Annotated in this window: 42 protein-coding genes and 2 pseudogenes (2 of these 44 cut by a window edge); 36 read left to right on the forward strand and 8 right to left on the reverse strand. The window is 45.1% G+C overall.

The genetic code is table 11. The features are described from left to right. From J2T19_RS20510 to J2T19_RS20535, 6 genes are all read left to right on the forward strand, one after another. Positions 1–1,393, forward strand: the 3' portion of a protein-coding gene (locus J2T19_RS20510; protein ID WP_307219017.1) for a M23 family metallopeptidase. It extends 140 nt beyond the left edge of the window; only the last 1,393 of its 1,533 coding nucleotides appear in the window; its start codon lies beyond the left edge, outside the window; its stop codon occupies positions 1,391–1,393. Between the two features lie 327 nt (positions 1,394–1,720). Beyond that, entirely contained in the window at positions 1,721–2,440 is a 720-nt protein-coding gene (yycF, locus tag J2T19_RS20515; RefSeq protein ID WP_056697501.1) for a response regulator YycF, read from the forward strand. Continuing rightward, positions 2,440–4,290 carry a cell wall metabolism sensor histidine kinase WalK gene (walK, locus tag J2T19_RS20520; protein ID WP_307219020.1) on the forward strand — a complete coding sequence of 617 codons (1,851 nt, stop codon included), beginning with the start codon at positions 2,440–2,442 and terminating at the stop codon, positions 4,288–4,290. The genes yycF and walK overlap by 1 nt, the downstream gene beginning before the upstream one ends. Beyond that, complete coding sequence (locus tag J2T19_RS20525) at positions 4,274–5,554, forward strand: YycH family regulatory protein (protein WP_307219022.1); 1,281 nt, start codon at positions 4,274–4,276, stop codon at positions 5,552–5,554. Before walK ends, J2T19_RS20525 begins: the two co-directional genes overlap by 17 nt. Positions 5,555–5,815: 261 nt before the next feature. Further along, positions 5,816–6,559 carry a two-component system regulatory protein YycI gene (gene yycI, locus J2T19_RS20530; RefSeq protein WP_307219203.1) on the forward strand — a complete coding sequence of 248 codons (744 nt, stop codon included), beginning with the start codon at positions 5,816–5,818 and terminating at the stop codon, positions 6,557–6,559. 6 nt (positions 6,560–6,565) lie between these two features. After that, the gene (locus J2T19_RS20535; protein ID WP_056697493.1) at positions 6,566–7,372 is read left to right on the forward strand and encodes an MBL fold metallo-hydrolase; all 807 of its coding nucleotides are present in this window, start codon (positions 6,566–6,568) and stop codon (positions 7,370–7,372) included. Here the strand turns inward: J2T19_RS20535 and J2T19_RS20540 are convergent. Then, on the reverse strand, positions 7,341–7,553 hold the full coding sequence (locus J2T19_RS20540; RefSeq protein WP_056697491.1) for a hypothetical protein: 213 nt from the start codon (positions 7,551–7,553) through the stop codon (positions 7,341–7,343). The genes J2T19_RS20535 and J2T19_RS20540 overlap by 32 nt on opposite strands. Positions 7,554–8,414: 861 nt before the next feature. Here J2T19_RS20540 and J2T19_RS20545 point away from each other — a divergent pair. The 7 genes from J2T19_RS20545 to J2T19_RS20575 all read left to right on the forward strand — a co-directional run bounded on the left by J2T19_RS20545 (position 8,415) and on the right by J2T19_RS20575 (position 16,852). Continuing rightward, on the forward strand, positions 8,415–9,683 hold the full coding sequence (locus J2T19_RS20545) for a S1C family serine protease (RefSeq protein ID WP_307219026.1): 1,269 nt from the start codon (positions 8,415–8,417) through the stop codon (positions 9,681–9,683). A gap of 325 nt (positions 9,684–10,008) precedes the next feature. Then, positions 10,009–10,530 carry a hypothetical protein gene (locus tag J2T19_RS20550; protein ID WP_307219028.1) on the forward strand — a complete coding sequence of 174 codons (522 nt, stop codon included), beginning with the start codon at positions 10,009–10,011 and terminating at the stop codon, positions 10,528–10,530. A 494-nt stretch (positions 10,531–11,024) separates the two neighbouring features. Beyond that, complete coding sequence (locus tag J2T19_RS20555) at positions 11,025–12,005, forward strand: MBL fold metallo-hydrolase (RefSeq protein ID WP_307219030.1); 981 nt, start codon at positions 11,025–11,027, stop codon at positions 12,003–12,005. Positions 12,006–12,333: 328 nt separating this feature from the next. Then, positions 12,334–12,501 (forward strand): CxxH/CxxC protein, encoded by a 168-nt coding sequence (locus J2T19_RS20560; protein WP_082560598.1) that lies wholly within the window; start codon positions 12,334–12,336, stop codon positions 12,499–12,501. Between the two features lie 850 nt (positions 12,502–13,351). After that, positions 13,352–13,831 (forward strand): 23S rRNA (pseudouridine(1915)-N(3))-methyltransferase RlmH, encoded by a 480-nt coding sequence (gene rlmH, locus J2T19_RS20565; protein WP_053781980.1) that lies wholly within the window; start codon positions 13,352–13,354, stop codon positions 13,829–13,831. Positions 13,832–14,061: 230 nt separating this feature from the next. Then, positions 14,062–15,147: a 5-methyltetrahydropteroyltriglutamate--homocysteine S-methyltransferase gene (locus tag J2T19_RS20570; protein ID WP_307219034.1), complete on the forward strand. Its 1,086-nt coding sequence runs from the start codon at positions 14,062–14,064 to the stop codon at positions 15,145–15,147. Between the two features lie 214 nt (positions 15,148–15,361). Beyond that, positions 15,362–16,852 (forward strand): aldehyde dehydrogenase family protein, encoded by a 1,491-nt coding sequence (locus tag J2T19_RS20575; protein WP_307219036.1) that lies wholly within the window; start codon positions 15,362–15,364, stop codon positions 16,850–16,852. A gap of 62 nt (positions 16,853–16,914) precedes the next feature. Here J2T19_RS20575 and J2T19_RS20580 read toward each other — a convergent pair whose 3' ends face one another. Then, complete coding sequence (locus tag J2T19_RS20580) at positions 16,915–17,367, reverse strand: HEAT repeat domain-containing protein (protein ID WP_307219038.1); 453 nt, start codon at positions 17,365–17,367, stop codon at positions 16,915–16,917. A gap of 328 nt (positions 17,368–17,695) precedes the next feature. After that, the gene (locus J2T19_RS20585; RefSeq protein ID WP_307219040.1) at positions 17,696–18,673 is read right to left on the reverse strand and encodes a YndJ family transporter; all 978 of its coding nucleotides are present in this window, start codon (positions 18,671–18,673) and stop codon (positions 17,696–17,698) included. Positions 18,674–19,027: 354 nt separating this feature from the next. Between J2T19_RS20585 and J2T19_RS20590 the strand changes: the two are divergent. Then, a pseudogene (locus tag J2T19_RS20590) lies at positions 19,028–19,317 on the forward strand (DNA alkylation repair protein); the annotation flags it as partial. A 127-nt stretch (positions 19,318–19,444) separates the two neighbouring features. Here the strand turns inward: J2T19_RS20590 and J2T19_RS20595 are convergent. Beyond that, positions 19,445–20,131 carry a hypothetical protein gene (locus tag J2T19_RS20595; protein WP_307219042.1) on the reverse strand — a complete coding sequence of 229 codons (687 nt, stop codon included), beginning with the start codon at positions 20,129–20,131 and terminating at the stop codon, positions 19,445–19,447. 515 nt (positions 20,132–20,646) lie between these two features. Between J2T19_RS20595 and J2T19_RS20600 the strand changes: the two genes are divergently transcribed. The 3 genes from J2T19_RS20600 to J2T19_RS20610 all read left to right on the forward strand — a co-directional run bounded on the left by J2T19_RS20600 (position 20,647) and on the right by J2T19_RS20610 (position 29,738). Then, positions 20,647–26,529: a DUF7601 domain-containing protein gene (locus tag J2T19_RS20600; protein ID WP_307219045.1), complete on the forward strand. Its 5,883-nt coding sequence runs from the start codon at positions 20,647–20,649 to the stop codon at positions 26,527–26,529. Positions 26,530–26,548: 19 nt separating this feature from the next. Continuing rightward, positions 26,549–27,328 (forward strand): class B sortase, encoded by a 780-nt coding sequence (locus J2T19_RS20605; protein ID WP_307219047.1) that lies wholly within the window; start codon positions 26,549–26,551, stop codon positions 27,326–27,328. 295 nt (positions 27,329–27,623) lie between these two features. Continuing rightward, complete coding sequence (locus J2T19_RS20610; protein ID WP_307219049.1) at positions 27,624–29,738, forward strand: 5'-nucleotidase C-terminal domain-containing protein; 2,115 nt, start codon at positions 27,624–27,626, stop codon at positions 29,736–29,738. Positions 29,739–30,026: 288 nt separating this feature from the next. Here J2T19_RS20610 and J2T19_RS20615 read toward each other — a convergent pair whose 3' ends face one another. Next, on the reverse strand, positions 30,027–30,506 hold the full coding sequence (locus tag J2T19_RS20615) for a GyrI-like domain-containing protein (protein ID WP_307219051.1): 480 nt from the start codon (positions 30,504–30,506) through the stop codon (positions 30,027–30,029). Between the two features lie 111 nt (positions 30,507–30,617). Here J2T19_RS20615 and J2T19_RS20620 point away from each other — a divergent pair, with 111 nt between their 5' ends. Beyond that, positions 30,618–31,580 carry a helix-turn-helix transcriptional regulator gene (locus tag J2T19_RS20620; RefSeq protein ID WP_307219053.1) on the forward strand — a complete coding sequence of 321 codons (963 nt, stop codon included), beginning with the start codon at positions 30,618–30,620 and terminating at the stop codon, positions 31,578–31,580. Between the two features lie 35 nt (positions 31,581–31,615). Here the strand turns inward: J2T19_RS20620 and J2T19_RS28180 are convergent. Then, a pseudogene (locus J2T19_RS28180) lies at positions 31,616–31,831 on the reverse strand (YheC/YheD family protein); the annotation flags it as partial. A gap of 619 nt (positions 31,832–32,450) precedes the next feature. Here J2T19_RS28180 and J2T19_RS20625 point away from each other — a divergent pair. From J2T19_RS20625 to J2T19_RS20640, 4 genes are all read left to right on the forward strand, one after another. Beyond that, on the forward strand, positions 32,451–32,981 hold the full coding sequence (locus tag J2T19_RS20625; RefSeq protein ID WP_307219055.1) for a GNAT family N-acetyltransferase: 531 nt from the start codon (positions 32,451–32,453) through the stop codon (positions 32,979–32,981). Between the two features lie 268 nt (positions 32,982–33,249). Then, a complete protein-coding gene (locus tag J2T19_RS20630) occupies positions 33,250–34,344 on the forward strand; it encodes a bifunctional glycosyltransferase family 2/GtrA family protein (RefSeq protein WP_307219057.1) in 1,095 nt (364 codons plus the stop codon). Beyond that, entirely contained in the window at positions 34,344–36,635 is a 2,292-nt protein-coding gene (locus J2T19_RS20635; protein WP_307219059.1) for a glycosyltransferase family 2 protein, read from the forward strand. The genes J2T19_RS20630 and J2T19_RS20635 overlap by 1 nt, the downstream gene beginning before the upstream one ends. Before the next feature lie 11 nt (positions 36,636–36,646). Further along, a complete protein-coding gene (locus J2T19_RS20640) occupies positions 36,647–38,500 on the forward strand; it encodes a hypothetical protein (RefSeq protein WP_307219061.1) in 1,854 nt (617 codons plus the stop codon). 140 nt (positions 38,501–38,640) lie between these two features. Here J2T19_RS20640 and J2T19_RS20645 read toward each other — a convergent pair whose 3' ends face one another. Next, a complete protein-coding gene (locus J2T19_RS20645) occupies positions 38,641–39,732 on the reverse strand; it encodes a GntR family transcriptional regulator (protein WP_307219205.1) in 1,092 nt (363 codons plus the stop codon). A 543-nt stretch (positions 39,733–40,275) separates the two neighbouring features. Between J2T19_RS20645 and J2T19_RS20650 the strand changes: the two genes are divergently transcribed. The 14 genes from J2T19_RS20650 (at position 40,276) to J2T19_RS20715 (ending at position 57,421) form a co-directional block, all read left to right on the forward strand. Then, on the forward strand, positions 40,276–41,901 hold the full coding sequence (locus J2T19_RS20650; protein ID WP_307219063.1) for a xylulokinase: 1,626 nt from the start codon (positions 40,276–40,278) through the stop codon (positions 41,899–41,901). A gap of 175 nt (positions 41,902–42,076) precedes the next feature. Continuing rightward, positions 42,077–42,772 (forward strand): L-ribulose-5-phosphate 4-epimerase, encoded by a 696-nt coding sequence (locus tag J2T19_RS20655; protein ID WP_307219065.1) that lies wholly within the window; start codon positions 42,077–42,079, stop codon positions 42,770–42,772. A 383-nt stretch (positions 42,773–43,155) separates the two neighbouring features. Next, on the forward strand, positions 43,156–44,580 hold the full coding sequence (gene araA, locus J2T19_RS20660; protein ID WP_239290936.1) for an L-arabinose isomerase: 1,425 nt from the start codon (positions 43,156–43,158) through the stop codon (positions 44,578–44,580). 225 nt (positions 44,581–44,805) lie between these two features. Next, a complete protein-coding gene (locus J2T19_RS20665; RefSeq protein ID WP_307219068.1) occupies positions 44,806–45,573 on the forward strand; it encodes an AAC(3) family N-acetyltransferase in 768 nt (255 codons plus the stop codon). A 437-nt stretch (positions 45,574–46,010) separates the two neighbouring features. After that, a complete protein-coding gene (locus tag J2T19_RS20670; protein WP_307219070.1) occupies positions 46,011–47,783 on the forward strand; it encodes a histidine kinase N-terminal 7TM domain-containing diguanylate cyclase in 1,773 nt (590 codons plus the stop codon). Positions 47,784–48,135: 352 nt separating this feature from the next. After that, entirely contained in the window at positions 48,136–48,351 is a 216-nt protein-coding gene (locus J2T19_RS20675) for a hypothetical protein (protein ID WP_307219072.1), read from the forward strand. A gap of 322 nt (positions 48,352–48,673) precedes the next feature. Beyond that, positions 48,674–49,867, forward strand: coding sequence for a WXG100 family type VII secretion target (locus J2T19_RS20680; RefSeq protein WP_307219074.1), 1,194 nt, complete (start codon positions 48,674–48,676; stop codon positions 49,865–49,867). Between the two features lie 5 nt (positions 49,868–49,872). After that, positions 49,873–50,280 carry a hypothetical protein gene (locus J2T19_RS20685; protein ID WP_145045006.1) on the forward strand — a complete coding sequence of 136 codons (408 nt, stop codon included), beginning with the start codon at positions 49,873–49,875 and terminating at the stop codon, positions 50,278–50,280. A 289-nt stretch (positions 50,281–50,569) separates the two neighbouring features. Beyond that, positions 50,570–52,117, forward strand: a complete 1,548-nt coding sequence (gene nikA / locus J2T19_RS20690) for a nickel ABC transporter substrate-binding protein (protein ID WP_307219078.1) — start codon at positions 50,570–50,572, stop codon at positions 52,115–52,117. Further along, a complete protein-coding gene (nikB, locus tag J2T19_RS20695) occupies positions 52,117–53,064 on the forward strand; it encodes a nickel ABC transporter permease (RefSeq protein ID WP_307219080.1) in 948 nt (315 codons plus the stop codon). Before nikA ends, nikB begins: the two co-directional genes overlap by 1 nt. Continuing rightward, positions 53,061–53,915 carry a nickel transporter permease gene (nikC, locus tag J2T19_RS20700; RefSeq protein ID WP_239290949.1) on the forward strand — a complete coding sequence of 285 codons (855 nt, stop codon included), beginning with the start codon at positions 53,061–53,063 and terminating at the stop codon, positions 53,913–53,915. Before nikB ends, nikC begins: the two co-directional genes overlap by 4 nt. Continuing rightward, complete coding sequence (locus J2T19_RS20705; RefSeq protein ID WP_307219082.1) at positions 53,912–54,712, forward strand: ABC transporter ATP-binding protein; 801 nt, start codon at positions 53,912–53,914, stop codon at positions 54,710–54,712. The genes nikC and J2T19_RS20705 overlap by 4 nt, the downstream gene beginning before the upstream one ends. Continuing rightward, positions 54,709–55,500: an ABC transporter ATP-binding protein gene (locus J2T19_RS20710; RefSeq protein WP_307219084.1), complete on the forward strand. Its 792-nt coding sequence runs from the start codon at positions 54,709–54,711 to the stop codon at positions 55,498–55,500. Before J2T19_RS20705 ends, J2T19_RS20710 begins: the two co-directional genes overlap by 4 nt. 415 nt (positions 55,501–55,915) lie before the next feature. Continuing rightward, entirely contained in the window at positions 55,916–57,421 is a 1,506-nt protein-coding gene (locus J2T19_RS20715) for a malate:quinone oxidoreductase (RefSeq protein ID WP_307219086.1), read from the forward strand. Positions 57,422–57,605: 184 nt separating this feature from the next. Here the strand turns inward: J2T19_RS20715 and J2T19_RS20720 are convergent, their stop codons facing one another. Then, positions 57,606–57,671, reverse strand: partial view of an ATP-binding protein gene (locus tag J2T19_RS20720; protein WP_307219088.1) — the end only. The gene runs 3,057 nt beyond the window's last position; the window shows 66 of its 3,123 coding nt (coding positions 3,058–3,123); its start codon lies off the right edge, out of view — the gene reads right to left on this strand; its stop codon occupies positions 57,606–57,608.

The following is a 57,671-nucleotide window of genomic DNA, read 5'->3' on the forward strand; positions in this document are numbered from 1 at the left end:
CAAATGGATCATCACAACAGCATGTGGATTGTTTATTGCTGCATCGATCGGATTTGCAGGGAAACAGTATGTTGCAGCCAACACGGTTCCGTATTATAACGTAATCGTCAAAGGGCAGGCTATCGGCAGCATTACAGACGAAGCGCAATTACAGCAACTATTTGCAGACAAAACAGAGGAATACCAAAATAAATATCCACAAGCGGAAATGGTCCTTAATACGGACGGCATTACCACCGAAACGGTAAAAGCATATAAACCGGAGATTAACAGTGATGAAACACTGAATAAACTCGATGATATGCTTACGGCTTACGCTAAAGGCGTGGAGCTGAAGGTCAACGGTGAAGTCATCGGCATTGTGAAGGATCAGGCAACAGCAGATGCGATTCTTGAACAAGTGCAAAGCAAATACATATCGGCATCGGCTGTGCGTAGCTCGCTCAAGACGAAGTCGGTATCGGCGAACGCTTCGAAGAAAGCCGAAGGGCCGAGTACAACGCTGAAATCCGTAGATATCAAAGAAGATGTGCAGACGGATGCAGTTAAGGCAGATCCAAACAAAATATGGGATGTCTCTGAGGCGGTTAAAGCATTAACGGTCGGTAAAGACGCGCCTGTAACCTATGTGGTACGAGAAGGAGATACCATCTCTTCCATCGCTGCCAAATACGAGCTTACACAAAGTGAGATTCGCAAAAATAACCCTGGCATTAAAGAAACGTCTATGCAAATTGGGGACGAGCTGACACTGACCGTTCCCAAACCGGCGGTTACTGTGAAATCAGTCGAACAAGTTGTTGAACAGATCGAGATCAAGCCACAGGTTGAAGTACGTAAAAGTGCTGAGCTAAAAGCGGGGACAACCAAAGTGGTACGTCCAGGTCAAAGCGGCTTGAAAAATATGCAATATCGGATAACGAAAGAAAATGGTGAAGTCGTTCAAGAGGAATGGCTAGGCCAGGAAGTGATTAAGTCAGCAGTGACCGAAGTCGTTCTTAGCGGTACGAAAGTAGTTGGCGAAGGTACGGGCGAATTCGCATGGCCTGTCTCCGGGGCAACGATGAGCAGCAGCTTCGGTGAACGTTGGGGTCGTCAGCACAAAGGTGTAGACCTTGTTGGGAACCGGGATGTGAAATCTTCGGATGAAGGTGTCGTGACGTTTGCTGGACAGAAGAGCGGTTATGGCAATGTTATTATCATTAACCATCGTAACGGGTACGAAACATTATACGGACATCTGAACAGTATTGGTGTTAAAGTTGGACAGATTGTCGAAAAGGGCGAGAGTATCGGTGTAATGGGTAATACTGGACGCTCGACGGGCACACATCTGCACTTCGAGATCATCAAGAACGGTACAGCAGAGAATCCGATGACTTATTTGAACTAGGTCGTGTCTGAAAACTCGCTAGTAGTTATATAAAAGGAAAATTCATCGATATGCCTGTATGGATATAGTGAATTTCCCTTGTCATGAAGGTCAGCCTAGGCTGACCTTTTTTCTATGGAGCACTTCAGAACTGTAAAAAAATTTCATTTTACCACTGATCGATTGCCAATCGGGATGTGACGCTGGTTCAGGTATGATAAACTATATATGTTCCACTTAATAGGATAGACAACTAAGATGAACAACTAACGATGATGACAGAACAACTTATATAAAGAGATAGACCGCATACGCGGATCAAGCAGGATACAGGGGTGAATACAGTCGATGCAGGGGAAGATTTTGGTCGTGGACGATGAACAGCCTATTGCAGACATTCTGAAGTTTAATTTGGAAAAAGAGGGATATGAGGTCATCTGCGCTTTCGATGGGATTCGCGCCGTCGAACTGGCGTTAGCCGAGAAACCGGATCTCATGCTACTCGATCTGATGTTACCAGGCAAGGATGGGATGGATGTATGCCGTGAGGTGCGTGCACATCTGGAAATGCCAATCATCATGCTGACCGCGAAGGACGGCGAGATTGATAAGGTGCTCGGTCTGGAGCTGGGTGCGGATGATTATGTAACGAAGCCTTTCAGCACAAGAGAGCTGCTTGCACGGGTGAAGGCACAGATGCGCAGAAGGCAGAAGCCGGCTATTGCAACGGAAGCGCAAGAGGATGAGAAGCAGGTTATGCGGCTGTTCGATTTGGTGTTTGATATGGACATGTATACAGCGTACAAAGGCGGAGAGCCACTGGATCTGACCCACCGCGAATATGAACTTCTCTATTACATGGCGAAGCATTCGGGCAAGGTGATGACACGGGAGCATCTGTTACAGGCCGTATGGGGATATGAATATTTTGGGGATGTGCGTACTGTGGATGTAACGATCCGTCGTCTGCGTGAGAAGATTGAGGAGAATCCGAGCAAACCGGAGACGATTCTGACGCGCCGTGGATTAGGTTATCTGGTGCGTAGTCCCAAAAGCGTGGGGATATAATGGGGCGATTCTCGCAATTTTCGTTCTTCCGAACGATTCAGGCGAAGCTAATTATCATATATGTACTGCTGATTCTAATTGCGATGCAATTGATTGGCGTTTATTTTGTCAGCGCGATGAAGAATTCTCTAACTAGTAACTTCACCGAGGATCTACAGGCGAGAGCGGAGATGCTGTCGGTGCTGGTGGGAGAGACGATGGCTGGCGGCGAAGTGGAGGCTGGCGAAGACAAAACGGAAAATCTGCGCGTACTGGTGAACAATTTGTTCAACATTAACGGGGCAGAGATTCAAGTGTTGGACGCCAGTGGTAAGGTGCTGACCACCTCACTAAGCTCTCATTCAGACTATGTTGGGCGTAAAAATACACAGACCGTTGTCAGCCGTGCGTTGCAGGGCATTCGAGACAATGAGGAATATATCGTTGACGAGGACAATGTCCGCAAAAAGGTGGTTGCCAAGCCGGTATTATCCGGCGGCAAGATCATCGGCGCGGTATATATTGCCGCTTCGATGAATGAGTTATATGCCACCATGGAGGGCATTAACAAGATTTTTATCTCGGGCATTCTCATAGCCCTTGTGTTAACAGCGGTGCTCGGCGTTATTCTATCCCATACGATTACACAACCGATTAAGGAAGTGACGAGGCGGGCAACAGCGGTGGCTGAAGGTAACTTTGACCAACAGACCCCTGTATTCGGCACAGATGAAATCGGCCAGCTCAGCCGCGCATTTAACTATATGACCAGCCGTCTGCGTGATGCACTCTCTCAGAATGAAGAGGAGAAGGAGAAGCTGACCTCTATTCTGACCAATATGAGTGATGGTGTAGTTGCAACAGACGAGTATGGCAAAGTCATTCTAGTCAATCGCCGTGCAAGTAGCATTCTGGGAATGCGTCCGGCAGATATTGAGGGCAGGCACTTCGCTGTATTGCTCGGTATCGATCCTGAGGACGCGGAAGCACTCGCGAGTGGCTTCACAGGTTCAACCCTGTTGCAGATCGCTCCTGCGGGTCAGGAGGAGCCTGTTGTCATTCGTATGACGTTTACGCCTGTTCACAGGCGTGAGTTAGGGATTACGGGAACGATTGCGGTGCTCCAGGATGTCACGGAACAAGAAGAGCTGGAAGCATCCCGGCGTGAATTCGTGGCGAATGTATCCCATGAGCTGCGTACGCCGCTAACCACCATTAAGAGCTATGCCGAGGCGCTTGATGATGGTGCACTTGAAGATCCACAGCTCGCTGGGCGCTTCGTAGGCGTGATCCAGAATGAGACAGAGCGAATGATCCGCCTGGTTACAGATCTGCTACATCTCTCCAGACTGGATTCCAAAGAGGCCCTTCTGCGGAAGCAACCTACGGATATTCTGGAGATGCTGGAGGAAGTGACGGATCGATTCTCATTCCAGATGCATCAAAAGGATATTCAGCCTGTGTTATCAGTGGAACGAGACCTTCCTGCGGTACCGCTGGATCGGGATCAGATTGATCAGGTGCTCGACAATGTGGTATCCAATGCGCTGAAGTACACACTTGAAGGTGGTACGATTACGATTGCAGCACGCAAAACGGGTGATCAGACACTCGCAATCTCGGTATCGGATACGGGCATGGGCATCCCACAGCGGGATTTAGATCGGATATTCGAACGGTTTTACCGTGTAGATAAGGCTCGTTCGCGTAGTATGGGCGGAACAGGACTTGGGCTATCCATTGCCCGGGAAATTGTAAAAGCGCATGACGGCAGTATTACGCTTGAATCAGAGCTGGACGTTGGGACAACCGTAACATTCACATTGCCGATGCGTGATGAAGGAGGTGAGCACCGTGAAGGAACGGATTAAATCACTGGTGCTTACCACACTCGTTGTTGCCAGCTTAGTTCAGAGTTATTTCCTAATCTACCGTCTACCAGGCGGTGGGGATTCGGTTGTGACATCTGAAACGAATTATGTAAAGACCGAGAATATGGGTCAAGAGCGTAACATTGAAGAATTAATTTTTCCGGACCAGATGATTATTCATCTAGGTGAGGATAAACATACTGTGTTTTACCCAGGCAATACATTTTATCAATTGATCTTCTCACGGCTGCAGGGGCGAACGTTCGATGATTTTCAACGTCGTAGTGTGCAGTCTGTGAACTGGAATCAGATTCGGAAGGACAACCCTGGCTTTGAGCTGTCTTTCAAGGAGGGTATTCCAGTGGCTTTGTTACAGCGCGTGATGCGACTAGGCACGGATTCCCTCTTCCAGGGAGAGACCATTAACCGAATTTCAATCTATACCGCCAAAAATGAAACCAAGGCGCATGCACTATTCTTCAGCGCTAAGGGAGATGTTGTTTACGAGGCTACGCAGGCTGACCTAACGGTACAGGATGTGCAGCAGCATGTGGACTTCGGCAGCAACTGGACGCCTTATACGCTGATGGATGGTCGCTATTATATTCCCTCCGGAGCGATTGAGACGATTGAGGCGAGTATGCCAACAAGCCAGTTTACGGTAGAGCAGATGCAGCGCAGCTTGTTCTTCGACCCTAGCATGACCCGGAATATTCGGGAAAAGGATGGGTCAGAGATCTACACCGATAGTAAACGGAGTTTGCAAGTGAAGCAGGATCAGCGATGGATTAGTTATACCGATCCAGCTGCACCCCCTGCGGGGCAGATCGATGCGGCCAAGGACGCCTTATCTGCAGTTGATTTTGTCAATCAGCATGGGGGCTGGAAAGGACGGTCCCGTCTGATGCTGAAGACAGCGGATAACAAAACACAGCTTCAGTTCCAGCAATATTACGGTAGCTTTCCGATTATGGACTCGATGCAATTCCGTTTCGGTACGATCAACATGGAAATGCGGCAGGAGACCGTATCGAGCTACGAGCGTTCACTAGAGTATCTGAACGAAGGTACGGAGACGAAACAGTCGGTCAAGCTGCCTGGAGGGGACAAGCTGAAGGCACTTATTCAAAAGGTAGCTGGAGCGAATCGCGAGGTTGTGGACGTGTATCCAGCGTATCGAACGTCTGCGATTGAGGATGGACTTAAGCTGATCCCGGTATGGGTGATTCGCTTCGGCAACGGTGAGGAAACAACGGTTTCTTAATGGTTCGTAGGGTTGGGCAGAGAGCTAACGAATCTGAAACAGCTTATATGGCCAATCTGCTTAGAAAGCAGAATTTAACGAATCTCAGCGATGCTATTTTCGTAGATTGCGGATGGAAACCGATAGAAAATCTATGAATGCATGAAATAACGTCTCTTGGCTTCGTTAAATTTTAAACTTGCGGAAAATAGAGCTAATAAGGTGTGTGGAGTTCGTTAGCAATCAAGTATTTCATTTAGTTAACTGATGGGGGTGAATGTTTTGGATTGGGGACGGGCGAAAAATGTATTAATCTATGCCTTTCTGTTACTGAATCTAGTGTTGGGGTATCAGATCTGGATGGATGCACGGGAGACGGCCGGAGCCAATCTGGACTTCACCTCGCTGGCGGATAATACACAGCAGGCGATGGAAGAGAAGGGGATTCAGGTGCTCGCTCCTATCCCTAATGAAACACCGAAGCTACCGAAGCTGTCCTATGAATTTATAGAAGAGGACGAGGCAGGTATCCGTATTGAGCTGAAACAGCCTGTAGACAGCAAGCTAATCTTCTCACAAAGTGAGCTAGAGGATGCGCTGCAAGATGAGATTCCGCAGATCGGTACTTTTCGGCTGGATCAACTGATGGCGGAGGATGGGGCATTTGTCCTTCATCCATTGGTGGATAGCAAATGGCCGCTCTTCAATGTCAGTCTGGAGCTATTCTACAGCGATCAGAAGATCACAGGTTACCTTCAGACTCCGGTGAAGATTACGACAGCGGAGGAGAGCGAGCAGCAGGTGCTTCCGGCGTCGAAGGCGCTGGGTACGCTGATCGAGAACTTTTTGCCCAATGATTCTATTGTCAAAGATATTCAGCTTGGCTATTACGGCCAGTTGTTCAATTCAGATCTACAAGTTGCGATGCCGGCATGGCGATTCGTGCTGGAAAGTGGCGAAGTGTTGTACGTGCAGGGCATCAGTGGGGATGTATTCAGTCCCAAGACAGATAAACCAGGGGAGTAATGAGTTATGGGGATTTATTTTACCGTATTGTCTAGTGGTTCTACAGGAAACGCCACAGTCATACAGCATGGAGGCACGTCACTTATGATTGATGCAGGCCTTAGTGCGAAGCGACTGGATGCACTGTTTCAGGAACGGGAGATCGCAGGAACAGAGCTGGACGGCATTCTGGTCACACATGAACATTCCGATCACATTAAAGGACTAGGCGCGATGTCTCGGAAATATAATTTACCAATCTATGCAAACACGAATACGTGGGCGGCGCTGGAGAAGTCGGTTGGGGCAATTCCAGAGGAGAACCGGCGGATCTTCGAGACGGGTGAGAAGCATGATTTTGGCTCGCTCCGCGTGGAATCCTTCGGTATCTCGCACGATGCAGCAGAACCTGTAGGGTACACATTCGATGATGGAAGCGAAAAGCTGTCTGTTGCGACCGATCTGGGCTATATGAGCGACAAGGTTCGCGATGCTATCTCGAATTCTGACGTGCTCGTGCTCGAATCGAATCATGACGTCGAATTGTTGCGGATGGGACGTTATCCGTGGAATACCAAGCGCCGAATCTTAAGCGATATCGGGCATTTGTCGAATGAAGCAGCAGGGGCAGCACTCAGTGAATTGATGAACGGACGCATCAAGCGCACGTATCTTGCACATCTCAGCCGGGATCATAATATGATGGATCTGGCGAAAATGACCGTGCGCGATGCGATGGAGAGTCGTGGATGCTTCTATCGGGATCATGAGTTCAAACTCTGTGATACGTATTATGACCGTCCTACACCATGGGATAGGGTGGGTGAGCCATAAAGCTGTCTAGCTCAGCGGCTTTGCGCTCTACTTCCTCGCGGGTTAGAATGCCTTTGTCCACGAGCAGCTCAATGATGGTGCTTAGGGCTAATGTATTGCGGTAATGCTCTTCTTTGAGATCGGCCAGCTTGGCCGCCATATGAACCTCTTCCATGGCTGTGAGTGTACGTGTGCGTTCCATAAGTAAATCCTCCTTCTAGTGGTTGTTCAAAAAGTCCACTTTTGATTACGAAGAATGCCTGCTACCCTTTTTGAAGACGCAATTCTATGAACCTTCGAATTCTCCTTTGAACAACCTTTTACTATTATTGTAGTCAGGCTGGTTGGAAAACATTCCTCTTTTTGCCGCTATAAATGAAAGAAGAGGGCGTGTATGCTGAAACAGTAGCCTATCGGATGAGAAAAAGTTTGCCTGAAAGGGTAAATATACGCTTAGCGAACGGGATTTTGTGGTGATAGATATAGTATGGATCTTTATCGTTAGCTACAATTTAGCAGAAATTTACGTTATTCTTCGTATTTATGCAACTTTTTCAGATATAACGTGTTTAGTATATAAGGAGCACTTGGAAATAGGCTGGAATGTGAGCGAACTGGTGAGTGTATTGGTATATCAAATAAATGCGAGAGCTTGATTGATAGAGTCACTGGCAGAATGGGAGACCCATTCTGTAGTACATAGACGCTTCATTTCGTGTACTTGGGAGTGCAGCGATATGCAAAAAAAGATTTTGGGAAATGCAAAAAAGCATGGGGAAAGAGCTGGTATTTACGCCACGCACGTAATGGAGGACACAGATCAAAGCTGGAGAGGCGGAGCTCAGAGCTTTCTGAAAGAAAGCTGTTTCGGGAGCATTGACTCGCCTTCATCCCTGGATTTCACCTTTACACAAAGGGTTCAGAGAAATCTAGGGTTAACAGCGACCGAAAGCTCATCTGTCGGCCGAGTGGGGTATGTGAGAACACCATCGACGTCCCATGCGACAATGATCAGGCGGCAGTCAGGATCTTGATGCGTGACAACGAAGGGGAGAGGATCACGATGGGATTGTTCGGAGACGATTTTTATTCAACTAAAGTTTCAAGACGCGCCGAACCTGTGCAGAAGGGCAAACTTCAGATTCTCCGCCCAGGAGGGCGTGATCGGTGGCAGAATCCGCGCAGATCGCGTTCGGGTATTAGCTCCACGGTCAAAGTAGCCGTGATCAGTTCTGTGATCAGCTCGATCGTTACCGTTACTCTATTCAGCTTCATCATGCAGCCAGCGTCTGTACCGTTATCCAATGCCACAATAGGCAATGGTTCAGGTGGCGGTGCGCTCTCTGCTCAAGCGGTTGATCCGTACGACCGGATCATTCAGGCAGCTGAGAAGGTGCGCCCTTCTGTGGTGAGCATTGTGAATCATAAAACGGGCAGCAGCCTATCTATGGAGGACTCAGCGCTAGGATCAGGTGTCATTTTCAAGAAGGAAGAGGGCACAGCCTACATTATGACCAACCACCATGTGGTGGAAGGTGCGAGTGATCTTGAGATTGTAACGGTGGACGGTCAGACACATAAAGCGAAGCTGGTTGGCAAAGACCGAGTGAGCGATATTGCGGTGCTGTCGACAGAGGATAAAGGGCTGGGCGCTGTAGCGGAGATTGGCGATTCCAGCAAGCTTAAACGAGGTCAGACCGTACTTGCCATTGGTAACCCGCTCGGTCTGGGCGGTACGCTGACATCCGGGATTGTGAGTTATACCGATCGCATTCTACCTGTGTCGATTAATCAGGATGGCGTGTACGACTGGGAGCAGAACGTTATTCAGACAGATGCAGCGATCAACGAAGGTAATAGCGGGGGCGCACTGGTTGACCTGAACGGCAAAGTGGTCGGCATTAACACGATGAAGATATCGGATACAGGCGTTGAAGGTCTTGGATTTGCGATTCCGATGAACGAAGTAATGAAGACTGTCGATTCGCTATTGCTACACGGTAAAGTATCTCGTCCATATCTGGGCGTGTACACTGTCGATCTGAGCAACCCTTATGCTCCACTAGACGACGAGCAGCGTAAGGATCTGAAACTACCATCCCATGTCGATAGCGGTGTGGTCGTACTCGAAGCATCGGGGCCTGCATCGGAGGCAGGTATGAAGCTCAACGATGTCATTACTGAATTTGACGGGCAAAAAATTACCTCTACGCTCGATCTTCGTAAGTATCTATACGACAAGAAGAAAATCGGCGATACGATTGAGGTGACCTTCTATAGGGACGGTAAAGCCGAGAAGGTATCGGTGAAGCTGTCGGATAAACCGGAGTAAAGCATATATTAAGTACAGTGCTATGGTGAGATTGTGTTAGGGAATCATAGGAAGAGCTGGTCAGATCGCTGATCGGCTCTTTTTTACATGATAGGATCTATAAGTTACCAAGGTACGTGCAATGTTCTGTCGAAATGGCTCAACATTCCGGGACAGAGGTTACTCTTCTGACAAATGATCGGACAGGATCAGAGCCTAAGACTCAGTTACATTAGGCCTTTGCTATGATAAACTGTTGTCAATGTGTTCGTAATGCACGGGTGTGCAAGTAACAGGTATTTGACGATCGGGATGTTCTAAACTATAGAAGAGGGGTTATTCAATCATGAAACGTTCAATGAAAGGGATGCTGGGGGGAACGGCTCTACTTGTGTCGCTGATTCTCTTATCTGCATGCACTTCGAAGGAAGCTACACCTGGGGCTGTGGATACGAATGGGTTGGAAGATAAGATTGCAGGTCTAGAGCAGCGGCTTGCGGAGCAGGTTCAGAAGAGTGGAGAGCAGGATAATAAGATTGCGGAGCTGGAGAAAAAGCTGAAGGAGCTTAATACGACTGTTATTGCGGTAAAGGATGCTGGAGGAACGGCTACAGGCGCACCAGCCAATAATGGATCGGCAGGAAAGGGCGATGGGGTGCTCATTACCTTTGCACAGTACGAGAAGCTTGAAGTGGGCATGACGATGGAGGAAGTGATCGCGATCCTCGGTGGCGAAGGTGAAGCATTGAGTGAAGCTGAAAATATGGTTGTCTACAACTATAAAGGTACTGGAGATACAGGAGCGAATGCAGTTATTGCTTTTCAAAGCGGCAAGTTGCTGACAAAGGCTCAATCTGGGCTGCAATAATAGAAAATGGGTTAATGAAGAGAACCAATCAGAATATTCTGGTTGGTTTTTTTGTTATCTTCTCAATGAGTACTCATCTTTGGTAAGGATGATGTTCAGTAGAGGTGAGCTATAACGTTAGATTTTTAAAAATTATAGAGATAAGTCCTTGACACGCAGCTTAAGTTGTAACTATAATAGTCACATATTAAAAGTTGTAACCGCAGTAGTTACATAAAAGTGGGAAGGGGTCTTGTTTGATCAAAGTAAGAGAGAGCTAAGTGTATTGCGATGTGTGTTATGAATCGAATTATGTTCGTCGTTAAATGTTAAGTGTGAAGTCAAGATTTGAAATGTAGACATCGTAGGAGCAAAAGCTAGATCAGAATGTAATATTCAAAATGGGTAACCAAAATGCAAAACCAAAAGGCAAAACCAAAAATGCAAAACCAAAATTAAAAACATACTGCACTGCGCCCTATTAATTTAATTGGCGACAGTATTATGAGAGGAAGATGAATAAAGTGTTTCGTAAAAAAACATCCATTGGAGTCATGCTACTCCTCAGTATCATGTTAATCTTAAGCGCTTGTACAAGTACAGTAAGTAAAACCGAAAATACGACAGACACCTCGTCCAACGCGGCAGGTGCAAACAATACAACGGGGGATGAAGCAGATACATCAAAGGCTGAGCTTAAAGTGACTACATTTAATCCAGGGGAGAAAAGTATTTTTGGTGTTTCCTCTAACCTGATTGAAGGGCCTACTGAGGTGGTGCTTGTCGATGCCCAGTTCCAGAAGAATGATGCGGAGCAACTGGTAAAAATGATTAAGGATACAGGTAAGAAACTTACGACTGTATTTATCAGCCATAAAGATCCAGATTACTACTTCGGTCTGTCGGTTATCCGTGAGGCATTTCCTGATGTGAAAATTATCGCAACGCCAGGAACGGTGGAAGGCATTAAGGAAACGATCCAAGTGAAGAATGATTACTGGAACCCAATTCTGAAGGAAAATGCGCCAACCGCACAGATTGTCCCTGATGTCTTTGATGGTAAACAGTTCTCGGTAGATGGACAAGCCGTTGATATCATTGGTCTGGATGGTTCTGATCCGTCGCACACCTTCCTGTGGATCCCATCCATTAAAACGGTTCTGGGCGGTGTTCCTGTATATGAGAACGTACATGTCTGGATCGCAGATAACCAAACACCAGAGAGCCGAGATGAGTGGCGCGAACTATTGGATGAGATTACTGCTCTGAATCCTGAGCGAGTGATCCCAGGTCACTATGTGGGAACCAGTGCTGGAGATCTGTCCAGTGTGACGTTTACCCGTGATTATATTGCAAAGTTTGAAGCAGAAGCAGAGAAAGCCAAAGATTCCAAAGAGCTAATTGCAACAATGGAAAAGGCGTATCCGGACTTCACCAATACAGGCGATTTGGAAACGAGTGCTCAGGTGATCAAAGGTGAAATTTCTTGGCCATAAGTAGATGTAAATTAAGACATGGCTTATTCCATGGTTAGATTGATGAATTTTGTTCTAATACGGCATAGGCAATGAACTTAAGAGCAACATCTGTCCCTTTAGTTAAGGGAGGGTGTTGTTTTTTGTGTTTGGATGTAATAGATAGTCGCTTGCAATGAGCCGGGCTGGTTCATTTTGGCTATGTATTTTCAACCGATCTATGCGGGAATATTCTATAAGGGGTTTCTTTTACGTCCCAGGTGTGATAGAACAGAGAAGTGGCTATCCTATATGGATAAGCGGTTGTGAATCGGGAGCATAGCTGGTTACAGAAAGGATGCTTGAACGGATGTACGTTGTATGCAAAGAACACGTGGACATTGCGATCGACAAGTTTGTCGATGAGTATGAGGACGCTCCAGATATCGTGGATTTGAAGGAGACGGAATTTGCCGACTGGGATCCGCCTGCGAAGTGCGCTGAGTGCGAACAGCATGCGGAATTTCTTGTCGTTTAGCGTACTGTAGGAATTGAAGGCGGCAGAAGGCGTCACATAGGTGGTACTTCTCCGCTGGAACTCACTTTCCATCCGGTATGAACATCACAGTAAGGAGCGAAGAGAGCGTGTTGAGCGCTCTTTTTGCTTTTTTGGTAGGAGAAATGGGGCGATAGGGTGGGACGAAGAAATCTAAGTGCAACATATACGTGTCCTGCCTGGCGTGCGCCTTAACGAGTTGGTTGTGGAAGGTGGTTTAGCGCCTTGCGGATCAACAATGAGTTGAGGTAATAGTACTAGGGTGCTCAGCCGCGTAAGGTAAGCCTATTTGAGGTGGGAATTGTGGCATGCGAGCGATAGCGTTGTGTGTTGTAGTATAGTGGTAACTTTGCATTAGTATTGTAGTAGCTGTGCAGTAGCTTTAGAGCTCTAACGAACCTGAGACCTCTTATATGGTGATATTGCTTCCTGGTTGAAATCTAACGAATCGTAGGCACGCTATTTAATTGAAATGACTTTGAAAGTGGTGGGAAACGCTTGTTTCTACTGCATTAGCGTGTGTGAGATTCGTTAGATTTTAAAAGAGGCTAAATTGGGCTGAATAAGGTGTGTGTGGTTCGTTAGAATATTTGGGTGATGAGATAAAGTAAATTAGGCTGTAAGTGAAGGAGTATCGGATGAGTGGTACGGTGCTGGTGTAGGAGTAAAGTAAACGTAGGCAGTAAGAAGTATGAAACAGAAGTAAAGTAAAGAAAGATGTTGGAGATTGTTGAGATGATGTAGCGTGTAGTTGAGACAGTGGATTGAACGATGCGCTGATGCATCTTACTTATAGACTCTTTTGCAGCAAATTTAGGAGGAATGGATATTCATGTTGATTCAAATTATTGGCGTAGGCAAATTGAAGGAAAAATATTTAACGCTCGGCATTCAGGAATATGCCAAGCGGCTCGCCCCGTACATCAAGTTTCAGATGATCGAGGTCGCAGACGAGAAAGCGCCCGATACCCTGAGCGAAGCTGAGGTACGGGCGGTGAAAGAGCGCGAGGGCGAACGCATCCTCGCGCATGTGAAGAGCGAGGCGCATGTTGTCGCGCTCGCATTGGATGGCCAGCTCTGGAGTTCCGAGGAGCTGGCTATGGAGATCGACAAGCTCGGCACGTATGGGACGAGCCATGTCGTGTTTGTCATCGGAGGCAGCCATGGGCTCTCCGATGAGGTGTTACGCCGCGCGAAGCAGCGCTTGAGCTTCGGGCGCATGACCCTGCCGCATCAGCTTATGCGGCTGGTGCTGGTGGAGCAGATTTATCGTGCGGTGAAGATCAATCGGAATGAACCGTACCATAAGTAGGGCCAAATAGTAAGGGTTTATTTGCCCGATTTGGGTTTGGGATCATTCTTAACTACAGCGCTTCGCTCCATCCTATAAATCCACTACCCTATGAGGTGGTGGTTTTTTGCTGTTTATAACCATTTTGCTATTGTTAAAAGCTATGACCAGCCATGCCTTTTTCATATAACATGTAATCATTTCGATCATGCTATACTCAGGAAACCAAAAAGTTAGAAGGAGATTTTTTTATGATACCATTTCGAAATGATCATGTAGGTAGCTTTCTACGTCCTGCAAACTTAAGTCAGGCACGTGAACAATATAAATCAGGTAACATCACATATGAAGAATTAAGAGTTGTGGAAGATAAAGAGATTATTCGAATTATTGAAAAGCAAAAGGAAAATGGCGTATTTGCAGTCACGGATGGTGAATTCCGCAGAAGCTGGTGGCATTTTGATTTTCTGGGCGGATTAGATGGCGTAGAACTATATGAGGAGATTGATGGGCCTCAGTTCCATAACATGCAAACGCGCAAGGGCGGAATTCGTGTTGTTGGTAAGGTTGATTTCTCTACGCATCCCTTTGTTGAGCATTTTGAGTTTTTGAAAAAGCATGCAGGTGACGCAGTGGCGAAACAGACCATTCCAAGTCCCAACATGCTTCTATATCGGTTGGAAAATGGCGCTAATATCTATACTGACCGGGAGCAATTCCTTCAGGATACGATTGCAGCGTATCAAAAAGCCATTCAAGCCTTCTACGATGCGGGATGCCGATATCTGCAATTAGATGATACCGCTTGGGCAGATCTGTTCTCAGAAGCTGGTCACGATAAGCTACGTGCTAAAGATCTGGAACCGGCGGAAGAGTTGAAAACGATGCAGCGCATGATTAACGAAACCTTGGCTCATAAACCGGCAGATTTAGTGGTGATGATGCATATTTGTCGGGGTAACTATAAGTCGAATTATTTCTCAACGGGTGGTTATGATTACGCTTCTGAAGTTATCTTTGGCGGTTTAAACGTAGATGGATTATTTTTAGAATTTGATGATGAGCGCTCAGGTGGTTTCGAGCCATTAAAATATGTAAATCGTAAAGATTTGAAAATCGTGCTTGGTTTACTGACATCGAAAACAGGCGAGTTAGAGGACAAGGAACACATTAAGGCTCGGATCGCAGAGGCGGCAACCTATGTACCTCTTGAGCAACTTTGTCTGAGCCCACAATGTGGCTTTTCGTCAACGGAAGAAGGCAATATTCTAACGGAAGAACAACAATGGCGGAAACTTCGTTATGTCAAAGAGATTGCAGAAGAAGTATGGAATTAATAGCTATATATAAATTCAACTAAACATTTACACAAAACGGAGAGGGCAGAAAAAACCTGAAGAAGCGAAGCGCTCGCCTTTATACCCGGATTTTACCATATAAAAAAGGAATCACAAAAATCTGGGGATAACAGCGATCGGAAGGTTATTCTGTCATTGGAGTGGCTAGTGTAAATATTTTTTCGTTCCATTTATATAACGGAGGGGATGTAAAATGACGATACAAGCAGACCAAGAGACAGTTATCGTTGAAGCGTTCATTAATGGTCAACATGTAAAATCCCTTTCGCAGTTGGCAAAAGAGAACCCAACAAATCCAACGGAGATCGTAGGTTATTTCCCTGTCACTACGAAAGAACAAGCGGTTGAAGCGATTGAAGCCGCGGCAGAAGCTTTTAAAACATGGAAGCAAACCTCCATGGATGAACGCATTATCATGATGCGCAAGGCGATCGAGAAGATTAGAGTAGCTGAGAATGAAATTGTTCATTTGCTGTCTAGAGAGCATGGCAAGCCTCTGTATGATGCACACGGTGAAATTTATGTTGCGTTAATGTGGATGGAGTTTGCTTGTAATGAAGCTAAATCGGCTCTACAAGAAGAGATCCAAGAGCATGACCATGGTAAAACGATTCTTTCCTATGATCCAATCGGTGTGGTGGCAGCGATTAGTCCATGGAACTACCCTGTTGCTTTATCTACGATTAAGATTGCTCCTGCCTTACTTGCGGGTAACACGATTGTGCTCAAACCAAGTCCATTTGCACCACTGGCGGCGGCGAAAGTGGCAGAGATTATTGCGAGTGAGTTCCCGGCTGGTGTAATCAATGTCGTTTATGGGGATGCCGATGTGGGCGCTGAACTGACTAGTTATCCTCTTGTGTCTAAAATCACCTTTACAGGTGGAACCGCAACAGCGAAGCATATTATCAAAGCTGCCTCGGAAACGATTAAGGATATGACGCTGGAGCTTGGTGGTAATGATGCGGCTATCTTCTTGGAAAGCTTTGATGTTCATGATGAGCGAGCAATGCGCCGGATTGTCATCTCTAATTTTTTGACAGCAGGCCAGATCTGTATGATTGCCAAACGTGTATATGTACACCGTTCTATCTATGATGAATTTGTAGAAAAATATATAGAGGCAGCCAATCGCTGGATTCGGATTGGTGATCCATTCGATTCTAATACGACGGTAGGTCCGGTAAATAACCTGAAGCAGCGAGATTATGTGCAAGGTTTGGTGGAAGATGCGCAAAAGCGCGGGGCTAAGGTCATCCCTCTCGGTCAAATTTTGGATCAGAAGCTGTTTGAACAAGGTTACTATCTGCAACCTACGCTTGTCTTAGATTGTGATGTTCATGATCCGATTGTCGTGGAGGAACAGTTTGGTCCTACGGTTCCGATTTTGCCATTTGACGATGAAGAGCAGGTTATTCATCTACACAATGAAAGCATATATGGATTGACGAGTTCTGTGTGGGGAAAAGAAGAAGATGCGATCTCCGTCGCACGTCAACTCGAAGCTGGAACGACGATGATCAATACAGCTGCTGTGCAGGGGCTCGACGTTCGATTCCCATTCGGTGGCTTCAAGCAATCTGGTATTGGCCGTGAATACGGCACGGAAGGCATCCGCACGTATACAGAAAAGCATGTCATCAACGTTCCGAAGGTACTGGATCTTCCTTATATACCAGAATAATAAAGAAGCCACTCCATTTTTTGGAGTGGCTTTCTACTCAGCTATTATACGGTGAACTGTGGCTATTTTCGACCTAGTGTCTCCCAAATTCCATGGAGCCAGGAGTCGAACTCAGCATCTTTGTCGCCCTCATAAGTATCATAGATATCCAGACGTGTCTTTTGCAGTTTTTCCTTAAATTGCTCAAATGTGTGGCCTTCCGGAAGGCTTTTTTTAATTCGCAGCAAAATTTTGTTAAGACCTTTGAACAGATCGCCTTTGTTCTGGATAGGCATTTGTACATCTTCATCCAACTGCTTGAGCTTGCGATATGCGGCTTCGCGCACTTGAAACACTTGATCATTTTTCAAAACATTTTGCAGCAATTTAATGGTAGGGGTTGTATCCCAGTTTCCCAATTCGTTCACTGCATTCAGTCTGTCTCTCCAGCTTGAAGACCGATTAGCCGCCCGTTTGAGCTCTTCAAAGTTTTCCGGTAGTTCGTTAACTGCTCCAATATCATGGTTGTTCGTCAAAGTTCAATCTCTTTAATCATCGCCATCTCGGCAGATGATAAATGTTATTTATGTGAATCAATTACATAATACCTATAGCTGCTTCAATCAAGGCTTGATATGGATCAAAACGGTTCAATTTGTCTATATCTAGTTCCGACAATTCATTTTTAATGAGTTATGAAATTGATTCAGGTGAAAACCATTATAGCACGAACCTGGCTGAACTACTTCATTATAGCCGATAGGTTAGTCTAAAAATCGCATTCGCTAATTCATGTTGATGCAAGGGGAACAGGGTTAAGGCCGCTTGTTTCTGTATGTAATCACTCATTAAGATGTATCAACCTTATCTATTCTCCAGGACACTCTTCTTTTTCTTAATGAAATCTACCATATACACCCATCCAATTAGCCCACATAAGACAAAACCAAACGCATGCAGAGATCCGTAAATAGGAATGAAATCGAGTATGGTTAGGGAATATATGTTTTTCAGTAGCGGATAGAACATGGAAATAACAACTACCGTGTAAAAGGCTAGGCAGGAAAGGCCTAAAAAGAAGGTTGCCTTAGTATCCAAAGCGTTTTTCCTTAAGTATGCAAGGAGATAAGCGGTGTAAACCACAATATTGCAGGCGAATAACGCGACACCGATGTATTCAATGGGCTTGGAGAAAATCATACCAATCGCAATCAATATGGGTCCAATGATATCAATGGCAACGACCCAGGGATACCAGCTTTTTTTCGTCATGATCCGTCCCAGTGCACCAATAAAAATCGGAACGATCGCAGATGAAAAATGAAAGTGGATCGAGCTTAACGCATGTGTTGCAGGAGTGGCTTGGAAGAGGCTAACTTGATATTGATATAAGGTGAACCAAATACCTCCGATAAAAAAATAAACAAGCCCCGCGCCAATCGCTATTTCCGCTGCTTTTCCTTTAGCAATCACAACGATGGTCAAGCCATAGATGCCAAGTAGTAGTGTGAACAGTAGCCACCCAAGGGAGAGAATCCCTGGTATTGCTGTGCTTTCTAATCCCCACATCTTACTGCTCATTACGGAAATTAAGGTGAGAAGTGCTGCGGGAAATTGAACCCATTTAATAGCAGTATAAACCATTCGTTGATGTTTATTCTTTTCGTCATATTTCAAAAGCAAGATGACAAGAGCTACAATGACGAATGCCGCAAACAGTAGAAATTTTTCAACAAGTTCGAATTGGAAGTAATCCAAATAAAATATAAGAATAGTTATGATTCCTCCGGGAATCACGGGTACTAATAATGACTGCGTCCGTTGTTTCAGAGAACTATTCATGGCGATCCTTTCTCAACATATTTGGTGTATACTCTGCCTACACTTGGTTTTATAACATTCTGTCGTATAGATAGGCAATTCTCGTTATAGTTTAACACATATAATTGTCACTCTATCGCCTAGGTGATTTGTTCAAGTGAAGATTTATGAAATCGAGGATGGGGTTTGGTATATTTAGCATAAAAAACGTGCAGTTATAGACAACGTAGTTAATCATACATAAGTAGGGCAAAATGAATCACTCCGATATGGTAAATTGGTATGTAATAGGACGTATAATGAGATTAAGTATGGATACATTTCACCCAAGGACATTTTATGAAAAGAACTCTAATAAAGGAGTTGTGGAGTTGAATGCATGAGAATAAAAGCACAGAGATGAAGCCGCTCTTCAAAAGCAGAAAACATCCTATCACAGATCGATAGTAAAACGAAGCTAAGCAAACTACGAAAAATTGCGAAGGACATTAAAATAGATCACATACTAGCGATGGAACTTTGGTCAACCAGAGTTTTTGCCCAGACTATTAGCAATCTTAATTATGGATAAAAAACTTCTTTCAGATGAAGTGCTAAATAAGCTTGATAAGGATATGCAGACTCACACTTTTGATGAACGAAATGGTATAAGAAATGAGATACTGCCATTGACTACGTCTACAGACTATAGATGAAGAAAAGACTATCCAGGCCTTAACGGTGGATAATCTTTTGGCTGTAAACCGATCGATATTTAAAGCCGAATCACTGGGCTCAGCATCATTAAGTTGATTAACCTGTGAACCATGTAAGAGCCAACACGAACAACCAGATAAAAAAAGAGGCTCCACATATGATTATTTCATAAAAGTGAATCTGAAATAGCTTGTAAGGCCCCTGATCTCGCTGTGGAAGACCCAAGAAACTAGACTGCTGATGAAGAAAGATCAGTGCACAGGCGACGGATAGTCCCGATAGAATAAATGCGGAAGATGGTAAACTCATGACATACAGGGGATTGCCGCCTGTCTCAATACTGAGCATCCATCCGTACTGCTTGGCAAGCAGAAGAGTCAGCACGATCATAACGAACAGCAAAAGCCCAATACTGAAAGGATGCTGTCTGTAATCAATTAACCGTAGCAAAGCTTTCATTTTAGGACCTTCCGGTTCAAGTTCATCCTCTTCTACATCCTCGCCCACATCACTCATAATATAAAAAAATGAAAAAACAATCATGGTAATAAACATAATAGGCTGCACTATACCTAGTGACGTTCTCCAATCAAAGATAGTGATTATGGCTAGAGCCACAAGGAGAAACAGAATCAGCTTGCCTAGAGTGCTCTCACGTTGTTTCCACATCCGATTAACAAATAACTGCATAGCGGCTACATCATCTTGCACACGCTCTGATTCACCCAGGAAATGGCGAGGTTTTTTACTTTGACGTTGAATGGATACGTAAGCAATGCTCACTAAACACAGTCCAAAAAGCAAAAGATGAAATGCTTCCCTTGGGTAAAATTCATACCTATCATATGTTTGTACGACCCAAAGCCCATCTAAAACGACAGTGAACAATCCAATCAGAAGGATATAGGGAGCTACTCTATGAACGATATCTCTCCACTCCTTTATTACATTTCATGAGATTTTTGGAAGTGCTAATTAATACCCTATCTATGATTTAGTGAACCTTATCCCCTAAACTACATCAGACTAATTGACCGCGAACTAACGAAACACTTCTGTAAAGCCTCTTGTAAGTTATACAGTATCTTACTATTACCGGGTCTCCTATTTAAAACATCTAATTTATGTTGATATAGACTCACCGATGTTGAGGTTTTGTATAGGTCTCTACATTAAAATGGTCGAATATGCCATTAAATTGGCTCACTTTGTCACTTTCTTGAGTGTAAGAGATCAGGATAGAACGTACATAAGTGGCAGACAGCAACTAAAATTCAGAAGTGGAGGAGATTTCGATATTGAAACACAAACGCAGTATAGGTAAAACAATGCTATCCATCTGCTTGGCAATCATGCTTGTCTTGCAGACCGTAGCATTCCCTGCTGCTGCGATGGCGAATGACGATTCCGGCTCAATGAACGTAGTCGAATCGCAATCGACATCAGAGGTCGTGGACGACGCAACAGGCGGGCTTCCATCGGACAATTCTTCCTCGGAAGCGGAGGAAGTGAGTGATCCGTCAGATGAAACGTCGGAGAACAATCTGCCGCCAGCATCAGAAGAAGAGGAAGCAAACGATGAAACAGAAGAACCTTCTTCAGACAGTCCAACGTTGACACCTGAAGTTGAGTCCAAGCCGCAAGCTAATAGCATGGTGGGGCTAATGGCCGTCGATCCATCGGACAAAACAGCAGTATTCATGGATGCAAATGCAACCTTTCCACTGAAAGTAACGCAAGGAACTGAAGTTGCTCCAGGCGGGACCATCCAGGGGAGACAGGCATTTACCCTTACATCAGAGGGGCTCAAAGTGCCGGTAATGGGTGATGATGCATTTATAGGAAATCGGGATGATACGACAAAGTACATTCAGAAGGGTGACTTTATTGAGCTAAAAAGAGACACCTACTTCAAGGAAGTCGTGTTGCCAACAGCAACCAGAACCTTGAATGCAACAACCGAATCTGGTATGAAACAGCTTGGCACCGTTTCTTTCACCCCGAATAGTATCCGGATTGTATTTAATGGTGACGATCTGTTTTTCAATGGTATTGGTAAATCAGTTACATTCGGCTTTGATACCACTGCCAATTCGGATGTAACAGGCTTGAATTATGGTGATAGCAAGCCGATCTCGATTTTTGGTGGAGCATATCAGCTAAAGAATCCGGATGTTACCCCAGCGTATAGCATCAACTTGGCAGGGGATAACTGGCCTAAGAATGGAAGTTGGACTTGGTGGTATATCACCGTGCCAGCCTATCAGGATGGTTATCTGACCATCCAGTCTACTCCGTCCTCGTTTGATGAGCTTGATGCAACTAACAAGCTACCGCTAGATGGAATGACGTTCTATTCCAAGCCTTCTGATTACCGTACCGTCTATGTACCTGGATCTTTCAAGGTTAACGGTAATGCGGTACAGCCAACCATTGATGAAGATGGCGGGCTGAGCTATATTTTCCCGGCGGAGACTGGAATAGATCCAAAAGTTGAGTATCAAGTGTGGTTTAATAAAGACTTATTTTATAAAGAGTATCGTAACGTGAGCATGGATCCTGGTCGATCTGGGGGACAACGCTTTGATCCAAAAGTTGAACTGAGGGATGCGAATGCAAGTGTAAAAGCTAGCGCAGTACGGGAGACGTGGATAGCACCCGACTGGATCCAAGCATCTGCCTCTTATGACCACTCCAGTGAAACGATCACATGGAAAGTTGTAGTTAACCAGTATAACAAAAAAGGGTTGAAAGATTTTACGATAACCAATGTACTACCTCAAGGGCTGGAATTTGAATCAGCTACGTGGCAGACATGGGTAGATGGCGTTGAATCTGAAAAAGCAGGAATTACACCAGATCCAAACGGAGTTTATTCCTTTGACACGATTAACGGTAAGGTTGAATTGCTGATTAAGAGCAAAGTTATTAGCGGTTCGAACTTCGAAATTAAACCTCGTACCAACTGGAACTTGGCTACACCAGGCGGCATACAGAACAATGATGTAACTGCGGGTACAAGACCTAGTGCGGTTACGGATGAGGCCACCGTCACTGTTGGTGCTCATACGTTTACCAAATCAGGTGCTGTATCGACAGAAGATTTTAACCTGGGTGGCATTACGTGGACTGTCAATCTAACGCCACAGTATGCCTTACCTAATGCTGCCGTATACGATGTGTTGGTGCATGGCGGGGATCTGAACGTCTTGGACAATGCTGTGGATGACACTGGTGAGGTGAGTGCAGACACGATTGCCAAAATCAAAGCTAATGTAACCAACGCGCAGTTGTGGAAGCAGTACCACAAAGATTCCATCAAGGGTACAAACGGTTTAAACATGAAGGTCATCCCTTTGAAAGTGAACGATGAAGTCGTGGCAGATCTGGTCAAAGTGACTGGATATACAGACCAAGCATCATCCTTTAGCTTCCGTTCACTGGAGACCAACCCTAACATTCTGTTCAGACAGGAGATTAATGCAGGGAAAACCATTTCAAATCGGGCTTTACTGATTGATGGTGAAACTGTAAAACAAGCGCAAAACAGCGCCAACCTGCATCTGCGTATGTTGAACAAGGATATGCTTGCGGCTTCGTATCCTGTCAAGGTGGACGGCACTACTGACACATGGTATACCCCGAACAATGTTCAACGTTATATCGGCTATGACGGCTCATCCAGTGGGGACGAATACACTGTGGCTGGTTACGACCGGATAACAAAAACGGTTACTTTCCGTTTAGGTGTCAATATGCCAGGTTATAACACTGACGAAATGGCGAAAGACGGTGGGAATCGGGTTATCACCAATGTAAAACTGGTGGATACATTACCAGATGGTTGGGAATTTGTACCTTTTGAGAATGGAAAAGATTACGAGCTGTATAAGGGCTACTCTAACAATGATGGTGGCACTAACTACGGGGCTCGTAACAACGCTGTATCCATTATCGAGCCAAACGATCCTGCGCATGTGGTGGATTTTACCCATAGCGGAAACGAAGGTGTTTTCACATTTTCCAAACTGCAAAGTCCTTATGTCATTTTGGTAAAGGCCAGACCTTCCAATGAAACTCTGGCGCAATATATAGAGGACTACACCACGAATGGTACTGATAAACAAGTGATGTACAACAAAGCCGACCTACATATGACCTGGGGCGGAGAAGAGAAGGTTGTTACGGAACAACGTAAGATGATCGTACCTATTCAGACGCTAGGCAAGTCAGTAACTAAACCTGTTCCAGGCGTGCTGGAGTGGACGGTAAATTATACCCCACCATTCAACATGCAACAGGGTGCGTATTTACAGGATACGTTAGGTGCAGGTATGAATCTACGTTATGAAGTAGATGGGAAGCTTGTGCTTTCAGCACCAAGTATGGCAGTTTATCCTGCTACACTGACTGCTAGCGGTGCTCTTGAGCGAACTGGCGCTGCACTCGATCTTAGCGATCCGAATGCTGAAGTCCAGGTACAAGCTACACCGGGCGTGGGTGGCACTACCGTTTTGTTATTCAAAATGGATGACCCTAACAAGTTCTATCAGTTTGTCTATCAAACCGAGGTTGATCCAAAGACAGCCAAAGCTGGAGATAAAATGGGCAACGAGGTTAAGCTCATGGGCGATGATAAACTGAAATCGGTTAGTGCGAGAAGTGAAAGCACGCTGGACAACTCAGACGTAGCTGGTACTTCAACGTCCAATGCATTGCTGCCTTTGAGAAAGGTAGATCCGGACAACAATCCGCTCAAAGATGTGGAATTCACGCTCTATAAGAAAAGCAACGGGGAAGAAGTCACTCACGGAACAACTGATCGTGATGGGAAACTGAATCTACTCATCCCAGACCCTGGATATTATGAGCTGAAGGAAACGTATATTGATACAACAACATGGTTACCCATGACCAAAATTTATCAAGTGTACGTAGGTAATACACCTGGTAAACCAATCTGGGTAGACGGTGTAAAAGTGAACTCTGAACTTCCACTGATCGTGCCTACACCAGCACAAGGTAAGTTAACGATCAGCAATACAGTGCAAGGAAACGGAAGTGATCCTTCCAAGGACTTCGAGTACACTGTGAATTTCGATGGTGAAGGCAAGGACAAGGAATATGCCTACACGAAGTCAGATGGTACCTCTGGCAAGATCAAGAGCGGAGATAAAATTACGCTTAAGCATGGGGAATCTGTGACACTCGCAGCATTGCCTGCGGATCTAATGTATACCGTAACAGAGGCCGATTATACGACTATTGATGGCTATACCACTACACCAGAGACGAGAGAGTATTCTGGCACAATCGTGAACAAAGGCGATCATAAGGCAGATTTCATTAATGAACGCACCGTTATCAATCTAATCATCAGCAATACCGTTAAAGGTAAAGCCGATGACAAACAGAGACCGTTCACGTACACCATCACCTTCACAGGTGAAGGGGAAGACGAATCCTATGTTTATGTGAAGTCAGACGGCAGCACGGGTGTTGTCCGTAACGGAGATACCTTTGAGCTTACCGATGGTCAGACGCTCGGTGTACAAGATCTCCCGACCAATCTGGCGTATACGGTAACCCAAGAGGATTACACGACAGATGGTTATGTGACAGATCCAGATAGTTTTGTCCGCACAGGCACGATTCCTGAGAAACAAGTGTCGAGAGCAGAGTTTGTAAATACTCGTCCGTATCTGGAAGGCGTCCTGCGTAACAACAATACAGGCGAAGTCATTCCTAATGCACCAATTACTGTAACTGATCTGAAGACAGGTGAGAAAATTCAGACAGTGACGAATGAGATAGGTGAGTATGCGGTTCCAGCTGTGGCAGACACGGACTATACCATCACTTATACGAAGCTGTATCGCGTAGGTGGTAAGGATGTACCTGTCGAGTTCACGCAAAAAGCAAATGTAGATGGCAGCGTTACGGACGAGACCGTTCCAGCAGACATTACGGCAGTAGGAATTGTACTGTTCAAGCAGTTGAATGGAACAACAGAACTGTTCAACGATGAGTTTATCAGCCATATGCATATCTATTTGAAGAACAGTGATGGTACGTATATTGAAGAAAATGGTCGTCCTAAGGCATTCCCGATGGCTTCAAATGGAACGTTCTCCGTGGAAGGGCTGAACGAACAGAAGTACATTATGGAAGTTCGCTATGAAGCGGAAACCGGCGAAGAATTGCTCCTCAAAGTCGCACATCTGGATGTGAAGGCGAACGGAGAGCTAAATATTTCCGAGGAGTTAGTTGACCCTTACGGTACGGTCTACGATGAAACGACAGGCAATGCCAGCACGGGCAAGAAGATTGAAGGAGCCATCGTTACACTGTATTATGCGGATACGCAGCGGAATCGAGATAAAGGTCGTATTCCAGGTACAAAAGTAACCCTTCCTGCGGTTCCTAATTTCCCACCGCACGACAATAAGAGCCCAGAGCAGGATAGCGATGCAAATGGCTTTTATGCGTACATGGTATTCCCTGAAGCCGATTATTATCTGATCGTAACGAAGGATGGATACGAGACACATCGAAGCAATACAATCTCTGTCGATTTCGATATTGTCAGATATGATGTACCGATGAGACCTATTGGTTCTGGCGGTGGTAACGGTGGTGGTGGGACGACTAACCCAGGAAGCGGAACAACTGACCCGGGTAATGGCACCACCGATCCTGGAAGCGGAACGACTAATCCGGGTAACGGAACAAGCGATCCGGTTAATGGCACGACGGATCCTGTTAACGGAACAACCGAACCAGTTACCGGAACTACCGATCCGGTCAATGGAACCACAGAACCGGTTACCGGTACGACAGATCCAGTTAATGATACCACCGAGCCAGATCACGGTGCTACTGATCCGAATATCGGCACTATCGATCCGATTGATGGAACGACCGAACCAGGTAATGGAGTAACTAATCCGGTGAGCAATAATACCGAGCCGGATGCAGATATGACAGAGCCGGGCAAGGTTAATAACGACACCGACAATGGCAACAGTGAAGTCAATAACGTCAGCAATGAGCTGGACGATGCTCCGAAAACGGGAGACAACAGCGTAACACCGATGATTTATATGGCACTGGCACTAATGTCCTTGATGACAATTGTGCTCTGCCTGTTCGGTAACAAGAAGAAAAAGCACATTCAATGAATGGAGAGGCGGTAGGAACATGAGCAAAACGAAAAAATTTCTTATCGCCATTTCCCTCCTTGTGTTGATCTTCTCTCTCGTCAATATGACGAGAACGTATCTGAGAGATTATGCTGAGCAGCAGAAAATCGCAGCGTTAGCCAAGGTTTGGAAGGAAAATTCGGGCAAGGGCGGAGGGGACTATGTCCCCTCCCTTTTGTCTAATCAGGGGATTGAACCAGTCATACTTCCCGAATTTCAAGAGCTTTACGAGCGAAATTCGGACATTGCTGGCTGGCTGAACATTGCCGGTACTCGCATTGAGTACCCCGTGATGCAGAATCCGCAGGATGCAGAGTATTACCTCGATCATGATTTTGATAAAAAAGAAAATCATGGTGGCCTCCCATTTTTGGATAAGCATAGTCAGATCAACGGTTCAGACATTCTACTCATTCATGGTCACCATATGAAAAGTGGCTGGATGTTTAAAGACTTAATGAAATATAAGAGTGAGAGCTTCTATAAAGAGCATGCAACGTTCCAGTTCAGCACGCTTTACGAGAAGGAAGAGTATGAGATTGTAGCCGTTATTGTGTCGGAAATTTACCGCAAATCGGATGACGTTTTTAAATACTATCAGATTGAAAATGTAAGCACACCAGCCGAGTTCGATTCCTATGTTCAGAACATCCAACAACTCGCTCTATATAACACGGGGGTAACAGCACAGTATGGCGATAAGCTTGTTGTCCTTTCCACGTGTGAGTACTCGACTGAGAACGGACGGTTAGCGGTGGTTGCCCGCAAGATTTCATGACGATGTGTCAATGCAAAATGAATCTACCTCATAGGTGATATCCCCTTTGGTAGAAACATGATCTCAGAACTACCTTTGCACATGCAAGGGTAGTTCTATTTTATTTTTAGATGAGAAGTTCATCGTCCCTATGTATTCGATTACATTAAATGTGGAGTAACGATCATCAATGAATTCAGTTTTCTATCAATCTCGCAGAAATTTTACATTAATTTAATAAATTTTGTATTTATATTGAATTGAACTATGGTAAAATATCTCAGGATCAGAAATTGGAGAGGGGTTTTGTTAATTCATGTCTTGGAAAAAATACGTGGCTAAAAGCACCATTCGTGTGGCTGCTACTGCACTATTACTCGGCCAACTATTTGGTGCGGTGGGTGTCTCTGCTGCAGACACAGATGTAGAAGTACACTTGATTGGAATCAATGACTTCCACGGTCAGCTAGATACGACCTCTATCGTCAGTGATAAAAAGGCAGGAAGCGCTCCAATTCTAGCAACTTATCTGAAAGAAGCTCAAGCAAAATATGAGCACTCTCTACTTTTCCATAACGGAGACTCGGTCGGTGCATCTGCTCCAGTTTCATCTCTAGATCGGGATGAGCCTACTATGGAATGGATGAACATGATGGGCTTTGATGTAGGTTCTCTAGGTAACCATGAATTCGACCATGGGATCGCTGCACTAAAAGCACAAATCTTTGGTGGTCTTGATCCCAAAGAAGGCAAAGTAACGCATGCTGGTGCCAAATTTGATTATGTTAACGCAAACGTAATTGAAACGGCTACAGGCAAACCATTGATCAAGCCTTATGTTATTAAAGAAGTAGGCGGCGTCAAAATTGGATTTATCGGATTAGTGACGAAATCTACACCTGCCAAAGTATCTCCATCCGGTACAGCAGGCGTGACTTTCTTAAGCGCTGAAGAAGAAGTTGAAGCCGTTAATAAATATGCTAAAGAATTGCAAGACCAAGGTGTAGAAACGATCATCGTACTCGCGCATGATCCAGCAACCACTAAGGAAGGCGTAACGACTGGAGAAGCAGCTGATTTGGCTAAAGCTCTGCCAACAGATACCCCTGTTGACGTTATCGTTGCAGGCGACAATCATGCACTGGCTAACGGTGAAGTAAATGGCATTTTGATTGTTCAAGCGTATTCATATGGTACGGCATTTGAAGATATCAAGCTGATGATAGACCCTAAGACTGGGGATGTAACGGAGAAATCAGCTACAGTTACAACGACTTTCCAAGAGGGTGTGAAAGAAGACCCTGAGACGTTGGCGATCATTAAGAAGTCATTGGACAAGCATCCTGAGCTGACTAAGCCAGTAGGTACAACAGATGGTTCTGTGACACGTACGGATGCTTATAATAATGAAGCTCCTCTTGGTAATTTGATTGCAGATGCAATGCGCCAAGCAGACTTTGGTGATGATGCAGACGCTGCTGACTTTGCCTTCATGAATCCAGGTGGTATTCGTGCAGATCTACCACAAGGTGATGTGACCTTTGCTGATCTTGCAAAAATTCAACCTTTCGGCAATACGCTCGTGAAACTAGAGTTGACTGGCGCACAGGTCAAAACATTGTTAGAGCAACAATGGGGTACAAATGCGGACGGTACACCAAATACGAAAACTCTGCAAATCGCTGGTTTGAAGTATACTGCAGATTTCAATAAACCAGTTGCAGAACGTGTTACGGGTCTGAGTCTGGCAGATGGAACACCTATTGATCTTGCAAAAACGTATACGGCTGTAGTGAATAACTTCATGGCTGCAGGTGGAGATAACTATAAAGTGCTGCTGGATGCTAAATCATCCTTGGCAGGTCCTATCGATCTGGATGTATTCTACCAATACATCGTAGATACGTTTAAAGGCGAGAGCATTGTCGCTAAAAATGATGGTCGTATCACGAACCTGGTAGCTGCAGAACAACCAGAAGCACCGGTATCCAATGAATCGATTACGCGTGCTGAATTTGTAACTGCGCTAGTAGAGATGTTGAAACTGAATGAAGTAACTACAGCGCCAGCATTCAAGGATGTTGCTGCTAATGCTGTATATGCTGATGCAATTGCTGAAGCTACACATGCTGGTTTCATTCAAGGCTACGGTGGTAACTTCAACCCGGATCGCGATATTACCCGTGAAGAAGCTGCTACAATTCTCGCTAAATTGCTGAAGGATCAAGCTACAGATAAAAATGCGGCTACGATCATCGCAGGTTTCGAAGATGGTTCAACGGTTTCTAAATATGCTGTTGATTCTATGGCAAAACTGATCGACAAAGGCATTTTTGGTGCAGATAGCAAGCAGCTTCAACCGAAACAAGGTCTTACTACGAATGATGCTAAGGCTCTAATTGAAAAAGCAGTTGCAGCCAAAGCTTCATAATTAGAACTCATTCTTATCTTTTCGTAAGATAGCAAAACACATCCGTATGGGTATATAGCTACTCTCCTGTGGTTTATTGAGGAGAGTACTATATCCCAATGTGGATGTGTTTTTTGTTGTTTACTTACATGACTATAACTGTTTCTTTGCTAGTACCGCCTCTATTTTATGTCGAAAATGACGTGTTAGTACTCCCCTTTAATCACAAAGAATGAGGACTCTAAACCAGTCGTGGATACTTGTTTAAAATCTACCGTATATGACATGAGCACACCTCCAATTAATCAATTATTTCTTAACGACGGGAATCCACATTTCGCCGTAAATGGAGCCATTGCGCTTGCCCATCTCAACCGTTGCATTCGGCCCGCCAACATAAGCAAAGTCTTTAGCTTCCGGCAGGATTTGACCAAAAGCGATACCCGTAAGCGTGTTACTCAGAGCATCTGCTGTCTCCGCTTCTCCTTGGATAACTAGGTATTCTCCCTTAGGGAACTGAATGACACGGGTAGCATCAGGTAGAGTTTCATCCGTTAGCACACCAGCATAATGCATCATTTTGTGGTTTACAGCTTCGTTCACAGCAAGAATGTAATCATTCTTGGCTACCGATTTGAGTGCATCCAGCCTTCCATCTTCTTTGACAGCTTGCCAAAAGTCCAGTTTTTCTTTGTTAATTCCGGCAGAATCGGTATAGTGGCTTTTCAAGTCCGTTCCTATTCCTAATACGGTAAAGCTTTCTTTTTCTTCAAGAGTGTACTTTCCCATTTTTCATCCGTCCTTTTTTTAGAGGTATTATCTTAATAGTGTTTCTTTCGCTTGATGAGTTTATAATAACTTTTAATCATGTCAAAAAGTGAAACTGTTTAGGAGACCGTCATGAAAAAAGTTGAACGGATTAACCTCATTATGCGGTACATCAATAATCGAGCCTCCTTCACCATTTCCGAAATTATGCGGGAATTCGGTATTTCCCGTTCAACAGCTATTCGGGATATCAGAGAGATCGAAGCTATGGGGATGCCGCTCGTCGCTGAAGTGGGTAGAGATGGTGGCTATTTCGTCATGAGTAATTCTGTCTTGCCACCGGTTCGTTTTACGGATACAGAGATTAAGGCTCTTTTTATTGCTTTCATGGCAACACGTAACCAGCAGCTTCCTTACCTGAAGAGTCGACAGTCTCTGGCTGAGAAATTGTTAGGGCTTATCTCACAAAGCCATCAGGATGATCTTATTCTCCTTAATCAAATCTTACTGTTCGAAGGAACCAACCCCAATAATCCGGATCTACTGGAGTTATCAGACCTTCCTCACCCTATATTGGAGAAACTGATTCAGATTCTTCTGTTGGACAGTTACTTATGGATCACGATTAGAGAAGGGGATGTCATCAAGTCTTATCCAATCTATCTCTTGCACCTCTATCGTGAAAAAAGCATTTGGTTGATTGAAGGGTTTGATTTGAGAGAAGAGAAACGGCGCCTTTTCCCCGTCGATTACCTTACCGATGTAGAACCATACTCCGTGAATAAGAGGTTGAGTCGTAAGAAGATCCAAGAAAAGCTGCGGAAGGAAGAAGGAGCATTTAACATTGTCCTTGAGCTTGGATCTAAGGCAATAGAACAATTTAAAAAATATCATCCTCTAAAAGTCTCTATTTCCTATATTGACCCTTTTCAATCAAGAGCGATTGTAAAAACACACGTCAATGGTGAACATGCGGAAGATCTTGCCGAAATGCTCAATTGGCTGTTGTTCTTGGGTGAAGATATCAAGTTCAGAACGTTGCCAGAAGGTTTGGCAGATGCTTTACATATAAGACTGAGGCACTGGAGCAACTGATCAATGTTTTTCATGAGAACAGTACTATTCTCATTTTGAATGCGATAGCCGTTAGAACGGTACCGCTGAATAAACACAATATCCCTTCCGTAGCTCCCATTGCGAGGCTTCAGCACAATGCTTGAATACTGCAGCAGCATGTTCTTTAACGTATTCTGCGTAAGCAACTGTGTTGCTGGCAGGTGCTTAGTGAGTGAGGCTTCACTGCCGAGGATGCGATACTGTATCCATTTGTCTCGTTGGATCAACATTGGAATCACAGCCCTTTTTTGATCTTTTATCTTCTATGATCCTTCTAATTCAAATCAGTAGTATGCATAAGTGACCATCAGTCTAGATTTAGCGAGTATTTTAAAAATGTAAATTATTTTTGACAAAATGTTCAAATAACACTATAATGAAGACATAGATTTGCTCGCACGTTGTGTACGACTAAATCTTCAATTAAGATATTCCGTGCGTAGCTCAAACGATGTGTTTGACCTATGAACAGAATGTCTTAATTTTTTTGACATATCTATATCAGTTTATGGATATTATAATGATGGGTCGCACGTTGTGTACGACCTAGAAAAGGGATTCGCACGTTGTGTGCGAATCCCTTTTCTTATCTATATTCCCATTTGATTATCTTATTGCTCAGATACCTTTCATAAAAATCGATAATTTGCGTATGGTGCCTCTTTCTTGCTTGAAAACCGTACGCATTACGAAAGTAAACTGAAGTGATAAAATTTATATCAAATCAATTGTTAAAGAACCCCAACAACTCTTATATAATGAAAATGACGTCTATACATGAAGGGACTGAACTATGCGCAGATATCAATATTTTAAACCTAACTATTAAATATAATGGAGGTATAAGTATTGATTACAGAACTACACACAGAGCGTTTGCAGTTAAGAAAGATGAAGGATTCGGATTCACCCAGCTTGTTCAACATTTGGTCTGACCCGGATGTCACGAAGTTTATGAATATTAGCCCGTTCACGGACGAGGCGCAAGCAGTCGCCATGATTCATCTACTAGATGATCTATCCAGAGACAAGAAAGCCATCCGTTTTTCCATCATCGAAAAGAATTCAAATCAAATTATAGGTTCCTGCGGTTTTAACTCCTTGGATTATGATCATTATAGAGCAGAGATTGGTTATGACCTCGCTCAATCACACTGGGGAAGAGGATTCGCCTCAGAATCAATCCGTGCTATGTTAGAGCATGGATACTCTATCTTGAAGATGAATCGCATCGAAGCTAAGGTAGATCCGGATAATGTGAATTCAATCAAGCTTTTGGAGAAGCTGGGCTTCATCTGTGAAGGAACACTTCGACAGTATGAGAGAGTAGAAGGTGCGTTTAAGGATATTCATATGTACTCTAAACTCAGTTCAGATTGAATCTAGTAAGAAAGCCTCTCTGTAATTTGGAGGGGCTTTTGCCGATGAATAGAATAGAAGAAATCTATCCTAATAGTAGTTAAGATGATGGGCAGTTTACACTCTTCTAACAGTTGTGAAAATGAGTCATTTTTATATGTAAAATCAGCCAAAATTTTTACCAAAAAGGTTGCGTTTTATTCGTTTACTGCCAACCTTTTCGGTGTTATACTCTCAATATTCCAAGAAAGAATTTTGTGAAAATATGTCGAATTGGAGCTTATGTAGGATGATGAAAGGTGCACAACATGGCGAGACGATCATCCTTATTCCATCGCTTGAGCCAGATGAGAGACTTCCGCTCTATGTGAAGCAATTGCGAGAATATGGCTTGACTAATATTGTTATTGTGGACGATGGATCTGGTGAAGCATACCAGTCAATCTTCGAGGAACTGCATGATAACGGTTGTGTCCTACTTCGCCATTCGAAGAATCAAGGTAAAGGTGATGCACTGAAGACTGGTTTTCAATACATTAGCCAAAACTGTGATCCCACTGCCTTTGTAGTCACGGCTGATTCGGATGGACAGCATGCTGCAGAGGATGTATACCGTCTGGCTGTGGAGGCTAGGCGCCATCCTGATGCGCTAGTTCTTGGCGTAAGGAACTTTAGCGAGGGAGGAATCCCACCGAAGTCGTTGCTGGGCAACCGGATGACCTCGTTCATTTTTGCAATGTTATATGGTAAGAAGCTGTCAGATACCCAGACCGGGCTCCGCGCCTTCGGCCCCGGGTTACTTGCATTTATGCAGGAGGTTCGTGGCTCTCGCTTCGAATATGAGCTGCAGATGTTAATTTCCTGCATTCAGTCGGGTATACCCATTCATACAATGCCGATCCAAGTCATCTACGAGAATGGGAATGCAGGTACACATTTCAAAGCTGTTCAGGATAGCGCTCGGGTGATGGGCGTGTTATTCTCTAACTTTTTTCGCTTTATTTCATCGTCTGTAGCCAGTTCCGTTGTGGATTTAGGTATTGCTTGGTTTTTGATTGACTTCTTAAGGCCTATATTAGGGGAGCAACACTATTTAAGAATTCTATTAGCTACAGTCATTGCTAGAATTATTTCAATTGCAGTTAATTATGTATTGAATAGACATTTTGTATTTCGCAAAGAGGACAGCCAAGGTAGTCTATGGCGATATTTATCGCTGTGCGGATTAGTCATTTTGCTTTCTAGTACAGGTGTATATGTATTCCATACTATTTTCTACATAGATGAGAAGATAGCGAAATTCGTCTGTGATGCCTTGTTGTTCCTGCTTAGCTTTCAGTTGCAGCGTAGATGGGTATTTGCAGCAAGGAGGAAGCAGTTGTAGTGCAAAACGAGAAACGGCAAAACATCTTTTTTGTCATCACCATGATCTTAATGACGATCTACTTACTATGGCGTATGTTCTTTACACTGCCGTGGGGCGAGGGCGTGCTAAATGTCATTTTCGGCATGCTGCTCATTGTAGCGGAAACAGTAACTGTACTTACAACCTTTGAATTGTTCTTTCAAAAAATGCAAAAGAAGCGTACACAGCTTGATTTTCCCATTGTTCCGCCAGAGTACTATCCACATGTAGACGTATTTATTGCGACCCATAATGAGCCGGTCGATCTGTTGTATAAGACGGTGAATGCCTGTACATTCATGGATTATCCAGATAAGCAGAAGGTTCATATCTATTTATGTGATGATGGGGCAAGGCCTGAGGTGGAGGAGCTTGCCAATCAATTTGGTATCGGATATTTAGGCTTTCCCGGCAATAAAGATGCCAAGTCCGGTAACTTGAATAATGCACTAAGCAAAACGACCTCTCCGCTCATTGCTACCTTTGATGCGGATATGATTCCACAACATACTTTTCTAATGAAAACCGTTCCCTACTTCCTACTCTCTACGTTCATCAAAGAGGGGGAGGCGTGGCGTCTTCGCCGAGAGGATGAAATGGATGAGAAGTTCAAGCTTGGACTGGTGCAGACACCGCAGAGCTTCTATAATCCAGATCTATTCCAATTCAATCTGTACGCGGAGCAAGGGATTCCGAATGAACAGGATTTCTTCTCACGAGAGGTCAACATTCTGCGTAATGCTTCCAATGCAGTAGCGTATACCGGAAGTAACACGATTATTTCCAGACAAGGCATGATAGACATCGGTGGTTTCCCGCTAAATACAATCACGGAGGACTTTGAGACAAGCATCCGCTTGCAGCAAGAAGGGTATATCACCTATGCGACGCAAGAGGTTCAGGCCGCCGGGCAGACAACAACAACGGTTCCGAGCATGATTAAGCAGCGGATCCGTTGGGCGAGGGGCATTATTCAGAGCTTGCAGAATACCCGTGCTCCCTTTTCCGAGAAGCTTCCATTCTGGACGAGAGTGACCTATGTGAGCAGTTTCTTATATTGGTGGTCGTTCTTTAACCGATTGATTTTCATCTTGTCACCGATTTTGTTTGCGTTATTCGATTTCCAGATCGTCAATACGACCTTCTGGCAGATTCTAATATTCTGGCTCCCGTCGTATTTCTTCTATAGTCTGTCCATGCGTTACCTGTCGAGTAACATACGGAATCAACGCTGGAGTCAGGTTATCGATACGATATTTATGCCCTATCTCATATGGCCGGTAATCCTTGAAACGTTAGGGATTCGGGAGAAGAAGTTCAAGGTTACGAACAAAAGCAGGTCTAACGGTCGAAAGTGGATGTCTACTCTGTTATATGCGCTTCCGCATATTTTTCTGCTTCTGTTATCCATTGCCGCCATCATCCGGTATGCAAGCGGAAAGTATGGTATTGCCCTATTTTTCAGTAGTATCATTATCTTCTGGTTAGTCCATAACATGATTGCGCTATGCTATGCCTTATTCTTCATGATTGGCCGACGTGCATATCGGGAGACAGAACGTATTCGGGCACAGGAGGATGTAACCATCCGTTACAAAGCGAGAAATTTGCAGTACGAGGCCAAGACCGTCGATGTATCCGAGCAAGGCATTGCCTTCTATGTTCCCTATCCGATCTATTTGCCCGAAAAAGAGACCATCTCTCTCGTTGTAAAAAGCGAGCGGTATGAGGCGAATCTGGATGCGGTCATCGTATATGTGAAACAGGATGGAGCGGGCTGGCGCTATTCAGCAACGGTACAACCGATTAACGAGACAGACAACCGCCAGTACATGCAGATTATTTATGATCGTAAGCACTCGCTGCCTGAGCAAATGAACCTCTGGGATACGGCGTATGATGATATGCTACGTAATGTGAAAAAGCGGGTTGTTCAGCAGCGTTCGGATCAGCGGAAAATGCCGCGTCTTTCGATGGAGCTTCCAGTCACGTTTACAAATCATTCAGGCTGTATCCTGCGCAGCTTCAACTATCGTTTCTTCTCGGCGACGGGTCTACATGGCAATATTTCCGCTGGATCCATCGTTATGTTTATGACCAAAAGCAAGATTGAAGTGATTCTGAAACATACCGGCAATACAACTGCCAATCATCGTGAAGTGCTTCTCTCCGTTGAGAATATCGATGATATCGTGGAGCGCGGCCTTATTAATCAATTGTTGAATGATTTGACTCCCCCACAATCCGAGAGTTTCATCCGAGAGGGTTAGGAGAGATAGAAATGCTCAGTTTGCTTCAATTTGTGATGGGAGTTTTGTTGATAATCTCCTTTGTTGGTTATATGCAGTTTGTTCGGAAGGTTCTTTCATTACGATGGGAGTTCATCCCGATTTTTGTGTTCTCCGCAATAGCCTGTATCGTATTTTTGATTGGCTTGGTAGGTCAGCTGTTTATAGGAAGCATCGTGGTTTTGATTATAGGTTTGTTGCTGTTTCGAGATACGGTGGCGCAAGCTGTGCGGCTCGGGGCTAAGCCACAATTCATGTTCTCGCTATTCCAGCTTAGCTTTCTAGGCGGGACGTTTATCTTTTTGCTGATTCTGTTCCAAAATGAATTAACACACTACGATAACTTCTCGCACTGGGCGATTGTGTTGAAGCAGATGCTCAGTACCAATGCTTTTCCGACGCCGAATTCGGACCTGATCGATTTCAAAAACTATCCGCTCGGGACATCATCGTTTATCTATTACGTCTGCCGGTTCATGGGACATGCCCAGTCCACGATGTTGCTGGCACAGGCGCTGCTGATCTTTTCCTGCTTCTATGCGATGTTTGGCGTTGTATCAGAGAAGAAGCGGTTTCTACTGTATGCTTTTCTTGGATTCGGCTTATCGACACTGTCATTCTTCAATCTGACGATTCGCATCACCAACCTGCTGGTGGATTTCCTACTTCCGATCTATGCACTTGCCATTCTGGCGGCAATCTATCAGTATCGTCATGACCTCAAGCGGGCGTGCATCATTGTTTTTCCGCTGGCGGGTGTGCTGACGGTGATCAAGAGTACGGGGATTATCTTTGCAGCGATTGGTCTGATCTTTCTGGTATACACCTGGCTTAGAAATAAGCAACGCTCGAACTGGAAAACGGGTCTGGGTGTGCTAGGTACCATTGTTGGGGCATTGTTGCCGTATTTCGGCTGGAACTGGCGTATGGCCACAGTGTTCCAAGGGATAGATAACAAGTTCGAGGGCGCAGGCGCGGCTCTCAAAGCTGGCAAAACGGCAGAGCAGAAGTGGGAGATTCTGACGCTCTTCCTGAAATCAAGTATCGATATTACGACAAGGCCCGTGATCGGTATTGTTCTCTTTCAGCTTGTGGCCATTGCAGCTTCTATTGTGGCGTACGTGGTACTCAAGAAGAAGTGGAACCTGTGGAAAGTGCTGATTGCCCTGAATGTTGTGTTGCTGCTGTACTATGCAGGGATACTGGCGCTCTACCTCTTTTCCATGCCGGTGGATGAAGCGGTGAGGCTGGCTGGATTTGAACGTTATGCTTCCAGTATTGTCGTTCTCTTTGCGGGCGGGTTAGTGCTCTGTGCTGCCGTTGACATTGAGCGTTCATTTCACTATCGGATCGGTGAAGTACCAGACTATAAGGCATTCAGATCGGTTCAGTCGAAGGGACATTATCAAAAGGGAATCATCGCATGTATGGCACTTGCAGGTACCATCCTGTTGTCCGAATACAATGGTATGGCCTCCATTGCGAATAGCTATGATACGACACTTCCCTATAAAATTCACGCGGTGACGGGTGATCGGTGGTACGCAGGTGGTCAAGAAGATACACAGCGGTATCTCTTCTACGGCTCTGACCGTGACCAACAGGTTACGAATTATTACATGCAGTATGTCGGCAAATATTTCTTGTATGCACCGCATGTCGATGGCATCGTGTTGTTCTATGAGGATAACATGGATAACCTGCTGAGCAACTATGATTATCTGGTAGTTGTCGAGACCGATCTCAATGCCAAGTACCTGCTGAAGAAGCATTACGGAATCGACATGCAGGAGGGTATCTATAAAATTACTCGTTCGGGAGAACAGATTGTTCTTACGTTAACGTAGATATTGGTTTAAAAATTACAAGTGTCCCTGTGTGTCTATTGAACATTTGCATTAATAACTTAGGTTGTGTCGAAAACGAAAAAAGAAGTAGGATCGGTTGTATCTTCCTACTTCTTTTTCATATCCATATTTTCGATGAGCTACTCCACCTCGATCTCCCTCACCGTCTCACCTTCTACCAATACGGGCTGATAGTAGGTATTTGTCGGCAGATCCTTTTTGCCTTGTAACTTCTTAATCACCCAATCCGCAGCATCACGTCCCATTTGCTCTTGGGGATGAGTTAGCGTGGTGAGCCGGATATTAGCGTTCTTAGCAATGTACGAATTATCCTGGCCGATGATGGATAACTCCTGCGGAATGGAGATATCGAGTTGCCGGCAAGCATTAACAACTTCAAGCCCCACTTCATCGTTGTAGCAGACAATTGCGGTAAGTGCATCTCTATTTTCGTTCAGATACGCAGTCACATTGGAGGACAACTCAGGTTTGGATGCTGTATCAAACGAAAGCACCTGCTCGGGATGAAAACGTAATTTTGCTTCACCCAGCGCTTTGATGTATCCCTTCATCCGGTATTTCCCCTGTAGATCATCCATCTTCGCAATAATGCCAATCTGGGTATGACCCTTCGCGATCATCTCCCGGGTAGCGAGATAGCTGGACTGCACATCATCCAGACAGAAGAAAGGCACCTCCAGTTCTTCATAGAACGCATTAATCATCGTAAAGGGCACATCCTGCTCTTTGAAAGACAGGTAATATGCGATGTTCGGGTTGTATAGATTACTCTTGGTTGGTTCGACGATTAGACCATCGACGCCGTAGGAGAGCATCATTTCAAGTGCTTTTTTCTCCTGTGCGACATCATTGTTGGTGCTGGCGAGCAACAACGAATAGTTGTCCTCATTCAGCCGACTCTCTATGCCACGGATAATGGATGGAAAGATATAGTCTGAGATGTACGTTGTAATGACACCAATCGTTTTTTTCGACGTGTTACCACCTGAGCGGGAGCGATACTGATTGCTTACATACGTACCCGAGCCTTTTTCACTCCGCAAAAATCCTTCGTTAGACAATTCCAGAATGGCCTTCCGCACCGTCTGGCGGCTTACATTATAGCTGTCTTGCAAAGCTGATTCTGTCGGAATCTGTTCGCCTATGCTATACGTTCCCGAGAGGATATGGCTCTTTATATCATCAATAATGACTTGGTATTTAGGCTTCACATATTCCACTTCTTTCATCATGACTTATCTATATTAACGTGTAGAGTTCAAATAGTTGTACGTACATATTCTAGCATGATTTGATTTAGATGAGAATGAAGCTGTACATTTTTCGCAATGTTGCGTACATTTCAGGCTAAATAAGGTTGATGTGTACCTTACAGCATAACCAGTTTATCTGTCTACAAGACGCTATAATAGCAGGATACAGATCAATATATGGTCTTTGTAAGTATAACTATAATATATAATTGACAAATGTACGTACAAAAAATATACTAAGGCTGTCAGATTAGGAAAGCGCATTCTTAGCAAAAGAGAGCATGACACTACTCCCTGATGGGGAGGAATCGTGTGAATAGGGATGCTTGGATATGAAGCATAGCGTGGATTAAGCCATTAACGTAAGTGAAGCAGCGTTTTTTCTAAGATGCTTCTTAATCGTGTGAGTTCACAAAGGGTGATTTTCAGCTTTTTGAACTACATCTAATAGATACGATCCTTCGCACGTAAATGGCGACCAGAGAGGGGATACGCAGGAATATGAGTCATCTGGATATGAAAGAAGCCATTGCCAAGGGAGCTACCTCACTTGGAATTGAACTTGGATCAACGCGGATTAAAGCGGTGCTGATCGATGAGCGTTTTGAGACGATTGCGTCAGGCAGTTATGAGTGGGAGAACCTGCTGAAAGATGGATATTGGACGTACAACCAAGAGGACATCATCACAGGTCTACAGACGGCTTATCGTGAGATGAAAGAGGATGTGCAGCAGAAGTATGGCGTCACACTGACAACGATCGGATCGATCGGGTTCTCAGCGATGATGCATGGATACATTGCGTTAGATAAAGCAGGAGAATTGCTGGTACCGTTCCGGACGTGGCGTAACTCGACCACTGGAGCAGCGGCGCGGGAATTAACCAACCTGTTGCAGTTCAATATTCCAGAACGCTGGAGTATTGCCCATCTGTACCAAGCTATCTTGAATCAAGAAGAGCATGTGCCTCAGATTGATTATATGACTACGCTGGCCGGTTACATTCACTGGCTACTGACAGGTAATAAAGCGATTGGAATCGGTGATGCATCGGGGATGTTCCCAATTGACGAAGCTACACATAGCTATCATCCATCCATGGTAAATCAGTTCAACGAACAAATCGCTGGCAAAGGGTATCCGTGGAAAGTAGAGGACTTGCTGCCTAAGGTATACCTCGCAGGTGAACATGCAGGTGAATTGAATGAAGCAGGAGCGAAGCTGCTTGATCCTTCAGGGGACTTGGTTATGGGTATTCCGCTCTGCGCACCAGAGGGTGATGCAGGTACGGGTATGGTGGCGACGAACAGTGTGCGGAAACGTACAGGGAACATCTCGGTCGGCACATCCGTATTCGCGATGATTGTACTGGAGAAGGAATTGTCTAGTGTGTATCCCGAGATTGACATGGTAACTACCCCAGATGGTAGCCCAGTCGGCATGGTACATGCCAACAACTGTTCCAGTGATATTAATGCCTGGATCGGATTGTTCCGTGAATTTGCTGAGGCAATGGGCATTGAGGTGGATTCCGGCAAACTGTTTAGCGTGTTGTTTAACAAGGCGTTAGAGGCTGATCCAGATGGCGGCGGATTACTCAGCTACGGTTACTACTCCGGTGAAAATATTACAGGTCTTGAGCACGGTCGTCCGCTGTTTGTTCGTTCTCCAGAGAGCAAGTTCAACCTGGCGAACTTTATGCGTACCCATCTGTTCAGTGCCTTTGGCGCACTCAAGATCGGTATGGATATTCTTACCGAGAAGGAGCAGGTAGCTATTGATAGCATTTTGGCACATGGTGGATTGTTCAAAACGCCTGTGGTGGGACAGCGAATTGTAGCGGCAGCGATGAACGTTCCGGTATCTGTCATGTCCACAGCTGGCGAAGGTGGCGCATGGGGAATGGCTTTGCTCGCTTCGTACCTGAAGGACAAAGGAGATCAAGAAACGCTGGATGTTTTCCTGGAGCAGAAGGTATTCAAGGATGTAGAAGGTGTCGAGGTTGCACCGGAGGCAGCCGATGTGAAGGGATTCGAAGCATTTATCGAACGCTACCGGAGTGGACTCGCGATTGAGCACGCAGCTGTAGAGCATCTGGTAGAGAACGTTCAAAAAGACCGCTTTTGATTACGAAGGATGCCTAGTAGCATCATCAACATCGAATATGGGATTCAGCCGAAATGTCCGTTGCTCACGTAGCTCTATCTACGCTCTGCTACTCCATTTCTAGCTTCATCCCATCTTCTCGGTACTGAAAACCGACTTTTTGAACACGCACTGTTAGAGAACGGGAGGGAATAACATGCTAGAGCAACTGAAGGAAGAGGTATTTCAGGCCAATCTGGAACTGCCAAAGCACGGGTTGGTGAAATTCACTTGGGGTAACGTCAGCGCGGTTGATCGTGAAAGCGGTCTGTTCGTGATTAAGCCAAGTGGGGTCGATTATGACAAAATGAAAGCCAGCGACATGGTTGTCGTCGATCTCGACGGTAACGTGGTTGAAGGGGAGATGAGACCTTCCTCGGATACCGCAACCCATGCTGTTCTATATAAGCATTACAAGGAAATTGGCGGTATCGTACACACGCACTCCACATGGGCAACCATCTGGGCGCAGGCAGGTCTGGACGTGCCCGTCATGGGGACAACGCACGCCGATACGTTCTACGGAGCTGTGCCATGTGCACGTTTCCTGAACCAGGACGAGATTGACCGTGGATACGAAGCGGAGACAGGACGCGTCATTATTGAGACATTTGAACAACGCGGACTGGATGTCATGGCGATTCCGGCTGTCCTGCTGCATGGTCATGCACCGTTCACATGGGGCAAGGATGCTAAATCGGCTGTTGTAAACAGCGTCGTGCTAGAGGAAGTGTGCAAAATGAACCTGTACGCGCGCCAGCTGAACAACTTTGCAAAGGAATTGCCACAGGGCATTCTCGATAAACACTATCTGCGGAAGCACGGCAAGGATGCGTACTACGGTCAGAAGTAAGCCTCTATAGAAGTTGTGCCTCGCGTTTGCAACAGATGTCTTCATTTATAAATGGATATAGATATCCGAAAATATTCGCTTGATTAAGAGAGATACTGCAATAGCAGTATCTCAGTGTAGACAACCCGCACAACCCCAAGTTGTACAAACCTTTTTACACAATAACGGAGAGGGCAGAACCAATCTGTAGAAGCGAAGCTAAAAGCTTTCTATAAGAAAGCTACTTCGGAAGGATATGCTTCGCCTTTACCACCGGATTTTCCCCTTTGGAGAAGGGAATCAAAAAATCTGGGGGTAACAGCGATCGAAAGATGGTACTGCAATCGGAGTGGCTAGGTGTAAACCCATTTAATCAACTATAAAAATGAAATGAGGATGATTACATGTCAGCAACAGCAGCGAAAGAATTCTGGTTTGTCGTAGGTTCACAGCATCTGTACGGAGAAGAAGCATTGGGTGAAGTTAAAGCAAATGCACAGAAAATTACGGATGCCCTTAACGCAAGCGGCGTGCTCCCATACCCACTCGTATTGCAGGATCTGGCTGTAAGCGCAGATAAAATCACGAGCATTATGAAAGAAGTGAACTACCGTGACGAAGTAGCGGGTGTGATCACATGGATGCATACCTTCTCCCCAGCAAAAATGTGGATTCGTGGTACGAAGCTGCTGCAAAAGCCGCTGCTTCACTTGGCAACTCAATTCAATGAAAGTATTCCATGGGCTACCATCGATATGGACTTCATGAACCTGAACCAAGCGGCACACGGCGACCGGGAGTATGGCTTCATTAATGCACGTCTGAGAAAACAAAATAAAATCGTTGTTGGCTACTGGGAGCGCCCAGAAGTGCAGCAACAAGTTGCCGATTGGATGGACGTAGCGGTAGCGTATAACGAAGGATATAACCTCAAAGTTGCTCGTTTCGGTGACAACATGCGTAACGTAGGTGTAACGGAAGGTGATAAAGTAGAGGCACAGATCCAGTTCGGATGGACAGTGGACTACTTCGGTATCGGTGATCTCGTTCAGTACGTGAATGCTGTAACTGAGCAAGAGATCGATGATCTTATCGCTCAATATGCAGAGCTGTATGAGTTCGACTACGGTACGAACAGCAAGGAAGCATGGGAAGCAAGTGTGCGTGTGCAAGCGAGCTATGAGATTGCGATCAAACGTTTCTTGGACGAAGGTGGATATAGTGCCTTCACAACCAACTTCGAAGATCTGCATGGCATGAAGCAACTTCCAGGTCTGGCAGTACAACGCTTGATGGCTCAAGGTTATGGATTCGCTGGTGAGGGTGACTGGAAAACAGCAGCGCTTGACCGTTTGCTGAAAATCATGGCTCACAATGAAAACACAGGCTTCATGGAGGATTACACGTACGAGATGGCAGCAGGTCAAGAAGCAATCCTGCAATCTCACATGCTTGAAGTTGATCCAACACTCGCTAGCACTAAACCAAGAATTATCGTGTCACCACTGGGAATTGGCGATCGTGAAGATCCAGCACGTCTTGTATTCGACGGTAAAGCAGGCGAAGGCGTTGTTGTATCAATGGCTGACTTCGGTACCCACTACAAACTGCTGATCAACGAAGTGTCTGCATTCGAGCCGACAGTTCCAGCACCTAATCTGCCAGTAGCACGTGTACTTTGGAACGTGAAGCCTAATTTCCAAGACGGAGTGAAGGCATGGATTGAAAATGGTGGCGGTCACCATACGGTTGTATCCTTGAACCTGACAACAGACCAGATCATCACGTACGCGAAGCTCGTGAACTTGGATTATGTTGTTATTAAATAAGAATGAACTTGTGAAGCAATATGAAATCAATTAAGTTATAATCAGATTATGACGGATTATGATTAATCCATAGTAAGATAAGGTTGTAAAAGAAATAAGAGATATAAAGTATTAGCTATCATCTATACACATGATTAAAATGTATTTTCAGAGGCCGAGAGTAAATTCTCGGCTCTTTATTTTATTTTTCAATATGTCATAAAGCCCAAAGGAGGTTGCTCTATCATGGCACATACGTACGAAAGTTTACTTACTCAGCTAGAAGCATTAGGTGTAGATCGTCAGGGCACACTGCTTGTTCACTCTTCTATGAAAAGTATGGGGGAGGTGGAAGGTGGCGCTGATACTGTGCTGGATGCGCTGAGTGAATATATGAAGGATGGATTGCTCGTTTTGCCTACGCATACATGGTCTACCGTTAACAAAAGCAATCCATTGTTCCACGTGGAAACATCTTCCTGTTGTGTGGGGATTCTACCAGAGCTGTTTCGCAAACGTCCTAACGTGGTTCGTTCTTGGCACCCTACACATTCTGTTGCAGCATTAGGTAAGGACGCACGGGCGTTCACACAGGACGATCATCTCTTCGATACGCCATGTGCGCGGGGCTCGGCATGGGGGAAGTTGCTTGATCGCAAAGCGACCATATTGCTCGTGGGCGTGGACTTGAAACGAAATACGTTTATCCATGGTATCGAGGAGTGGGTAGATATTCCGGGCAGAATGACCGATGAACATGAGATGTTGTGCACCGTTTTGCCAGATGGAACTACAATTTCGGTACCTTCGCGCAGACATTGCGGATTATCTTGGTCAGAGCATTTCTGGAAGGTGGATAAGGTGCTAGTTCAAGAAGGTGCGATGCACAAAGGAAGCTTCGGCGATGCGGTCACCAGCGTGTGTGATGCTGCCAGAACAACCGAGGTACTTACGGAGATGTTGAAAGATAACCCGGATCTATTCTCGGACAATGAGCCGTTGTCAGAAGGATAAATCCTTAATGAGGGAGAGCTGACCACCGGATTTTGCATGGGTAGAGGGAGTGCTTTGGTGAGCAGTGTTCAGATCTTTCCGAATTTATATTGAAGCTTCTAAGATATAACAATAGTAAGGTTGGCCGCTCTGCTGAACAAGGGCGGTTTTTCCATGGAACATTCAGATTCATTCACAAAAGTGCAAAATAGATCAGCATTTCAATCAGAGGTTGGTCATACTTCCAGCGACTGGGCTACTCACTCTATCGACGGTGTGATAATATATGGTTAATTTAACCAGTATTTAAATAGAAGTATTTTAGATGTATCTGACATAGGTTTTTATTGAAGTAATGGACTTTGAAAACGTATGAATGAAGTGTCTTTCAGATCTACTGCCAATTCTATTGCTGATTAACGATGTAGTCATTGTCGCATCCAAGAAGGAGAAGGCTCGTGAACCCACTAGTATGGTATGATCTCTTGTTATTTGTCCTATTGTTTGGTGTAGGTGTGTATGTGTTTGCTACAGTTAGAATTACGAACTTACATAAGGTGTACTTTCTGTTTCACGGGTTGATGATAATGTGGCCATTCTGTCAGTTTGCGATCACGTTAACCGATGATCCCGGCTTGCAATTTTTCTACGTCACGTTGTCTTTCGTCGCTGTCTCCCTATTGGGAAGTGGCTGGTTATTATTGACGATTTTCATTACAGGTTACTCAGGACGATTGAGTACCAAAGGTGCTTATCTGCTGTTTGTCCCAGCAATAATTGGAGCAGTAGGTGTGGTCGCTAATCCATGGCATGAGTTCGTTATTCCGCTGGAGGGCGGTTATATTGAGCGGGCATACGGTCCTTGGTTCTGGGTCGTCATGGCTATTCTGGTGAGCTACTTCCTAGCCTCCCTCGTTATATTATTCCACGCGCTATCTTCATCTAAGACACCTACGATGATCAAAAATCAGGTAAGAATCACCCTCAGGGGTATTCTTGTATTAGCTGTTTTTGCAACAATAGATGCTATTCTGAATGTGATCTTAAGTCCGTGGCTACCGATCATTCCCGGAATGACCTCCCTTGGCATTTTTCTATCTGATTTATTCTTTGTCTATGTCATCAAAAGATATAACGTGTTCGATCTGGTTTCCATCGCCCATGAGGATGTGATCAATACGATTCCTTACGGCATCCTCGTTCTGGATGAGAATGAGATTATTGTTGAAGCGAACAAAGCCTCTAGATCCTTTATGGATATGCATGTAGGGGATTCTTTTGATATGGAGGCATTTCTATGTGGTGTTCGTCTAGAAGGCAATTACCAGAAGTTTCTGTATGAATATAGGTCGAAGAAAATCGTTCTATCGCAGCTAGAGGTGATTGTAGAGCAAGATAACCAGGCATACCACTATATTATGCAATCATCTCCAATTGTCGATTCGATGCTTCTACCCATCGGTCATATTCTTACCTTTCAGGACGTCTCGCAGGAGCGCTACTATGTGCAAGAGTTAAATCGGCAGTATGAGACACTTCAGGAGCGTAATCATTCGCTGGATCTGATCCGTCAGGAGTTGTCTGTGGCCAATCGTAAGCTGGAAGAACTGGTGCTGACCGACAGCCTGACGCAGTGTTACAACCGTCGTTACCTGACCCAGCATCTGAATCATGAAGTCATTACTAACATTCAATACCGAACGCCATTCTCTCTACTACTGCTCGACATTGACCATTTTAAGGCGATCAACGACCACTATGGGCATGTGATTGGAGATGAAGTGCTCGTGCGCACAGCGGACGCCGTCAGACAATCCATTCGGAGTACGGATATCCTAACCCGTTATGGTGGGGAGGAGTTCATGATCTATCTTCCGCACACCGAACATGACTTAGCGAATGTTATCGCGGAACGTGTAAGACTCGCAGTGGAGTCGAATCTAGTCATGGTCGATCATGGGACTGCACAGGTGTCCACAACGATTAGCATCGGCATTTTGTCGATTGAGGATTTTGCCTATACGCATGTGCCAGAGAATGCGGAAGGGTATCTGACACAACTCTTTGCTGCGGTAGATAAGGCGTTGTATCAAGCGAAGCAAGAATGGGCGGAACAGGGTGGAGTTTGGGGTGTTGGAGCGGGGAGCGGTTTAGGAAGATATGTAAAAGACAAATCTCAAAAGACATGGTTAATACTGTACCAATGTTTCAAAACTATAGACTATTTTTGAGGCTGCCTGTGATGATATTAGATCATAGACAGCCTTTTATTTTTCTAATGTACTAAATAAGTAATCTTGTACTTCCTTATGATGGATTTAAAACAAGAGCCATACGTGTTACTAAAAAGCTTGATTATTTAATTAAATTGTTGGACAAACTCAGAAAAAATACTTGCCACATTATATACCGAAGGTTCTGAAGAAGATATCGTTTCTACATACACAATAGACGGTTGCCTAGTGTCCTTCTCAAGCACTCGGGTATAAGCCTAATGCATGTATAGCAGAAAAGTGCCCTGCCTTAGGGGAACTAAAGAATAATTTTATCAAAGGAACTTGTGAAGCATACTTAGAGTGGTTAGTGTTAATTGACTCTGGCAATGAAGTTGCAGTGAAGTTTCATGATCTATATGAACCACTCATTCTTCTAATTGAAAAGGGTGGGACTATTAGAAGGCAGCATGGCGAAATTATCACAGGAGGATATGCCTTTCCTTTGGCAACTGCTGAATATATGTCCAAACAGGAACCAATCGATATAAGTGATGCAGGTTTAAGAGCCTGGGCTAATCAGTAAAGAAGAGGGGATAACCATGGGCAGAGTATATAAGATTTTGCTGATATTCATGTCCTTGTTATTATTGAGCGCGTGCGGTATTCCAAGTTCAGGGGATAGGTTGGTTCAGGGCACGGTGTGGGGCGAATGAAGTAAGATAGGTATTTACATAGGTGGTAATAACTTCTTTAAAGTGGTTATATACACATAGGACTATAGCACCTATGAGGATCAGAGCTTTTGTTATAACTACCTTGGTAAAATCGGGATTTTAGCTGGATGTTCTACATATTATACTTCTGATAACATAGGATAATCTTATTTTATATGGGCGGAGAAGTGTATGAATACAATTAAGGTTACTCCTGAGCAACTACATTACGTATCGAATCAGATGGATCAGGCTAGACAACAATTGGAAAGTATACGAGGTGAACTGATAAGACAGATCATGTTCATTCGGATGATGTGGACGGGCGCGACACAGGAGCAGTTTTACTATGATTTTGAACGATCAAGCTCTACACTGGACAGAGCCCTAGACAGAATGGTTCAGACCTCCAAGGAATTAAAGGATATTGCAACGCGTTTTGAGAATGCAGATGCTCAGAATGTGAGTCTAGGTGCTGCAGCTGGAGCTGTGGGCGCAGCAGCTATGGTGACTAATTCAAGTGGCACTGCTTCAGATGATAAGGGCTACCGGATGGCACAGGTGAATGTGTATGGAAAGTTGATGTGGTTGCCTGTCAATGAGAACGGTGTTCCTGACCAAGCTTCCCTTCAGGCTTATCAGAAGGATAAGGGACATCTGGATATTAATCAAATGCAGGCTGTTCATGTTGAACCACCTGGAGAGGATATTTACGCACTTCAGATCGAAGCGCTTGAGCTCGGCATTAATCCATTTACGGGTAAATCTGTTTCAGATAATTATGCACAGCTTATGATTGCTTCTCTGAAAGTAAGTCAGATATTCATGGGGATTCAAATGGTTCGTGGAAGTATCCCTGGTGGCAAAGGAAAGTATCGATTGCCTTCAAATAGCAAAGTTGTAACGGATATGAAGAAGAATATAGAGGCTGCTAAGGCGAAGAGAGATCAAAGGAAATTAGAGTCTAGTTCTATTATTAGTAATAAATTCCCAAATGAAGGCTATCCAAAAGACGGGAGGGTACTAACCTATCATTTAGAAAGTGGAAGAATAAAAGGAATCAACGGTAGAACTAATGTTGATTTCGTCATCAATAAGAGTGGTGAGTTGATTATTGGGAAGCGACATCATACATTAGGAGGACGTGAAGATGTCCTTGCTGCTGGGCAATTAACTATTAATGGGCAAGGAGAAGTAAGAAAGATTACTAATCAGTCAGGGCATTATCGTCCTTCTCCTGAAGAATCAAGTATGTACGCCGATTTACTAAGGGATGCAGGTGTAAAAGTTAAGAGCTCATGGCTTGAACTTTATAAGTTCGATACAGACAATGATGGATATGTTACAGATTCCAAACCGGTAATAATAAAGAAATTAAAGGAGTGAATGTGTTGATAAAGTATATGAATCTACAGTCTTTTAAAGAATACTTACTAACAACTTTAGATGAATTATCTTCTTATCACAACAAAGTAATAGGTGAAAACAGCAAATTTATAATTACTCCAGTTGAGGAGAGAGGTAAATCTTTAAATTCTACAGACGAATATCTTTTCCGAGGAATGTTAAATTCAAAGAATTTAGATGGACGCGAGTTCGATATTGATTCTGTAGTAAAGATGTTGGGTTGTAGAGTCCCCTTGTGTCCACTATGGATCAAAGTTTCGCTAAAAGAAATCAGGACTGAAGAACCTGTAATTGAACTGGAAACGAGTTTAAGATTTCGTAAACCAAGCTTGTTGCAAAACCAAGAAACGGGGCATCCTCCGTTCATGGCAGTTTTAAAGTCCTTAAATTAGTTACGGGGTTATTCGAGTGTGAACCACTAAGAATTGTTTTGAAGTAGAGAATACTAATTTTAATTCTGTATATAGGTGCCTAGTTACCCCTAAAAAATTATATATATTTAACCATCCCTAAACCCCGCATATGTAACAAAAAACATGAAGAATCCGCTCTCATCAGAGAGACGGATTTTTTGGCATTTCACCACCAATATTACGCTTGTCAAAACGTAATCATTACGATAAGATAATACTCATTGTTTACAAATAATAATGATTACGATTAAGAGAGAGGGGCATTACCTTGAATATAAAGTCACCCTTGCTGGTGCTAGTCTCCCTGGCCTTGGGCGCTGGATTGTTGAGCGCTTGCGGATCATCTGAGTCCAGTCCTGCTGCACAGTCATCAACCGACAAAAACGTACACTTCCTATATAACTTCTCTACCCGTTCACTGGACCCTCATGTGGACTCAAGCTATGTACCGCTTCGCGCGGGTATTACGGAGACGCTGGTGCGTCTGGATGAAGAGAATCTGACGGTTGCCCCATGGCTCGCGGAGAGCTGGGAGAGTGAAGATGGTCAGCACTGGACGATTGACCTGCGAGATGATGTGACGTTCCAGAATGGTAAGCCAATGACAGGGGAAGCAGTGAAAGCCTCGCTTGAACGCGCGTTAGAAGAAAATGTAGCCATCCAGAATGCGCTCAAGATTGATACGATCGTAGCAGAAGGCGACAAACTGGAGATCACGACAACGCAGCCATTCCCGGAGTTTGCTTCCGAGCTAGTGAATCCGAACACGGCCATTATTGACGTGAGTGAGCCAGATATTGTGAACAAGCCGATGGGTACAGGCCCATTTAAACTCACTTCCTTTACGCCAGGCAGTAAGCTGGAGCTAGATCGTTACGATGCGTATTGGGATGGTGCTTCCCCGCTCGACTCCGTAACATTCTCGTTTAACGAAGATGCGAATGCTCGCTCTCTTGCACTGAAATCCGGACAGGTTGATATCGTATATCGCCCAGAGGTGGAGAGTCTTGATTCACTGCAAACGTTAGACGGTATGAAGGTTGAATCTACTTCGACATTCCGTGTGCATCAGATGACGATGAACATGGAGCGGGAGAGCATCAAGGATCTGAATGTACGCCGTGCGCTGGATGCACTCATTGACCGTCAGGGTATCGTGGACACCATCCTGTTAGGTTACGGTGAGTCAGCGATTGGCCCGTTCCTACCATCCTTACCGTTTGCACCGACATATACGGATGCTATAACAGAGTCCGGAGCGGATGTTGCTGTTAAATATCTTAACGAAGCGGGATACACTTTGCAGAATGGTGCGATGACCAAAGATGGCAAACCGTTGCAGCTTACGCTGTTAACCTATTCATCTCGCGCAGATCTACCATTGATTGCACAAGTGTTCCAGTCTGATGCGAAGAAGATCGGCATTGATGTGCAGATTCGCCAGATCGACACACCAGAGGATTACATGGCGTCCAACCGTGATTGGGATATTGCTACCTATAGTAATCTAACGGCTCCACGTGGTGACGCTGGGTACTATCTGAACGCTACATACCATCCAAAGGGTGCGCTTAACTTTAGTGGATCGGAAGAGCCGGAGCTGACGAAGATCATCGATGAGCTGAATCTCACCGTTGCACCGGAGAAGCGTGCCGAGCTTGCTGAGAAAGCCGCAAACTACGTGCATGATCATGTGCTGAACTCATTTGTACTGCATCCGGGAACCATTGTGGCATATAACGGGAAGAAGATTAAGAACTGGGTCACAACACGCAGTGAGTATTACATGATTACCAACAAGCTGGATGTGATGTAATGTTTCGCATTGTTCTGCGAAAGTTTCTAGAGGTATTCATCTTTCTACTATTTATCATGTTTGTGAGCTTTCTCTTCATTCGTCTTGCTCCCGGTGACCCGGTACTAACGATCCTGAATGTGGATGAACTATCTGTCAGTCAGGAACAGGTCGAAGCGATGCGAGAGGAAATGGGCTTCAATGACTCCCTTCCCGTGCAGTTTGGTAACTGGCTGCTTGATTTCGTAAGGCTCGACTTCGGTGTATCCTATTCCACAGGTCAACCGGTGATGCAGACGTTAATGCGTGCTCTCCCGGCTACAGCGGAGCTGACCATTGGTGCATTGCTGGTGATGCTGCTGATCGCTGTGCCGCTCGGCTCTCTATCAGCACTGCATCGGGGTCGCTGGATTGATCAGGTCAGCCGTATGCTGTCCATCGTTGGCGCAGCGGTACCTAGCTTCTGGCTCGGCCTGATCCTGATTGACATGTTCGGCGTTCGCTTTGGCAGTCTGCCAACGATGGGTCGAGATGGATTTGCCTCACTGATTCTGCCCTCTCTGACGCTGGGACTTGCGATCTCCAGCGTCTATGTGCGTCTTTTGCGCTCCAGTTTGCTGGACTCGCTTAGCCAAGAATTTGTACGTTCTGCCCGGGCAAGGGGGCTATCCGAAGCCCGGATTTTCCTGCTTCATGCGTTCCGGCACAGCTTGCCGCCGGTCATTACGGTATTTGGTGTCAGCCTGGGCAGCTTGATTGGCGGGGTAGTAGTTATCGAAGTGCTATTTGCTTATCCAGGTATCGGCAAGCTGGTGGTGGATGCAATTCGTCAGCGGGACTATCCGCTGATCCAAGGTTATATTTTGATCATGGCAATCGTGGTATTCGTCGTGAATACATTAGTTGACTTATCTTACCGTTATTTGAATCCTGAAATGAAACTCAAGGAAAAGGAGGCCCTTCGATGAAAACGATATCCCTGCGTAATCCAGTCACAAAATCCAAAAAGCACAGCTGGCAGGCGATTATCGGCTTGTTATTTGTGTTGCTGGTCATCGCGGCCTCCTTGTATGCCTTTTTAGTTCTAAAATATGACCACACCCTCACCGATTTACGAGGACGATTGCAAGGTGCTAGCGCGCTCCATCCGCTCGGCACAGATCACCTTGGGCGCGATGTGTTGACCCGCCTGCTGCTTGGTGGCAGCCAGACACTGGGGTATAGCCTGCTTGCTCTTGGTGCAGCACTGCTAATTGGTATTCCGTTCGGCCTGATCGCTGGCTACAAACGCGGCTGGATCGACAAGCTGTTCATGCGAATTGCAGATGCGTTCCTCGCCTTTCCGGACACGATCGTTGCGATTGTATTGAGCGGACTACTGGGTGCGGGCATCGGCAATCTGGTACTGGCCATTGTTATTGTAAAGTGGGTTAGTTACGCACGTCTTGTTCGGAGCACCGTGCTCTCAGAATCACAGAAGGATTACATTCGTGTAGCAAAAACCAATGGTTTATCGGATGGACGCATCATGAGGAAGCATCTGCTTCCGCATATCGCAGGTCATGTACTTGTGCTGGCGAGCCTGGATCTGGGCAAAATCATCCTGCTCATTTCTTCCCTGTCCTACATCGGACTCGGAGCACAGCCGCCAACACCGGAATGGGGGGCCATGCTGAATGATTCGCGTCCATACTTCCAATCTCGACCTGAGCTGATGATCTACCCGGGCCTTGCGATTGTATCCGTTGTGTTGCTTGCAAATATGCTGGGTGATTATTTGAGAGATCGGTTCGATGTGAAAAAGGAGGTGCAGTCATGATTCTCTCCATTGAGGATTTAAGCATCTCCAGCCGAGATCGTATGATCGTGAATCAAGTCTCCCTCGCTGTTCGCGAAGGGGAATTCATGGCTCTGGTTGGACAGAGTGGTAGTGGCAAAAGCCTGCTCTCGCAAGCCATCGGTCAGCTCCTGCCGCCTAACCTTCACGCATCAGGACGCATTCTATTTGAAGGCAGCAATCTGCTTGAACAGAAGCCGAAGCAGATGCGGGCTCTGCGCGGAAGCCGGATTTCTTATATTTTTCAAGATTATCAGGGAGCATTTACGCCTTTTCGCAGCATTGGCGGGCACTTCGATGAATACCAGAAGGTGCATGGAGAGAAGTCTTCTGCTGTTCGCAAGAAACGTGCGGAAAAGGCGCTTCAATCGGTGGGTCTGGATGCAAAGTTGCTTCGCCGTTACCCATTCCAACTGAGTGGTGGTCAGCTTCAGCGAGCATCCATAGCAACATCGCTGATGTTATCCCCTCGGCTGCTAATCGCAGACGAAGCAACCACAGCACTGGACAGCGTGTCTGGACATCGCGTGTTGGAATTGCTTGCCCGCAAACAGGCAGAGACAGGCTGTGCCATTCTGTTTATCACGCATGATTGGCGTCACGTCCGCCGTTATGCGAACCGCTTGGCGGTCATGAAGGAAGGGCAGATCGTTGAGTCAGGTGGTAAGCATCGTATTCTTGATCATCCCCAGCATGAATATACACGTAAGCTAATTGAGGCGGCTCCCGTCCTGAGTCGCTCGTTGAAGTCGGGTTTGAAGGAGGCTGAAGTGGAATGAAGATCACGCCTAATAACTCAAGTGATCCCGTACTTCTTGTGGAAGACCTCAGCCGCACTTATGCTGGCGCAGAACGTCCAGCAATCCAGAACGTTTCCTTTTCAATACAGGCGGGTGAGTGCCTTGGTCTTGTTGGTGAGAGTGGATGTGGCAAAAGCACACTTGCCCGCTGTTTACTCCGGATAGAAGACGCAGATCATGGCAAGATTCTGCTTGGTGGGCAGGACATTGCACGGCTAGCTGGACGCCGCCTGCGCCCCTATTGCCGCAATATTCAGATCGTATTCCAGAATCCATCTGCGGCTCTGAATCCAAAGCTCAAAATTGCAGATTCATTAATAGATCCTTATGAGCAGCTCGGACATAATACCAAGCTATCTCATTTCACCTATACATCCAAAGAAGCTTATATCCGCCGCTTGCTTGAGGCTGTTGAGCTTCCGGGGGAGCTGGCAGAACGCTATCCGCACGAACTGAGTGGAGGTCAGCGTCAGCGTGTAACGATTGCACGATCCATTAGCATTGAGCCTGACGTCGTTGTGCTGGATGAGCCAACAGCGAGTCTAGATGTCATCTCGCAAGGTGCCATTCTCCAATTGCTGACCGATCTACGCACCTCACTGGGGTTATCTTATCTGTTCATCTCACATGATCTGGCCGCTGTACACCGAATGAGTCAGCAGGTGATGGTCATGCAGGATGGACAGATCGTGGATCGGTTCGACGCGGATGCGTTGTTCGCCGAAGAACGCCATCCGTATACGAAAGAACTGATCTCCATTTTCTGATTTCGGATTTCTGAGTTCACTCCTCTGAACGTGTGAGGATGTGGCATAATTATAGTTAAGAGCCGCTATGCGATCGTTAAGCAGGCGGCTCTTCATGCATCTATTTTTTTAGATGGTCATAGACTACAAAATAACCTTTTTTATCATTCGGCGCAGAGCCTCATCCATATGATGAACAAATAAATCTTTCAGCCCTATAACCGGGCTAACCATTGCGTGCAAACTAGCGTATACTGAGGGAATAGCAAATATCTTGAAATTGCATATTTAAATTGCTCTATATTATTGATACACTAGATCAAGGTTATATTCATACAACAGAAGGTGCGATCCCGTTCAAAAATGGGCTTGCTGCAATGCCAAATCGATAACGCTTACATCCTTTTGGCAAATATAGGATATAAGGACGGTAAACATGAGCCAGGGACAAACGAGTACAGATGTTATCTTGATTGGTGCCGGAATTATGAGTGCAACTTTGGGAACTTTGCTGAAAGAATTGGCACCAGACTGGAATATCAAAGTTTTTGAGAAGCTTGCCAGTGCAGGGGAAGAGAGCTCTAACGAATGGAATAATGCCGGAACTGGGCATTCTGCGCTCTGCGAACTTAACTATACCGTAGAACGACCAGACAAATCCGTGGATATAAGCAAAGCCATCAAGGTGAATGAACAATTTCAAATCTCAAGGCAATTTTGGTCCTATCTCGTCAACAGCAATCTGATTCGTAATCCGCGGGACTTCATCATGCCGCTACCTCATCTAAGTTATGTACATGGGGAGAACAATGTCCAATTTTTGAAACGACGCTTTGATGCGTTATCGAACCACCCTTTATTTGAAGGCATGGAGTTTTCGGATAATAAAGAAACATTGGCGGAATGGATTCCACTGATGATGAAGAATCGAACTAGCAATGATCCGATTGCAGCGACTAAGATTGACTCTGGCACGGATGTTAACTTTGGTGCTTTAACGCGTATGCTGATCGATCATTTGAAAAATCAAAATGTAGATATCCGCTATCAACATAGCGTGAAAAATATGAAACGTACAAGTAACGGAGCATGGGAAGTTACTGTGAAAAATGTAAGAAGTGGTGCAACCGAGCGTCATACTGCCAAATTTGTATTTATTGGTGCCGGCGGCGGTAGCTTGCATTTGTTACAAAAAACCGGTATTCCAGAAGGCAAACACATCGGTGGGTTCCCAGTGAGTGGTCTCTTCATGGTCTGCAAAAATCCGGAGATCGTGAAGCAGCATCATGCCAAAGTGTATGGCAAGGCTTCGGTCGGAGCTCCGCCTATGTCGGTTCCGCATCTCGATACCCGATATATCGATAACGAAAAGTCTCTGTTATTTGGGCCATTTGCCGGGTTCTCACCGAAGTTCCTGAAGACCGGTTCGAATGCTGACTTGATCACGTCCGTGAAGACGCATAACCTCTTAACGATGCTCGCTGCAGGTGTCAAAGAAATCTCGTTGACTAAGTACTTAATCCAACAGCTCATGTTATCTAAGGAGCAGCGCATGGAGGAATTACGAGATTTTGTCCCAGGTGCCAAAAGCGAGGATTGGGATATGGTCTGGGCTGGACAGCGTGTGCAAGTTATTAAAGACACCGTTCAAGGTGGCAAAGGAACACTTCAATTCGGTACAGAGGTGGTTACAGCTGCGGACGGCTCGATTGCGGCATTGCTTGGTGCTTCACCGGGCGCCTCTACCGCTGTTCACGTGATGTTAGAGATTCTTGCCAAATGCTTCCCACAACACATAAGGGATTGGGAGCCGAAGATCAAAGAGATGATTCCTTCTTATGGTGTGTCACTCGTGGAGAACATAGATCTGTTACAGGAGATCCATTCGGCCACTTCGAAGGCACTGGGTCTATCCGATGAGAAGTTAGCTCTTCTCGTATAGAAATGAACTACGAACGATTATATTTAGGCTGACGGGCATCTTTAAAACGTAATACAGTGTTCTGTCGCCAAGCCAAATAGCTAAGCCGGTATATAAACCGTGCTTAGCTATTTGGCGTTGAGATCGTTATGTTAACAGATGCTACCTCCGCTATTGCACGCTGCTCTTAATGAAGCTCTGCAATTTAACTCAGACGATCATCACGACGCTTAGGAATGGAGAAGGAGACGGTTGTCCCCTGCCCAGGTGA

Source organism: Paenibacillus tundrae (genome assembly GCF_030812775.1).
Lineage (GTDB): Bacteria > Bacillota > Bacilli > Paenibacillales > Paenibacillaceae > Paenibacillus > Paenibacillus tundrae_A.

Bases quoted from the DNA above. Each gene is read 5' to 3' on its own strand.
- J2T19_RS20680 (WP_307219074.1), top strand. From the start codon at position 48,674: ATGAATACAATTAAGGTTACTCCTGAGCAACTACATTACGTATCGAAT.
- araA (WP_239290936.1), top strand. From the start codon at position 43,156: ATGTCAGCAACAGCAGCGAAAGAATTCTGGTTTGTCGTAGGTTCACAG.
- J2T19_RS20550 (WP_307219028.1), top strand. From the start codon at position 10,009: ATGAAACGTTCAATGAAAGGGATGCTGGGGGGAACGGCTCTACTTGTG.
- nikC (WP_239290949.1), top strand. From the start codon at position 53,061: ATGAAAACGATATCCCTGCGTAATCCAGTCACAAAATCCAAAAAGCAC.
- J2T19_RS20640 (WP_307219061.1), top strand. From the start codon at position 36,647: ATGCTCAGTTTGCTTCAATTTGTGATGGGAGTTTTGTTGATAATCTCC.
- yycF (WP_056697501.1), top strand. From the start codon at position 1,721: ATGCAGGGGAAGATTTTGGTCGTGGACGATGAACAGCCTATTGCAGAC.
- J2T19_RS20555 (WP_307219030.1), top strand. From the start codon at position 11,025: ATGAATAAAGTGTTTCGTAAAAAAACATCCATTGGAGTCATGCTACTC.
- nikB (WP_307219080.1), top strand. From the start codon at position 52,117: ATGTTTCGCATTGTTCTGCGAAAGTTTCTAGAGGTATTCATCTTTCTA.
- J2T19_RS20705 (WP_307219082.1), top strand. From the start codon at position 53,912: ATGATTCTCTCCATTGAGGATTTAAGCATCTCCAGCCGAGATCGTATG.
- J2T19_RS20665 (WP_307219068.1), top strand. From the start codon at position 44,806: ATGGCACATACGTACGAAAGTTTACTTACTCAGCTAGAAGCATTAGGT.
- J2T19_RS20610 (WP_307219049.1), top strand. From the start codon at position 27,624: ATGTCTTGGAAAAAATACGTGGCTAAAAGCACCATTCGTGTGGCTGCT.
- J2T19_RS20545 (WP_307219026.1), top strand. From the start codon at position 8,415: ATGGGATTGTTCGGAGACGATTTTTATTCAACTAAAGTTTCAAGACGC.
- J2T19_RS20710 (WP_307219084.1), top strand. From the start codon at position 54,709: ATGAAGATCACGCCTAATAACTCAAGTGATCCCGTACTTCTTGTGGAA.
- J2T19_RS20605 (WP_307219047.1), top strand. From the start codon at position 26,549: ATGAGCAAAACGAAAAAATTTCTTATCGCCATTTCCCTCCTTGTGTTG.
- J2T19_RS20630 (WP_307219057.1), top strand. From the start codon at position 33,250: ATGATGAAAGGTGCACAACATGGCGAGACGATCATCCTTATTCCATCG.
- walK (WP_307219020.1), top strand. From the start codon at position 2,440: ATGGGGCGATTCTCGCAATTTTCGTTCTTCCGAACGATTCAGGCGAAG.
- J2T19_RS20585 (WP_307219040.1), bottom strand. From the start codon at position 18,673: ATGAATAGTTCTCTGAAACAACGGACGCAGTCATTATTAGTACCCGTG.
- J2T19_RS20615 (WP_307219051.1), bottom strand. From the start codon at position 30,506: ATGGGAAAGTACACTCTTGAAGAAAAAGAAAGCTTTACCGTATTAGGA.
- J2T19_RS20715 (WP_307219086.1), top strand. From the start codon at position 55,916: ATGAGCCAGGGACAAACGAGTACAGATGTTATCTTGATTGGTGCCGGA.
- J2T19_RS20535 (WP_056697493.1), top strand. From the start codon at position 6,566: ATGGGGATTTATTTTACCGTATTGTCTAGTGGTTCTACAGGAAACGCC.
- J2T19_RS20655 (WP_307219065.1), top strand. From the start codon at position 42,077: ATGCTAGAGCAACTGAAGGAAGAGGTATTTCAGGCCAATCTGGAACTG.
- J2T19_RS20560 (WP_082560598.1), top strand. From the start codon at position 12,334: ATGTACGTTGTATGCAAAGAACACGTGGACATTGCGATCGACAAGTTT.
- J2T19_RS20570 (WP_307219034.1), top strand. From the start codon at position 14,062: ATGATACCATTTCGAAATGATCATGTAGGTAGCTTTCTACGTCCTGCA.
- J2T19_RS20575 (WP_307219036.1), top strand. From the start codon at position 15,362: ATGACGATACAAGCAGACCAAGAGACAGTTATCGTTGAAGCGTTCATT.
- J2T19_RS20540 (WP_056697491.1), bottom strand. From the start codon at position 7,553: ATGGAACGCACACGTACACTCACAGCCATGGAAGAGGTTCATATGGCG.
- J2T19_RS20650 (WP_307219063.1), top strand. From the start codon at position 40,276: ATGAGTCATCTGGATATGAAAGAAGCCATTGCCAAGGGAGCTACCTCA.
- rlmH (WP_053781980.1), top strand. From the start codon at position 13,352: ATGTTGATTCAAATTATTGGCGTAGGCAAATTGAAGGAAAAATATTTA.
- J2T19_RS20620 (WP_307219053.1), top strand. From the start codon at position 30,618: ATGAAAAAAGTTGAACGGATTAACCTCATTATGCGGTACATCAATAAT.